This is a genomic window from Microbacterium abyssi, assembly GCF_015277895.1.
Classification (GTDB): Bacteria; Actinomycetota; Actinomycetes; order Actinomycetales; family Microbacteriaceae; genus Microbacterium; species Microbacterium abyssi.
Map to the genome: position 1 here is coordinate 1521503 of NZ_CP063815.1, position 55876 is coordinate 1577378.

Annotated in this window: 57 protein-coding genes and 1 tRNA gene (1 of these 58 only partly in view); 32 read left to right on the top strand and 26 right to left on the bottom strand. The window is 68.2% G+C overall.

Annotated elements, in window-relative coordinates; translation table 11 throughout:
- Window positions 1–121: 121 nt before the first annotated feature.
- Window positions 122–2614 carry an aminopeptidase N gene (gene pepN, locus IM776_RS07350; RefSeq protein ID WP_194422326.1) on the top strand — a complete coding sequence of 831 codons (2493 nt, stop codon included), beginning with the start codon at window positions 122–124 and terminating at the stop codon, window positions 2612–2614.
- Here pepN and IM776_RS07355 read toward each other — a convergent pair.
- Together IM776_RS07355 and IM776_RS07360 are read right to left on the bottom strand one after the other, a co-directional pair.
- A complete protein-coding gene (locus tag IM776_RS07355; protein WP_323741055.1) occupies window positions 2599–3135 on the bottom strand; it encodes a GNAT family N-acetyltransferase in 537 nt (178 codons plus the stop codon). The two genes, pepN and IM776_RS07355, sit on opposite strands and share 16 nt — an antisense overlap.
- Window positions 3132–3770, bottom strand: a complete 639-nt coding sequence (locus tag IM776_RS07360; protein WP_194422327.1) for an MBL fold metallo-hydrolase — start codon at window positions 3768–3770, stop codon at window positions 3132–3134. Before IM776_RS07360 ends, IM776_RS07355 begins: the two co-directional genes overlap by 4 nt.
- 155 nt (window positions 3771–3925) lie before the next feature.
- Here IM776_RS07360 and IM776_RS07365 point away from each other — a divergent pair.
- Window positions 3926–3998, top strand: a tRNA-Glu gene (locus IM776_RS07365).
- A 55-nt stretch (window positions 3999–4053) separates the two neighbouring features.
- On the opposite strand, the gene IM776_RS07370 is transcribed toward IM776_RS07365, so the two are convergent.
- From IM776_RS07370 to IM776_RS07390, 5 genes are all read right to left on the bottom strand, one after another.
- Window positions 4054–5289, bottom strand: coding sequence for an MFS transporter (locus IM776_RS07370; RefSeq protein ID WP_194422328.1), 1236 nt, complete (start codon window positions 5287–5289; stop codon window positions 4054–4056).
- Complete coding sequence (locus IM776_RS07375) at window positions 5286–5834, bottom strand: winged helix-turn-helix domain-containing protein (protein WP_194422329.1); 549 nt, start codon at window positions 5832–5834, stop codon at window positions 5286–5288. Before IM776_RS07375 ends, IM776_RS07370 begins: the two co-directional genes overlap by 4 nt.
- A gap of 59 nt (window positions 5835–5893) precedes the next feature.
- Complete coding sequence (locus tag IM776_RS07380; protein WP_194422330.1) at window positions 5894–6976, bottom strand: DUF4349 domain-containing protein; 1083 nt, start codon at window positions 6974–6976, stop codon at window positions 5894–5896.
- Window positions 6973–7530, bottom strand: a complete 558-nt coding sequence (locus IM776_RS07385; RefSeq protein WP_194422331.1) for an RNA polymerase sigma factor — start codon at window positions 7528–7530, stop codon at window positions 6973–6975. The genes IM776_RS07380 and IM776_RS07385 overlap by 4 nt, the downstream gene beginning before the upstream one ends.
- 90 nt (window positions 7531–7620) lie before the next feature.
- Window positions 7621–9762, bottom strand: coding sequence for a catalase (locus IM776_RS07390; protein WP_194422332.1), 2142 nt, complete (start codon window positions 9760–9762; stop codon window positions 7621–7623).
- A gap of 275 nt (window positions 9763–10037) precedes the next feature.
- Here IM776_RS07390 and IM776_RS07395 point away from each other — a divergent pair, with 275 nt between their 5' ends.
- From IM776_RS07395 to IM776_RS07425, 7 genes are all read left to right on the top strand, one after another.
- Complete coding sequence (locus tag IM776_RS07395) at window positions 10038–11054, top strand: TerC family protein (protein WP_194422333.1); 1017 nt, start codon at window positions 10038–10040, stop codon at window positions 11052–11054.
- Between the two features lie 148 nt (window positions 11055–11202).
- Window positions 11203–12663, top strand: coding sequence for a 3-isopropylmalate dehydratase large subunit (gene leuC / locus IM776_RS07400; RefSeq protein ID WP_194422334.1), 1461 nt, complete (start codon window positions 11203–11205; stop codon window positions 12661–12663).
- 2 nt (window positions 12664–12665) lie between these two features.
- On the top strand, window positions 12666–13262 hold the full coding sequence (gene leuD, locus IM776_RS07405) for a 3-isopropylmalate dehydratase small subunit (protein WP_194422335.1): 597 nt from the start codon (window positions 12666–12668) through the stop codon (window positions 13260–13262).
- Between the two features lie 94 nt (window positions 13263–13356).
- Window positions 13357–14724, top strand: a complete 1368-nt coding sequence (gene murA / locus IM776_RS07410; RefSeq protein ID WP_194422336.1) for a UDP-N-acetylglucosamine 1-carboxyvinyltransferase — start codon at window positions 13357–13359, stop codon at window positions 14722–14724.
- A gap of 5 nt (window positions 14725–14729) precedes the next feature.
- Complete coding sequence (locus tag IM776_RS07415) at window positions 14730–15485, top strand: lysophospholipid acyltransferase family protein (RefSeq protein ID WP_194422337.1); 756 nt, start codon at window positions 14730–14732, stop codon at window positions 15483–15485.
- Window positions 15475–16608 (top strand): NAD(P)H-dependent glycerol-3-phosphate dehydrogenase, encoded by a 1134-nt coding sequence (locus IM776_RS07420; RefSeq protein WP_228479965.1) that lies wholly within the window; start codon window positions 15475–15477, stop codon window positions 16606–16608. The genes IM776_RS07415 and IM776_RS07420 overlap by 11 nt, the downstream gene beginning before the upstream one ends.
- On the top strand, window positions 16514–17596 hold the full coding sequence (locus IM776_RS07425; protein WP_194422339.1) for a D-alanine--D-alanine ligase family protein: 1083 nt from the start codon (window positions 16514–16516) through the stop codon (window positions 17594–17596). Before IM776_RS07420 ends, IM776_RS07425 begins: the two co-directional genes overlap by 95 nt.
- A gap of 7 nt (window positions 17597–17603) precedes the next feature.
- Here IM776_RS07425 and IM776_RS07430 read toward each other — a convergent pair whose 3' ends face one another.
- Window positions 17604–18116 carry a DUF3515 family protein gene (locus IM776_RS07430; protein ID WP_194422340.1) on the bottom strand — a complete coding sequence of 171 codons (513 nt, stop codon included), beginning with the start codon at window positions 18114–18116 and terminating at the stop codon, window positions 17604–17606.
- A 23-nt stretch (window positions 18117–18139) separates the two neighbouring features.
- On the opposite strand from IM776_RS07430, the gene thiL reads away from it, so the two are divergent.
- Window positions 18140–19135 carry a thiamine-phosphate kinase gene (gene thiL / locus IM776_RS07435; RefSeq protein ID WP_194422341.1) on the top strand — a complete coding sequence of 332 codons (996 nt, stop codon included), beginning with the start codon at window positions 18140–18142 and terminating at the stop codon, window positions 19133–19135.
- Here the strand turns inward: thiL and rsmD are convergent.
- Complete coding sequence (gene rsmD, locus IM776_RS07440; protein ID WP_194422342.1) at window positions 19105–19683, bottom strand: 16S rRNA (guanine(966)-N(2))-methyltransferase RsmD; 579 nt, start codon at window positions 19681–19683, stop codon at window positions 19105–19107. The genes thiL and rsmD overlap by 31 nt on opposite strands.
- A 44-nt stretch (window positions 19684–19727) precedes the next feature.
- Between rsmD and IM776_RS07445 the strand changes: the two genes are divergently transcribed.
- The 7 genes from IM776_RS07445 to IM776_RS07475 all read left to right on the top strand — a co-directional run bounded on the left by IM776_RS07445 (window position 19728) and on the right by IM776_RS07475 (window position 25760).
- Window positions 19728–21908 carry an ATP-dependent DNA helicase RecG gene (locus IM776_RS07445; RefSeq protein ID WP_194422343.1) on the top strand — a complete coding sequence of 727 codons (2181 nt, stop codon included), beginning with the start codon at window positions 19728–19730 and terminating at the stop codon, window positions 21906–21908.
- 90 nt (window positions 21909–21998) lie between these two features.
- Window positions 21999–22496: a pantetheine-phosphate adenylyltransferase gene (coaD, locus tag IM776_RS07450; protein ID WP_194422344.1), complete on the top strand. Its 498-nt coding sequence runs from the start codon at window positions 21999–22001 to the stop codon at window positions 22494–22496.
- A gap of 107 nt (window positions 22497–22603) precedes the next feature.
- Complete coding sequence (locus tag IM776_RS07455; protein WP_194422549.1) at window positions 22604–23101, top strand: YceD family protein; 498 nt, start codon at window positions 22604–22606, stop codon at window positions 23099–23101.
- A gap of 2 nt (window positions 23102–23103) precedes the next feature.
- Window positions 23104–23313 carry a 50S ribosomal protein L32 gene (gene rpmF / locus IM776_RS07460; protein ID WP_100810879.1) on the top strand — a complete coding sequence of 70 codons (210 nt, stop codon included), beginning with the start codon at window positions 23104–23106 and terminating at the stop codon, window positions 23311–23313.
- Between the two features lie 17 nt (window positions 23314–23330).
- Window positions 23331–24023: a ribonuclease III gene (rnc, locus tag IM776_RS07465; RefSeq protein WP_194422345.1), complete on the top strand. Its 693-nt coding sequence runs from the start codon at window positions 23331–23333 to the stop codon at window positions 24021–24023.
- Window positions 24016–24879 carry a bifunctional DNA-formamidopyrimidine glycosylase/DNA-(apurinic or apyrimidinic site) lyase gene (gene mutM / locus IM776_RS07470; RefSeq protein ID WP_194422346.1) on the top strand — a complete coding sequence of 288 codons (864 nt, stop codon included), beginning with the start codon at window positions 24016–24018 and terminating at the stop codon, window positions 24877–24879. Before rnc ends, mutM begins: the two co-directional genes overlap by 8 nt.
- A 47-nt stretch (window positions 24880–24926) precedes the next feature.
- Window positions 24927–25760 (top strand): PhzF family phenazine biosynthesis protein, encoded by an 834-nt coding sequence (locus IM776_RS07475; protein ID WP_194422347.1) that lies wholly within the window; start codon window positions 24927–24929, stop codon window positions 25758–25760.
- Window positions 25761–25762: 2 nt separating this feature from the next.
- On the opposite strand, the gene IM776_RS07480 is transcribed toward IM776_RS07475, so the two are convergent.
- The 5 genes from IM776_RS07480 to IM776_RS07500 all read right to left on the bottom strand — a co-directional run bounded on the left by IM776_RS07480 (window position 25763) and on the right by IM776_RS07500 (window position 30361).
- The gene (locus IM776_RS07480; protein ID WP_194422348.1) at window positions 25763–27082 is read right to left on the bottom strand and encodes an FtsX-like permease family protein; all 1320 of its coding nucleotides are present in this window, start codon (window positions 27080–27082) and stop codon (window positions 25763–25765) included.
- Window positions 27079–27774: an ABC transporter ATP-binding protein gene (locus tag IM776_RS07485; RefSeq protein WP_194422349.1), complete on the bottom strand. Its 696-nt coding sequence runs from the start codon at window positions 27772–27774 to the stop codon at window positions 27079–27081. The genes IM776_RS07480 and IM776_RS07485 overlap by 4 nt, the downstream gene beginning before the upstream one ends.
- 110 nt (window positions 27775–27884) lie before the next feature.
- Window positions 27885–28973 (bottom strand): GNAT family N-acetyltransferase, encoded by a 1089-nt coding sequence (locus IM776_RS07490; protein WP_194422350.1) that lies wholly within the window; start codon window positions 28971–28973, stop codon window positions 27885–27887.
- Window positions 28970–30061, bottom strand: a complete 1092-nt coding sequence (locus IM776_RS07495; protein WP_194422351.1) for a GNAT family N-acetyltransferase — start codon at window positions 30059–30061, stop codon at window positions 28970–28972. The genes IM776_RS07490 and IM776_RS07495 overlap by 4 nt, the downstream gene beginning before the upstream one ends.
- A 15-nt stretch (window positions 30062–30076) precedes the next feature.
- Window positions 30077–30361: a hypothetical protein gene (locus IM776_RS07500; RefSeq protein WP_194422352.1), complete on the bottom strand. Its 285-nt coding sequence runs from the start codon at window positions 30359–30361 to the stop codon at window positions 30077–30079.
- 498 nt (window positions 30362–30859) lie between these two features.
- Here IM776_RS07500 and smc point away from each other — a divergent pair, with 498 nt between their 5' ends.
- From smc to IM776_RS07515, 3 genes are all read left to right on the top strand, one after another.
- The gene (smc, locus tag IM776_RS07505; protein ID WP_194422353.1) at window positions 30860–34411 is read left to right on the top strand and encodes a chromosome segregation protein SMC; all 3552 of its coding nucleotides are present in this window, start codon (window positions 30860–30862) and stop codon (window positions 34409–34411) included.
- A 132-nt stretch (window positions 34412–34543) separates the two neighbouring features.
- Window positions 34544–35419: a signal recognition particle-docking protein FtsY gene (gene ftsY / locus IM776_RS07510; protein ID WP_194422354.1), complete on the top strand. Its 876-nt coding sequence runs from the start codon at window positions 34544–34546 to the stop codon at window positions 35417–35419.
- A 21-nt stretch (window positions 35420–35440) separates the two neighbouring features.
- A complete protein-coding gene (locus tag IM776_RS07515) occupies window positions 35441–35941 on the top strand; it encodes a DUF2004 domain-containing protein (RefSeq protein WP_194422355.1) in 501 nt (166 codons plus the stop codon).
- A 109-nt stretch (window positions 35942–36050) separates the two neighbouring features.
- On the opposite strand, the gene lipA is transcribed toward IM776_RS07515, so the two are convergent.
- Both lipA and lipB read right to left on the bottom strand, forming a co-directional pair.
- A complete protein-coding gene (gene lipA / locus IM776_RS07520) occupies window positions 36051–37043 on the bottom strand; it encodes a lipoyl synthase (RefSeq protein ID WP_194422356.1) in 993 nt (330 codons plus the stop codon).
- Window positions 37040–37693 (bottom strand): lipoyl(octanoyl) transferase LipB, encoded by a 654-nt coding sequence (lipB, locus tag IM776_RS07525; protein WP_194422357.1) that lies wholly within the window; start codon window positions 37691–37693, stop codon window positions 37040–37042. The genes lipA and lipB overlap by 4 nt, the downstream gene beginning before the upstream one ends.
- 78 nt (window positions 37694–37771) lie before the next feature.
- Between lipB and IM776_RS07530 the strand changes: the two genes are divergently transcribed.
- Window positions 37772–38359 carry a TetR/AcrR family transcriptional regulator gene (locus tag IM776_RS07530; RefSeq protein ID WP_228479966.1) on the top strand — a complete coding sequence of 196 codons (588 nt, stop codon included), beginning with the start codon at window positions 37772–37774 and terminating at the stop codon, window positions 38357–38359.
- A gap of 74 nt (window positions 38360–38433) precedes the next feature.
- Entirely contained in the window at window positions 38434–39984 is a 1551-nt protein-coding gene (ffh, locus tag IM776_RS07535) for a signal recognition particle protein (protein WP_194422359.1), read from the top strand.
- A gap of 30 nt (window positions 39985–40014) precedes the next feature.
- On the opposite strand, the gene IM776_RS07540 is transcribed toward ffh, so the two are convergent.
- On the bottom strand, window positions 40015–41727 hold the full coding sequence (locus IM776_RS07540) for a glycerol-3-phosphate dehydrogenase/oxidase (RefSeq protein WP_422730945.1): 1713 nt from the start codon (window positions 41725–41727) through the stop codon (window positions 40015–40017).
- An 85-nt stretch (window positions 41728–41812) separates the two neighbouring features.
- Between IM776_RS07540 and IM776_RS07545 the strand changes: the two genes are divergently transcribed.
- Together IM776_RS07545 and glpK are read left to right on the top strand one after the other, a co-directional pair.
- Complete coding sequence (locus IM776_RS07545; protein WP_194422361.1) at window positions 41813–42775, top strand: sugar-binding transcriptional regulator; 963 nt, start codon at window positions 41813–41815, stop codon at window positions 42773–42775.
- A gap of 97 nt (window positions 42776–42872) precedes the next feature.
- Complete coding sequence (gene glpK / locus IM776_RS07550) at window positions 42873–44372, top strand: glycerol kinase GlpK (protein ID WP_194422362.1); 1500 nt, start codon at window positions 42873–42875, stop codon at window positions 44370–44372.
- A gap of 27 nt (window positions 44373–44399) precedes the next feature.
- Here the strand turns inward: glpK and IM776_RS07555 are convergent, their stop codons facing one another.
- Window positions 44400–45584 carry a glutamate--cysteine ligase gene (locus IM776_RS07555; protein ID WP_422730942.1) on the bottom strand — a complete coding sequence of 395 codons (1185 nt, stop codon included), beginning with the start codon at window positions 45582–45584 and terminating at the stop codon, window positions 44400–44402.
- A 168-nt stretch (window positions 45585–45752) separates the two neighbouring features.
- Between IM776_RS07555 and rpsP the strand changes: the two genes are divergently transcribed.
- The 4 genes from rpsP to trmD are packed head-to-tail and all read left to right on the top strand — an operon-like array spanning window position 45753 to window position 47731.
- On the top strand, window positions 45753–46184 hold the full coding sequence (gene rpsP, locus IM776_RS07560; protein ID WP_194422364.1) for a 30S ribosomal protein S16: 432 nt from the start codon (window positions 45753–45755) through the stop codon (window positions 46182–46184).
- 5 nt (window positions 46185–46189) lie between these two features.
- Window positions 46190–46420, top strand: coding sequence for an RNA-binding protein (locus IM776_RS07565; RefSeq protein WP_147038582.1), 231 nt, complete (start codon window positions 46190–46192; stop codon window positions 46418–46420).
- Window positions 46383–47024, top strand: a complete 642-nt coding sequence (rimM, locus tag IM776_RS07570) for a ribosome maturation factor RimM (RefSeq protein ID WP_194422365.1) — start codon at window positions 46383–46385, stop codon at window positions 47022–47024. Before IM776_RS07565 ends, rimM begins: the two co-directional genes overlap by 38 nt.
- Window positions 47025–47044: 20 nt before the next feature.
- Complete coding sequence (gene trmD, locus IM776_RS07575; RefSeq protein WP_194422366.1) at window positions 47045–47731, top strand: tRNA (guanosine(37)-N1)-methyltransferase TrmD; 687 nt, start codon at window positions 47045–47047, stop codon at window positions 47729–47731.
- On the opposite strand, the gene IM776_RS07580 is transcribed toward trmD, so the two are convergent.
- The 4 genes from IM776_RS07580 to IM776_RS07595 form a co-directional block, all read right to left on the bottom strand.
- Window positions 47732–48556, bottom strand: a complete 825-nt coding sequence (locus IM776_RS07580; RefSeq protein ID WP_194422367.1) for an SURF1 family cytochrome oxidase biogenesis protein — start codon at window positions 48554–48556, stop codon at window positions 47732–47734.
- Window positions 48553–48744: a hypothetical protein gene (locus IM776_RS07585; RefSeq protein WP_194422368.1), complete on the bottom strand. Its 192-nt coding sequence runs from the start codon at window positions 48742–48744 to the stop codon at window positions 48553–48555. The genes IM776_RS07580 and IM776_RS07585 overlap by 4 nt, the downstream gene beginning before the upstream one ends.
- Window positions 48741–49094, bottom strand: coding sequence for a DUF3099 domain-containing protein (locus tag IM776_RS07590; RefSeq protein ID WP_194422369.1), 354 nt, complete (start codon window positions 49092–49094; stop codon window positions 48741–48743). Before IM776_RS07590 ends, IM776_RS07585 begins: the two co-directional genes overlap by 4 nt.
- A 61-nt stretch (window positions 49095–49155) precedes the next feature.
- Window positions 49156–49644, bottom strand: a complete 489-nt coding sequence (locus IM776_RS07595; RefSeq protein WP_194422370.1) for a DUF4190 domain-containing protein — start codon at window positions 49642–49644, stop codon at window positions 49156–49158.
- Between the two features lie 134 nt (window positions 49645–49778).
- Here IM776_RS07595 and IM776_RS07600 point away from each other — a divergent pair, with 134 nt between their 5' ends.
- Complete coding sequence (locus IM776_RS07600; protein ID WP_194422371.1) at window positions 49779–50489, top strand: beta-ketoacyl-ACP reductase; 711 nt, start codon at window positions 49779–49781, stop codon at window positions 50487–50489.
- 1 nt (window position 50490) lies between these two features.
- On the opposite strand, the gene IM776_RS07605 is transcribed toward IM776_RS07600, so the two are convergent.
- Genes IM776_RS07605 through IM776_RS07615 form a run of 3 tightly spaced genes read right to left on the bottom strand, consistent with a single transcriptional unit; the run spans window position 50491 to window position 53145 of the window.
- On the bottom strand, window positions 50491–51183 hold the full coding sequence (locus IM776_RS07605; RefSeq protein ID WP_194422372.1) for an alpha/beta fold hydrolase: 693 nt from the start codon (window positions 51181–51183) through the stop codon (window positions 50491–50493).
- A 44-nt stretch (window positions 51184–51227) separates the two neighbouring features.
- A complete protein-coding gene (serB, locus tag IM776_RS07610) occupies window positions 51228–51863 on the bottom strand; it encodes a phosphoserine phosphatase SerB (protein ID WP_194422373.1) in 636 nt (211 codons plus the stop codon).
- A 37-nt stretch (window positions 51864–51900) separates the two neighbouring features.
- Entirely contained in the window at window positions 51901–53145 is a 1245-nt protein-coding gene (locus tag IM776_RS07615) for a glucose-1-phosphate adenylyltransferase (RefSeq protein ID WP_194422374.1), read from the bottom strand.
- Between the two features lie 46 nt (window positions 53146–53191).
- On the opposite strand from IM776_RS07615, the gene glgA reads away from it, so the two are divergent.
- The 3 genes from glgA (at window position 53192) to IM776_RS07630 (ending at window position 55520) form a co-directional block, all read left to right on the top strand.
- Window positions 53192–54376: a glycogen synthase gene (gene glgA / locus IM776_RS07620; protein ID WP_194422375.1), complete on the top strand. Its 1185-nt coding sequence runs from the start codon at window positions 53192–53194 to the stop codon at window positions 54374–54376.
- A gap of 17 nt (window positions 54377–54393) precedes the next feature.
- Window positions 54394–55179 carry an ABC transporter ATP-binding protein gene (locus tag IM776_RS07625; RefSeq protein ID WP_194422376.1) on the top strand — a complete coding sequence of 262 codons (786 nt, stop codon included), beginning with the start codon at window positions 54394–54396 and terminating at the stop codon, window positions 55177–55179.
- A gap of 86 nt (window positions 55180–55265) precedes the next feature.
- A complete protein-coding gene (locus IM776_RS07630; RefSeq protein WP_147038595.1) occupies window positions 55266–55520 on the top strand; it encodes a type B 50S ribosomal protein L31 in 255 nt (84 codons plus the stop codon).
- A 90-nt stretch (window positions 55521–55610) separates the two neighbouring features.
- On the opposite strand, the gene IM776_RS07635 is transcribed toward IM776_RS07630, so the two are convergent.
- A protein-coding gene (locus tag IM776_RS07635) for a hypothetical protein (RefSeq protein ID WP_194422377.1) crosses the window boundary here: on the bottom strand, window positions 55611–55876 show its 3' portion. It continues 25 nt past the right edge of the window; 266 of the gene's 291 nt are visible here — the last part of the coding sequence; its start codon lies off the right edge, out of view; its stop codon occupies window positions 55611–55613.

The following is a 55876-nucleotide window of genomic DNA, read 5'->3' on the forward strand; positions in this document are numbered from 1 at the left end:
GGAAGCGGCGTCGAAGCGGCGTGACGAGCCCGAGAGGGTGAGGTAGATGAAGGCGGACGAACATGCTCAGCCTAACGGATGCGCCGGGATTCGGCACTCCCGGACATGAAACGATGGAGCCATGAGCTCAGCGAACCTCACGAGGGAAGAGACCGCCGCACGTTCTGCGGACATCACCGTGCACGACATCCGCGTCGAACTCGATCTTCGTGAGGCACGCGATCAGGGGCAGCGCGGGTTCCGCACGACCACGACCCTGCAGTTCGACGCGGCGGCACCGGACACCTGGATCGACTTCATCGGCGAGGCGGTCCAGAGTGTGACAGTGAACGGCGAAGCCCGCTCCGTCGAGTACGACGGCGCACGCATCCGGATCCAGGGGCTGGCGGCATCCAACACCGTCGTGATCGACGCGATCGGCGTCCACTCGCGATCCGGCGAGGGCCTGCACCGCTTCGTGGACCCCGTCGATGGCGAGACATACCTGTACACGCAGTACGAGCCCGCCGACGCGCGCAGGGTCATGGCCTGCTTCGAGCAGCCCGACATGAAGGCCGCGTACGCCTTCGTCGTGCACGCGCCGGCTGGCTGGCAGGTGCTGTCGAACCAGAGCGCGGCCGTCGTCACAGAGCAAGACGGCGTCCGGACCGTCGAGTTCGCCCCGACCCTGCCGCTGTCGAGCTACATCACCTCGGTCGCCGCCGGTCCGTACCACCGGATCGACGCGGAGTGGACGCGCGGAGAGCAGACCGTAGCACTCGGCGTGCTGTGCCGCCCGTCGCTCGCTGAGTTCCTCGAGGCGGACGAGGTCATCGAGATTACCAAGCAGGGTCTCGACTTCTTCACCGACGCCTTCGCATTCCCGTATCCGTGGGGAAAGTACGACCAGATCTTCGTGCCCGAGTACAACCTCGGTGCCATGGAGAACCCCGGCTTGGTGACCTTCACCGAGGCGTACCTGTCCCGGGGAGCTGCGACCGACGCGCAGCGCGGGGCGCGCGCGAACACGATCCTCCACGAGATGGCGCACATGTGGTTCGGCGACCTCGTCACCATGCGCTGGTGGGACGACCTGTGGCTCAAGGAGTCCTTCGCCGACTACATGGGCTCGCACGCATCCTTCGCCGCGACGCGGTTCACCGACGCCTGGGTGCGATTCGCCGCGAACCGCAAGGCGTGGGCCTATCAGCAGGATCAACTGCCGACCACGCACCCGATCGTCGCCGACATCACCGACCTCGAAGCCGCCAAGCTGAACTTCGACGGCATCACATACGCCAAGGGCGCGTCCGTCCTCAAACAGCTGGTCGCGTTCGTCGGCGAGGAGCACTTCTTCGAGGGCGCGCGCCGCTACTTCGCTGCGCATGCGTTCGGCAACACCGCCCTGGAGGACCTGCTCGTGCAGCTCGAGGAGGTCTCCGGTCGTGACCTGCGCGGTTGGTCGCGCGCGTGGCTCGAGACCAGCGGCATGTCGACGATTGCGCTCGAGACCGCGGCCGACGGTGGACGGATGCTGACGCAGACCGATCCGCGCCCGCACCGCCTGCGCGTCGGACTGTACGATCTCGCAGACGACGCCCTGTCGCTGCGTGAAAAGGTCGAAGTGGACATCACCGAGGCATCCACCCCGGTGGAGGTCGCCCGGGCCGACCTCGTGCTCATCAACGACGACGACCTCACCTACGCCAAGGCGCGGCTCGACGAACCCTCGCTCGACGCGGTCGAGCAGGCGCTGTCCACGCTCGAACCCCTGCCACGTGCGCTGGTGTGGTCGTCGCTGTGGAACGCCACCCGCGACGGTGAGCTGCCTGCCGTGCGATACCTCTCGATCGTCGGTGCCCACGCGCCGGCCGAAGAGAACATCGGCCTGCTGGCCGGTGTTCTCGCCAATGCCGCGTACGCCATCGGCCACTACGCGCCCGACGCCGAGCGGGTCGCGCACCGCGCGACCTGGCTCGAGAGGACCTGGACAGCGCTGCAGGATGCCGCGTCGGGCAGCGACGCGCAGCTGTCGTGGGCGCGTGCGTTCGCCGCGGCATCCGCGTTCGATGCCGCACGCGCTGACGAGGTGCGTGCGATCCTCGACGGTCACGGACCCGACGGCCTGAGCGTCGATCCCGATCTGCGCTGGGCGCTGCTCACGGCGCTCACGACCGTCGGCGAGGCGAGCGGTGACGACTTGGATGCCGAGCTGAAGCGGGACGACACCGCGAGCGGGCGGACGGCCGCTCTGCGGGCACTGGCCGCGCGCCCGGTGCAGGAGGTGCGCCTGGTCGCGTGGCATCGCGCCTGGGAGGACGAGGAACTGAGCAACGACCACCTCAGCGCCACGATCGACGGTGTGCGCGCGGGTGGGCGCCGCGATCTCATCGCCTCCCTCGACGGGGGTTACTTCGAGCGCATCGCGGATGCGTGGCAGAACCGCAGCATCGAGATCGCCAGGCGCCTGGTGATCGGGCTGTTCCCGGCGTCCCCGGATCTGGATCTCGTCGACGGATGGCTTTCCGCGAACGATTCGGCGCCAGCGGCGCTGCGGCGTCTGGTCGTTGAGCAGCGCGACCACCTGGAGCGTGATCTTCGAGTGCGCGCGGCGCAGTCTCAGCGCGAACGCTGACCTGCCGTTTCGACGGTCATCCCCATCACTGTGCGCACGATCCACGGGTGCGCGTAGTCATCATCGATGTGCGTCATGCCGAGGTGCTCGGCGACCCTGCGCGAGGCGATGTTGTCGGGGTGGATGATCGCCGTCAGCAGCGTCGGGGTGAACTCGCGTCGTACCAGATCCACACATGCGAGCGCCGCCTCGGTCGCCAGCCCGCGACCCTGGTACCCGCGCACAACGTGATAGCCGACCTCTCTCACGGGAGTGCCGTTGTACGACTGCCAGGTGATGCCGCAGTCGCCGACGAACTCGCCGTCGTGCGTCTCGATCACCCAGAGCCCGTGTCCGTCACGCGCGTAGCGCTCCCGCATGCGCTCGATCCAGTCGAGGCTCTCGCCGCGCGTCTTCGGTGCCGGGTAGAACGCCATGACATCGGGATCCCCGAGCATCGCCGCCATCTCATCGAGGTCGGAGACGGTCATCTCGCGAAACCGCAGCCGTGGGGTCGGCTCCGGCAGCAGCCGCCGCGTCACAGGTCGAGCGCGTCGCCGGGGTCGAGTTCGAAGAACTCTCCGCCGTTCTGCTCGGTCGCCCACTGCAGCCGCTGACGATGCATGCCGCGGCCGATCACCGAGAGGGTCATGTCGTGGACTCCGAACGCGCGCCGCGGCTTGACGGCCAGCACGAAGTCCATGGCTTCGCCGATCTTCAGCCAGGGTCCGCCGGCGGGGGCGGCGAGAGCGTCGACCTCGACGCCCTCCGGTACGGCGTAGGAGTCGCCGGGGTAGTACAGCACGTCGTTCACCAGCACGCCGACGTTCTGCACCGGCGTGAGCGAGGAGTGGATGACGGCGTGGTCGCCGCCGAAGAAGCGCAGCGTGAATCGACCCGCCGTCACCGTGTCTCCTGGGGAGACCACCGTGATCTCATGGTCACCGGCCGCAGCGGCGACGCCGGCCGGCGCGAAGATCGGCGTACCGGGCACCGCGCGAAGGATCCGGTCGAGGTGCTCGGGTGTCCAGTGGTCCGGATGCTCGTGAGTGAGGACCACGGCGACCACGCTCGACAGATCGTCGAGGGGCGTCGTGAACGAGCCCGGATCGATGATGAGACTCTCTCCGCTCTCGTCGAGACGGAGGGTGGCATGTTCGTGCTTCGTGACGCGCATACGGAGAGTCAACTCCGTTCCGGCATCCACGGCAAACGGGGTTGACGGCGGGACGCGCCCGGGATCCGTGTGCCGCCGGCCTCGATTTTGCGCAGGCGAAATCCTCATGGCATACTTGAACGGTTGTCGCGGGACGGAAACGTTCTGCAAGGCCTGGCCCCATCGTATAGCGGCCTAGTACGCCGCCCTCTCACGGCGGTAACGCGGGTTCGAATCCCGCTGGGGTCACAACACCGAAAACCCCCGGATCTGCCGGGGGTTTTCGCGTACCGGGAGGCCGTGATTACTCGGCCCGCAGCGACATCTCGCGGAACTGCGGGTTGCGCAGTGGGAACCACATCATCCCCATCAGGGCGAGGCCGAACACGACGAAAGCGATCCAGGTGGTCGTCGCAGCAGCCAGCGCGCCGAACGCGGCCATCGCCAGCGGCATCAGCACATCATCGCCGAGGCGGGTGACCGCGCTCATCCGGCCGAGGTAGGCGGTGTCGATCGTCGCCGCGAACGTCGCGCTCAGCAGCACCGAGGCGAATCCCGCCGTCAGGCCGATCACCAGGCTCCCGATGCCGGTCAGCCACAGCGGTCCGACGCCGATGAGGATGATCCCGGCGCCCTGTACGACCAGTGCCCAGAACCCTCCGAGCGCCTCGTGACGCGGACGCCACTTCGCGACTGCGATCGCGCCGAGTGCGGCGCCGAGACCGATCAGCGCCTCGAAGATGCCGACGGCCTGCGCGCCCCAGCCCTCGTCGTGCGCCCGCAGCGCGATCCCGATGCCGGTGGCGGGACCGACCGCGAGGTTCAGGCCGGACAGGGCGATGACCAGCGTGCGCGTCGTCGGCGCATGCTTCATGTGCGTGAAGCCGCGCAGGATGCCGCGGAGCGCCGTCTCCTTGTCGGCGCGAGCGAGCGCGAACCGGGGACGCAGCCAGATCACGATGAACGCGATCACGAACGTGAACGTCAGGGCGTTGATCGAGGCACTCCCGGCGAGGCCGGCATACGCGACGAGGAACCCGCCGAGGGCGGCTCCTCCCATCGTGCCGAGCCGCGTGGCGGTCTGCATCACGGCGCTGTACGACGGCAGGTCCCCGACGCGGACGAGCTGGCGGCCGATGGTGGCCGCCGACGGCTCGTAGAAGGCATCGCATACCCCGAACGCGATCGCGGCGAGCGTCAGCACGAGCACGCTCGGAGGGTTCGCGAGCACCCACAGCGCCACACCGACCAGCACCCCCACCCGCAGCACGTTGAACACGATCATGACGTGCCGGGCGTTCGCGCGGTCGGCGAGGACGCCGCCGAACAGCAGGATGACGGCGCGCGGCACGGTGCCCGCCGCGACGATGAGCCCTGCGATGGCGGGGGAGGCGATCTGCACTGCGGTCCAGGCCAGAGCGATCGACCAGATGGCGTCTCCGGCGTCCGACAGTGCCTTCACCGTGATCCAGGCATGGACGGCGAGGTCGCGAGAGAATCTGGGCGGCTCGCGCAGCAGGACGGGTTCGGAGGCGGTCATGGCGTCGTCGGGAACCCGTGTGCGAAGACGAAGACGGGGCGGCGTTCGACGCCGTCGTCGAGGTCGATCGCACGCCGCCAGGATTCGATCGTCGCGCTCACGGCTGTGGACAGTGCCGCCAGTTCCTGAGCCGACGCCCAGGTGAGAGTGTCGGTGCTGAACGCCGCGCGATTCCATTCAGGACTCGGCGCACTGCTGCGATGCCAGGTCGACAGGCGCCCGATCTGAGTGTTGATGTTCGCGCGCTCGGCGCCGCGGGCGAGCATCGCGTCGGCCGGCGAATCGGCGAAGTCGTCGACCGACCAGCTGAAGCTCTTGCGCGCGGACTGCCACCAGCTGGTGCGCCTGTCGCCGGTCGGATCATCGGCTCGTTCGACGATGCCCGCCCGCTCCAGCATCCGCAGGTGGTGGCTGATGCTGCCGACCTGCTGGTCGAGCGCGCGCGCCAGGCTCGTCACCTGGCTCGCGCCGTACAGACCGAGGTGGTCGACGATGCGCCGCCGCACCGGGTGATGAACGGCGGTGATCGCCTCGATCTCTTCCATGCGCACCACGCTAAGCGTGGTCCGCGGTTCTCACAAGAGTTCTTGTATATCCCGGAAAATCAAGGAACTTCGGATGCTGTGTCGCGTCGGCGCCTGCGGACGATCAGCCAGACGACCACCGCGACGATCCCGGCGACGACGAGCCAGGGGAGCAGGAACCCGAGCGCTACCACCAGAGCGTTGAGCGACACGATCAGGCCGTTCCAACCGGCGAGCAGCCCGTCCGCGAACCCGGCCGGTTCCGCTGGCGCCGCCGTCGTAGTCTTGGTGAGCTGCACCTGCAGCGACGACATCGCCACCTGATCCTCAAGGGCGGCGAGCTGCTGCGTGTACGACTCGAGCTGAGCCTGACGGTCGGTGAGCGCGACCTCGGCGTCGATCAGCTCGGACACGCTGCCGGACTGCGACATCAGCTCGGTGAGCCGGTCGACCGACGCCTGAGTCGCGTCGACGCGTGCACGCAGATCGATCGCGGTCGCGGTGACGTCCTGCTGCGATGTCGACGACGAGATGACCGTGCCGGTCTCGCCGAGTTCGTCGATGACCGTCGTCAGGTCTGCGGCAGGAACGCGGATGCTGATCCAGCCGTACTCGCCCTCAGGCACCGGGGCCGGCACGGTCGTATCGGCAGACATCCCTGTCGCGGAGACGTCTGTGCCCTCGACATAGCCGTCGTGCTCCTCGGCGAGTGCGGCGACGGCATCCACCGCGCCCGTGATGTCGTCGACGCGCACGTGCGCCTGCGCGCTCGCGATGATCTCTCGTCCGCTGTCCTCGGTGGCGACCCCGCCGGCGGCATCCATCGAAGCGCCCTCCGGCACGGCCTCGTCGACCGGTCCGCCGGCAGCGGAGTCGGATACGAACGCGGTCGTGTCGCCCGCGCCGCCTGCGGTCGTGCTCGCCGTCAGGTTCAGCAGCGGCGGCGTGATCAGGATCCCGGCGACGAAGGCAGCCGCGACACCGAGCCCGGTGAGCCAGCCCCGGCGACGGGTGCGCCTCTTCGACGACGCGGTCGCCGTTGAAGGCGCGGGGGTGCGGTCTGCCGCGATCTCGGCGAACACGGCCTTCTCGATGCGGTCGATGCTCGCCTGGGACAGTTCGGGCAGGTCCGTTGTGCCGCTCGTGGGCGCCTGGTCGTTCATGCGTCTCTCATCTCCTCGACGGCGCCACGCAGCTGCGTGCGCACCCGTGAGAGACGGTTCCGAACCACTGCCGTCGTGACCTCGAGCTCGTCGGCCGCCGCCTGGTAGGCGTAGCCCTCGGCGGCGCACAGCCGGAAGATCTCGCGGTCGAGTTCGCCGAGCGTGCCGAGCTCGTCGGCGATCCGCTCGACGAGCACCGCGGTGATCACCTGCTCCTCCACGTTCACGGTGTCGGGCAGCTCCTCGTCGACGGCATCGGCCGAGTGCGCTTGGTCTCGGCGACGTCTGCGCAGCCGGTTGGCCGTCTGGAACCGGCAGATCGTCGCCAGCCATGGCAGTAGCGAATCGCCTGCCAATTCGAGACCGGGCAGCTTGCGCCACGCGGTCACGAACGTCTCCTGTGTCACGTCCTCCGCGTCGGCGGGGGAGCGCAGGATGCCGTGAGCGATCCAGTAGACGGATCGGACGTGGGCGCGGTACAGCTCACGGAAGGCGCTCTCGTCGCCCGCCGCGGCCCGCGCCACGAGATCCTGATCCACAGACAGCTCGGACATCCGGTTCCTTTCGGTGTCTCTCACTGGAGAGTGTCGCGAGATGACTCATCGTCTCAGATGTTCTCGGAGCAGTCCGAGAGGGCCGAGCACTCAGGCCGGGACGTCCACCGCCCTCTGCCACACCCGGTGGCGCGGCAGCAGGTCGAGCAGCGCCGCGACGACAGCGCTCGCACTCCCGGTCGACACGCCGTCGGCGTCGGTGTCGAAGCCGACGGAGCTCAGCACCTCTGCTGCACCCTCCGCGATTCCGATCGCCTTCGCATGCCGGAATGCCTCCTCGAGGACGGCGACGGCCCGGCGATCATCGGTCGCGGTCAGCACCACGACGCCGTCGAGTTCGACGCTCGTCGCGGTGTCGAAACTCCGCTGCACGGGAACTCCTCCGATCATCCCGCCGGTCGGGGCGATCACGAGTGGAAGCACGCCCGCCGCGTGCAGTTGTTCCCGGACCGCCGTGAGCTCGGCCTCGTCGGTCTCGGCGGTCGCCACGATGCCGACGACGCGCCCGTCAACGGGCCATTCCTCTCCGACCATCCGCAGCGCGGGGCTGGGCTCGACATCGTCGAGTGCGATGGAAGCGGCAGGAGTCGGCAGCCCGAGGCGGGCCGCCACTGCTGTGCACAGGCTCTCGTCGATGTTCGCGAGGTGCCGCAGCTGGCGCTCCTTGATCGTCTGCTCGTAGCACTTGCCGAGTTCGAACGCGTAGGCGTCGATGACATGCTGCTGCTCGATGCCCGTGAGACTGCGGAAGAAGAGCCGCACCTGCGAGAAATGGTCGTCGAAGCTCGCAGGTGCTGCGCGCTGGACGCGGCTCTCGGCGATCGGCGCGGGAACGTCGATGAACGCGTTCTCGTCTGCGCCGGCGAGGAACGGGCATCCGGCATCCAGCGAGTTCGGCTGGTACGGCGCGACGCCGCCGTGCACAGCCGATTGATGCATGCCGTCGCGCAGCATGTCGTTCACCGGCGCATGCGGTCGATTGATCGGAATCTGCGCGAAGTTGGGCCCGCCCAGGCGCGTGATCTGCGTGTCGATGTAGGAGAACAGCCGGCCCTGCAGAAGGGGGTCGTTCGTGACGTCGATCCCCGGGACGAGGTGGCCGGGATGGAACGCCACCTGCTCGGTCTCGGCGAAGTAGTTCACCGGATTGCGGTCGAGCGTCATCGTGCCGAGCACCTCCAGCGGGGCGAGCTCCTCCGGGACGATCTTGGTCGGATCGAGCAGATCGATCCCCTCGAACATCTGGTCCTCGGTGTCCGGGAAGACCTGAACGGCGAGGTCCCACTGCGGGAAGGCGCCGGATTCGATGGCGTCCGCGAGATCCCGCCGATGGAAGTCGGGATCCTTCCCCGCCAGAAGCTGCGCTTCCTCCCAGGTGACGCCGTGGGTACCGAGTCGGGGTCGCCAGTGGAATTTCACGAGCACCGTCGCCCCGGAGTCGTCGATCAAGCGGAAGGTGTGGATGCCGAAGCCCTGCATCATGCGATAGGAGCGAGGGATGCCGCGGTCGGACATGTTCCAGATCGTGTGATGCTGGGCCTCGGTGTGCAGCGAGACGAAGTCCCAGAACGTGTCGTGCGCCGATTGCGCCTGCGGGATCTCGCGATCCGGATGCGGTTTCCCGGCGTGGATCACGTCGGGAAACTTGATGGCATCCTGGATGAAGAAAACCGGGATGTTGTTGCCCACGAGGTCGTACACGCCTTCTTCGGTGTAGAACTTCGTCGCGAAACCGCGAGTGTCACGCACGGTGTCGGCAGAACCGCGCGATCCGAGCACGGTGGAGAAGCGCACGAACACCCGCGTGACCACACCGCCCTGCAGGAAGCCGGCCCGGGTGATGGACGCCCCACGGCCGTTCGACTCGAAACGTCCGTGTGCCGCCGCGCCGCGCGCATGAACGACGCGCTCCGGGATGCGCTCGTGGTCGAAGTGCGTGATCTTCTCGCGGAGGTGGTGATCCTGCAGCAGAACGGGCCCGCGAGGTCCCGCCTTGAGGGAATGATCAGTGTCGACGAGTCGCGTGCCCTGCGCCGTCGTGAGGCGGGTGCCCTGTTGCGCGACAGCCGTCTGCGGGTCGGCACTTCGCGCCCCTGTCGGCGTACGCACTTCCGGACCGGACTGATCGGACTTGGGCGGTGGCGCCTGACCATCGTGCGGTTCGTCCTGCCGGGGCGGCTGCGGCGCCGGACGGCCGGGGATCGTGATCTCGTGCTCTTCATGAGTGGACATGCAGATACTCCTTCGCCATCGGATGATCGCTCCAGAGTGCGCGTCAGCCGATCACATCGAGGAGGGGATTGACAGACGCGTGCACCGGGGGCGCCCGGATGCACCGTGACGCTCGCAACCTCCGGTAGAATCTGTCGAGCGAGAGGGAGTATCCCGATTCTCCGCGTTCGTCATCACGAGCACCGACAGTGTTGCTCCGGACGCGGGCCGCGTATCGTGCGGGGGAGAGACTTTCGGCCTCTTTACCGACCTCTCTCGAAAGGTGCTGTGCGCCCTTGAACATCCCCCTCTGGTTCGAGATCACCGCTCTGGTGGTGCTCGTGCTCGTCCTCATCGGCGATCTGATGCTCGTGCGTCTGCGTCCCCACATCCCGTCGACCAAGGAGTCCACGCTCTGGGTCGTCTTCTACGTCACTCTGGCGCTGGTCTTCGCCGGTCTGCTGTACTTCATCGCCGGGGGCCAGTTCGCCGGGGAGTTCCTCACCGGCTGGGCACTGGAGTACAGCCTCTCGATCGACAACCTCTTCGTGTTCGTGCTGATCATGGCGCAGTTCTCGGTGCCGCGCCGCCTGCAGCAGCAGGTGCTGATGGTCGGCATCCTCATCGCCATCATCCTGCGCGGCATCTTCATCGTCGCCGGCGTCGCGATCATCGAGAACTTCTCGCCGATCTTCTACGTGTTCGGTGCGTTCCTGATCTGGACCGCCATCCGTCAGGCCATGCCGGAGGGCGACCACGAGGGCGAGGTCAAGCGGGAGAACTTCATCGTCCGTCTGCTTCGTCGCCGGATCGACATCAGCGACGAATACGACGGCCCGAAGCTCCGGACGGTCGTCGACGGCAAGAAGATGTGGACGCCGATGATCATCGTGTTCGTGGCGATCGGCGTCACCGATCTGATGTTCGCGATCGATTCGATCCCCGCGATCTTCAGCATCACCCAGAACAGCTTCCTCGTCTTCACCGCGAACATCTTCGCGCTCATGGGCCTGCGCCAGCTGTACTTCCTCCTCGGGGACCTGCTCGACCGCCTGCGCTACCTGCACTACGGCATCGCGGTGATTCTCGGCTTCATCGGCATCAAGCTCATCCTCCACGCGATGCACGTCAACGAGCTGCCGTTCGTCAACAACGGGCAGCACATCGAGTGGGCGCCGGACATCCCGATCTGGCTGTCGCTCACGGTGATCGTGGCCTCCATGGGAATCGCGACGATCGCGAGCCTCATCGCATCGTCGCGCGAGCGCCGACGCGCTCCCGAGGAGCTGCATCCCGAGCCACCGACGCACTGAGCGTCCTGACCACCCGCCGCCGCCGTGTAAACTGACCGGCATGCGGCGGGTGGTTCTTCTCCTTAGCGGCCGCGACGAGACCTCGATCTAGGCCTTCCTCGTCGCGGCGTCCAGCGTGGCCGAACCGCCGAATACTGGAGATACCGACATGACCGATGCTGTTCCCACTGTTTCATCGAGCCGCCCGCGCACGCTGGCCGAGAAGGTCTGGGACGACCACCTCGTCGTCAAGGGCGAGAACGGTGAGCCCGACCTGATCTACATCGACCTGCATCTGGTGCACGAGGTCACGAGCCCTCAGGCGTTCGACGGGCTGCGCGCCGAAGGGCGGCCGCTTCGCCGGCTCGACCTGACGATTGCGACGGAGGATCACAACACCCCGACGCTCGAGATCGACAAGCCGATCGCCGATCTCACCAGCCGGACCCAGATCGACACGCTGCGCCGCAACGCCGAGGAGTTCGGCGTGCGCCTGCACTCGCTGGGCGATGCGGAGCAGGGCATCGTGCACGTCGTCGGTCCGCAGCTCGGGCTAACCATGCCCGGCATCACCGTCGTGTGCGGCGACTCGCACACCTCCACGCACGGCGCGTTCGGCGCGATGGCATTCGGCATCGGCACGAGTGAGGTCGAGCACGTCATGGCCACCCAGACGCTGCCGCTCAAGCCCTTCCAGACCATGGCGATCACCGTCGAAGGCGAGCTGAAGCCGGGTGTCAGCGCCAAGGACATCATCCTCGCCGTGATCGCGAAGATCGGTACAGGCGGAGGCCAGGGCTACGTGCTCGAGTTCCGCGGCAGCGCCATCCGCGCCCTCTCGATGGAGGGTCGCATGACGATCTGCAACATGTCGATCGAAGCGGGTGCCCGTGCCGGCATGGTCGCGCCCGATGAGACGACGTTCGCCTACGTCAAGGACAAGCCGCACGCGCCCCAGGGGCAGGACTGGGAGGATGCCGTCGCCTACTGGCGCACGCTCCCCACCGACGAGGGCGCGGTCTACGACGCCGAGGTGTTCATCGACGCGAACGAGCTCGAGCCGTTCGTCACCTGGGGCACGAATCCCGGCCAGGGCAGCTCGCTGTCCGCGGCTGTGCCGGACCCGGCCGAGATCGCCGACCCCAACGAGCGCGCCGCCGCCGAGCGCGCGCTCGAGTACATGGACCTCGCACCGGGGACGCCGCTGAAGGACGTGCCGGTGGATGCCGTGTTCATGGGCTCGTGCACGAACAGCCGCATCGAGGATCTGCGCGCGTTCGCGTCGATCATCAACGGGCGGAAGAAGGCCGACGGCGTCCGTGTCATGGTCGTCCCCGGCTCTGCGCGGGTGCGCCTGGAGGCCGAGGCCGAGGGCATCGATCAGATCGTCAAGGACTTCGGTGCCGAGTGGCGCTTCGCCGGATGCTCGATGTGCCTGGGCATGAACCCCGATCAGCTCGCTCCAGGCGAGCGCTGCGCATCCACCTCGAACCGCAACTTCGAAGGACGCCAGGGCAAGGGCGGCCGCACGCACCTCGTGTCACCGCTGGTCGCCGCCGCGACCGCGGTGCGCGGAACGCTGTCGAGTCCCAGCGATCTCGAGGTCGCGCACGAGCTGGTGGGAGCCTGATCATGGAGAAGTTCACCACCCACACCGGCATCGCCGCGCCGCTGAAGCGCTCGAACGTCGACACCGACCAGATCATCCCCGCCGTCTTCCTCAAGCGCGTCACCAAGACCGGCTTCGACGATGCGCTGTTCTACTCCTGGCGCCAGGATGAGGACTTCGTGCTGAATCAATCGGCCTTCCATGGCGCCTCGGTGCTCGTCGCGGGTTCCGACTTCGGCACGGGATCGAGTCGCGAGCACGCCGTGTGGGCGCTGCGCGACTTCGGCTTCAAGGTCGTCCTCAGCCCCCGTTTCGCCGACATCTTCCGCGGCAATGCCGGCAAGCAGGGCCTGCTCGCCGCGACCATCTCGGAAGAGGATCTCGAGCGGATCTGGGCTGAGATCGACGAGGATCCCGGCGCTGCGATCACGGTCGACCTCGAGGCGCGCACAGCCACCATCGGCGATTTCCAGGCCTCCATCGGCGTCGACGATTACACTAGATGGCGGCTCCTCGAAGGGCTCGATGACATCGGGCTCACGCTGCGCAACGAAGAGAAGATCGCGCAGTTCGAGGCCCGCCGCGAGTCGTGGCGGCCACGTACGCTCCCTGTTCGCTGACGCAGAGTCCGCTGACATCGAGCACCGTGAGCCTGGGGCACTTTCGCCCCTGCGGCTGCCGCCGCGACCGTGAACACGAAGTGAGGCTCATCGAATGACGACCACCGCGCGCGCTGACCTCCAGGATGGGGTATCTGCTTTGACCGGAGACGTGCTGGCGATTCGAGGAGGACGGCCGCTGCGTGGCCGCGTCGACGTGAAGGGGGCGAAGAACCTCGCCACCAAGGCTATGGTGGCGGCCCTCCTGGGCGAAGACACCAGCGTCCTGCGCGACGTGCCGAACCTCAGCGATGTCGCCGTCGTGCGCTCGCTCCTCGAGGTGCACGGCGTCCGCGTCACCGAGGGCGACGAGGCCGGCACGCTGCGACTCGACCCGAGCGACGTCGAGTCGGCCCATATGGAAGAGATCGACGCACACGCCGGGGCATCCCGGATCCCGATCCTCTTCTGCGGACCGCTGCTGCACCGGCTGGGCCAGGCGTTCATCCCCGACCTCGGCGGCTGCCGCATCGGCGACCGCCCGATCGACTTCCACCTCGATGCACTCCGCAAGTTCGGCGCAACGGTCGAGAAGCTGCCCAGCGGCATCCGTCTGTCCACGCCGGGCGGACGCCTGCACGGCGCGAACATCCACCTGCCGTACCCGAGCGTCGGTGCCACGGAGCAGGTGCTGCTCACCGCCGTCCGCGCAGAGGGCACGACAGAACTGCGCAACGCGGCCATCGAGCCGGAGATCATGGACCTGATCGCCGTGCTGCAGAAGATGGGCGCCATCATCTCCTACGAGCCGAACCGCGTCATCCTCATCGAGGGCGTCGAGACGCTCCGCGGCTACGATCACCGGTCGATCTTCGATCGCAACGAGGCGGCGTCCTGGGCATCCGCAGCGCTCGCGACGGACGGCGAGATCTTCGTCGGCGGCGCGAAGCAGCAGGAGATGCTCACGTTCCTCAACGTGTTCCGCAAGGCCGGTGGCTGGTTCGACATCCGCGAGGACGGCATCCTCTTCCGCCGTGACGGCGAAGTGCAGCCCGTCGTCGTCGAGACCGACGTGCACCCCGGGTTCATGACCGATTGGCAGCAGCCGCTGGTGGTCGCACTGACCCAGGCGAACGGCCGCTCCGTGGTGCACGAGACGGTGTACGAGAACCGGATGGGCTTCACGCAGGCGCTGGTCAAGATGGGCGCCGACATCGTCGTGCACCCGCACGGGCTGCAGGACGGCCCTCGCCGTGTCCCGCGCCGAGAACTCGAGCAGGCCGCCGTCATCACGGGTCCGACGCCGCTGCACGGCGCCGACATCGTCGTACCGGATCTGCGCGGCGGCTACAGCCACGTCATCGCCGCGCTCACCGCAACCGGCGAGTCGCGTGTCTCGGGCGTCGACATCCTGAGCCGGGGTTACGAGAACTTCCTGGCGAAGCTCGACGCCCTCGGTGCCGACTTCGACGTCATCGGCTGACGCGCATGGCTTCCGCATCGCCGGAGAAGACTCGGCCGAGCCTGTTCTGGGTGCTCGCGGTCATCGTGGTGCCCTTCGTCTCTTACCTTGCGAAGATGCGCTTCACGGGCCGCGAGAAGCTGCCGATGAAGGGCCCGTTCGTCCTCGCCCCTAACCACTACACGGAGTTCGATCCGCTGATCGTGGCCGCCGCGGTGTGGAAGCTCGGCCGCGCCCCCCGCTTCATGGCGAAGGAGAGCCTGTTCCGGGTCCCCGTGGTCGGTGCCGCGCTGCGCGGGACCGGCATGATCCCCGTCGCGCGATCCTCATCGCGCACGGCATCGGCCCAGACGATCGCGCAGTCGCGCGAGCTCGTCCAGGACGGTCGTGGTGTCATCGTCTATCCCGAGGGCACGCTGACGCGCGACCCCGACCTGTGGCCCATGCGCGGAAAGTCCGGTGCGGTCCGACTCGCGATGGCCGGCGACATCCCGCTGATCCCGATGGCGCAGTGGGGCACGCAGCAGATCATGGGGCGGTACCAGAAGGGCCTCAAGCTCTGGCCACCGCGCAAGCGGGTGGACATCATCATCGGCGATCCGGTCGACCTCAGCGATCTGAAGGACAGGCCGAACGAGCCCGCGGCGATTGCGGAAGCCACCGAACGGCTCATGAACGCCATCACCGGCCTGCTCGAGCAGATCCGTCATGAGAAGGCACCGGCGAAGCGCTGGAACCCCTTGGATCACGGCCAGAAGGAGACCGGGCGCCTTGACTCGTAAGCACCCCGACGCCCGCGGCCCGCGGGTCACCGTCATCGGCGCCGGAAGCTGGGGAACGACCTTCGGCAAGATCCTCGCCGACGGCGGAGCGCAGGTCACCATGTGGGCGCGTCGCCCGGAGCAGGCGCTTGAGATCGCCGAGGGCAAGCGCAACACCAAGTATCTTCCCGGCATCAACCTGCCGCGCACGATGACCGCGACGCACGAGCTGGCCACCGCCATCGACGGCGCGGACCAGGTGTACCTATCGGTGCCGAGTCAGTCCCTGCGCGAGAACCTCAAGGGCCTGCGACCGCTGCTCGAGAACACCGACATGCCGATCGTCAGCCTCATGAAGGGCGTCGAACGCGCCAGCGGCCTGCGCATGAGCCAGGTCATCGAGCAGGAGCTGGCCTGCGAGCCCGAGCGCATCGCAGTGGCATCCGGACCGAACCTCGCGCTCGAGATCGCCCGGGAGCAGCCCACGGCCGCGGTCATCGCGTCACTCAGCCAGGAGACGGCCGAGACCGTCGCACGTGCGGCGCGCAACTCGTACTTCCGCACTTTCGTGAACACCGACGTCATCGGCACCGAGTTCGGCGGTGTCCTGAAGAACCTGATCGCCGTGGCCATCGGCATCGTCGACGGCGTCGGATACGGCGAGAACACCAAGGCCTCCATCATCACGCGAGGGCTCGTCGAGATGACCGACTTCGCCGTCGCGAACGGCGCGCAGCCCGAGACGCTCCAGGGTCTCGCCGGCCTCGGCGACCTGATCGCCACCTGCCAGTCGCCACTCAGCCGAAACAACACGGCCGGCCGCCTGCTCGGCCAGGGCTACAGCTATCAGGACGTCGTCAAGCAGATGAACCAGACCGCGGAGGGCCTGGCATCCGTCGCGCCGATCCTGCAGCTGGCCCGCGAATCCGACGTGCACATGCCCATCGTGGAGCAGGTGAAGATGGTGCTCGACGGCAGGATGAACCCGCGCGACATCGCGCCGCACCTGACGACCGACGACGACACTCCCCAGGAGGAGAGAACCAATCATGGACAAGCAGACGGTGGTGGTGCTCTTCGGCGGGCGTTCCAGCGAGCATTCCATCAGTTCCGCAACAGCGGGCGGAGTGCTGCAGGCGATTGATCGCGATCGCTTCGACGTGATCCCGGTGGGGATCACCCGCGAGGGCGCCTTCGTCCTCGAGGCGGACGACCCGGCGAAGTTCGCTCTGGATGCCGCGCACCTGCCCGAGGTCGTCGACAACGGCTCGCGCGTGCTGTGGCCCGAGCCCGGCGGCGACCGGACGCTTCGCGTCGTGCACGCCGACGGATCTGTCGCAGATCACGGCGAGATCGACGTCGTGCTGCCGATCCTGCACGGCACGCACGGCGAGGACGGCACGATTCAGGGGTACTTCGACACACTCGAGGTGCCGTACGCCGGCGGCGGCGTGCTGGATTCAGCGCTGTGCATGGACAAGCACTTCATGAAGGTCGTGCTGGAGTCCGCAGGCATCGCCGTCGCCCCGTGGGTGACGGTCCGTCGTCGGGCGTGGGAGCAGGATGCCGCGGCACTGCGCTCCGAGATCGCGAAGCTCGGGCTGCCGGTGTTCGTGAAACCGGCGCGTGCGGGTTCCAGCGTCGGCGTGTCGAAGGTGTCGGAGTCGTCGGAACTGGATGCCGCTCTCGAGATCGCATTCGCGGAGGACGAGAAGGTGCTCGTCGAGACCGGGATCACCGGGCGCGAGATCGAGGTCGCGATCCTGGAGACCGCGGCCGGCGTGCGCGCGTCTCTGCCCGGCGAGATCGTGCTCACCTCGCGCGGCTTCTACGACTTCGAGGGGAAGTACCTCGGCGGCGACGGCGTCGATGTGGTGTGCCCCGCCGAGCTGACCGAGACGCAGGTCGCCGCGATCCAGGACATCGGCGTGCGGGCCTTCCAAGCGGTCGACGGACGCGGTCTCGCGCGCGTGGACATGTTCTTGACTGCGGGCGGCGAGCTCGTCGTCAACGAGCTCAACACCATGCCCGGCTTCACGCCCATCTCGATGTTCCCGAAGTGCTGGGTGGCGTCCGGCCTGAGCTACGGCGACCTGATCAGCGAGTTGATCGAGGCGGGCCTGCGACGCTGACAGCCGCTCAGCCGAGCAGGTCCTGCAGATCCTGGTCGAGCTCGTCGGGGGTCGTGCACCTGCCGTCCGAGGGGACGCTCGTCACTGCCCCGATGAGGCCGCGGCTGCTGATGACGTCGTTCGAGCTGACGGCCCCGGTGTCGATGTACAGCTGCACAGCAGGATCACGGCCGTAGGTCGTCAGTCGCAGGAACGGGGTCTCCGAAGCGTCGACCAGCCAGTCCACGCCCTCGAGGGTGACGCACTGCAGCTCGGCCGTGGGACCGGGCACAGTGACTCCGCAGCGCAAGAGGATCGCCGAATCCGCTCCCGGTTCGCCCCAGGCCGCTGTGGACTGCGCGTCGGTCCAGCGGCGATCCAGGTCGGCGATGGTGTCCGCGTTCCGCAGCCCGACCGTCACCTCGGCGCACAGCGGGTTGTTCGCGTCTGCGGCAGGTTCCATGTGCACCGTCGTCGAGCAGCCGCCCAGAAGCGCCGTTCCGAGCAGCAGGAGGGCGGCGGTGGCAAGGCGACGGGACATGATTCCAGGCTACCTTTGACAGCATGCCCTCCCGTTCAGCCGACGACGATCCGCGCCTGGGTGACGTCTCGGAAGGCACCGTGCTTCGTGCCATCCTCTCCCGCACCGCACCGGCCACGCACACCCTGATCGGTCCGGGCGACGACGCCGCCGTGCTCGCCACCCCGTCCGGCTCCGTGGTCGCGACGACCGACACGCTCGTGCACGGTCCGGACTTCCGGCTGGCCTGGTCGAGCGGGTACGACCTGGGATGGAAGGCCGCCGCCGTGAACCTGGCCGACGTCGCCGCCATGGGCGCTCGCCCGACCGGACTTCTCGTCGCCCTCGCCGTCCCGCGCGACATGCGACTCTCGTTCGTGGAGCAGCTCTCCGACGGGTTCCGAGCCGCCTGCGAGGCGCTCGCCCCGGGCTGCTCCGTCATCGGAGGCGATCTCACCGTCTCGGACGTGCTGACGATCGCCGTCACCGCTCTGGGCGACCTGGAGGGAAGGCAGGCCGTGACGCGGGCGGGCGCGCGACCGGGTGACGTCGTCGCCCTGGCAGGAGAGCTCGGGCTCGCCTCGCACGGGCTCGCGGTCCTGTTCGGCAGGTTCCGCGACGGAGACATGCCCGTACCAGTGGAGGCTTCGCGGCTCGCCGCGGGCGAGCGCGCGGCGGTGTCCGCGCAACTGCGCCCCGCGCCTCCGATCGGGCTCGGGCCTGTGGCTGCGCACGCCGGCGCCACGGCGATGATGGACGTTTCCGACGGGCTCGCCCTCGACGCCGGGCGGATGGCGGCGGCATCCGATGTCACGATCGATCTTCGCCGCGATGCGCTCGGCGACGATCCGGACCGTGCGCTGGCCGGCGGCGAGGACCACGCCCTTCTGGCGACGTTCCCGTCGGATGTCCTGCCGCCAGGGTTCCGCGAGGTCGGGATCGTGCGCGAGCGGGGAGCCGAAGGCGTGCTGTGCGACGGCGAGCCGGCGGATGCCGCGGGCTGGGATCCCTATCGCGACTGGGATGCCGCGGCGGGCTGAGCCCACCACACCGCGGTGTCGCCGTAGGTCTTCTCGCGGAAGACCTCCAGGCCCGCAGCGGCGACGTCCGGCGGCGTGGAGCGGCGCGCGCGTTCGATGACGACCACGGCGTCCTCCGAGAGCAGCGGCGCGACGGCCGCGAGGTCCGCGTTCATCGCGGCGTCGTCCTGGTCGTAGGGCGGATCGGTGAAGACGAGATCCCATCGTCCGGTGGCGCGCTTGAGGAACGCGAGCACGGCGCTCTCGTGCACGCGCGCCGTCGCCGTGGGGAGCACCTTCGTCACGGTGGCGATGTTGCGGCGCACGACCGCCGCAGCCGGCCGCGCTCGCTCCACGAGGTCCAGAGTCTCGGCACCGCGGCTGAGCGCCTCGAGACCGAGCGCACCCGAGCCGGCATACAGGTCGAGGACGCGCGCACCGGCGATGGCATCCGCCGATTCGAGCGCTCCGAACAGCGACTCACGCACGCGGTCGCTGGTGGGGCGCGTTCCGCTGCCTGGCACGTCCAGGCGGAGCCCGCGCGCCTCACCGGCGATGATCCTCGTCACACCATCAGCCTAAGACTGTCCCCGCCGTTATCTAGACTTCAGGAATGGTCTTCTCGCTCGACACTCGCCTGGCGGATGCCGTCGGCTCTGCCGTCGCGAAGAAGCTCGAGCGGGCGTTCGAGATGCAGAACGTGGGGCAGATGCTGGCGCACTATCCTCGGCGGTACGCCGACCCCGCCGAGCTGACGCCCATCCGCGACCTTCCCGTCGGGGAGACGGTGACGATCGTCGCAGAGGTGCTCTCGTCCTCGGCGCGCACGATGCGCAACCGGTCGGGTGCGATGACCGATGTCATCATCGGCGACGGGCACGGGCGGGTGTCGCTGACCTTCTTCGCCAAGGGGATCAAGCAGGCCGAGTGGCGCAGGGACCAGCTCCGCCCGGGCCGCCGGGGTGTCTTCTCCGGCAAGGTCGGCTCGTTCAACGACGTCACGCAGTTCTCCCACCCGCAGTACGAGCTGTTCGACGATGACGAGGACCGCAGGACGCAGGTCGAGGAGCGCGCTCACCGGCCGATCCCGATCTACCCGGCGACCTCGGCTGTGGCGAGCGGACAGTTCCGCGAACTCATCGAGACGGTGCTGCCGCAGCTGGGGGAGGTGCCCGATCCGCTTCCGTCGTCCGTCCGCAGCGCGGAGGGGCTGCTCGACGCGCGCACGGCGCTGATCCAGGTCCATCGGCCAGAGACGAAGACCGACGTCGATCCGGCCGTCCGCACGCTGCGCATGCACGAAGCCCTCGTGCTGCAGACCGCACTGCTCCAGCAGCGCGCCGCAGTGCGCGCGCTGACGGCGACTCCGCGCGCAGCTGAGCCCGGTGGTCTGCTCGAGCGCTTCGACACGCTGCTGCCGTACACGCTCACTCCCGATCAGCACTCGGTCGGCGCGCAGGTCGCGACCGACCTCACCGGCGCGTGGCCGATGAACCGTCTCGTGCAGGGCGAGGTCGGCTCGGGCAAGACTCTCGTGGCCCTGCGGGCGATGCTGCAGGTCGCGGAGTCGGGCGGGCAGTCGGCGCTCATCGCGCCGACCGAGGTGCTCGCAGCCCAGCATCTGCGCTCCATCACGAAGATGCTCGGCCCGCAGCTCGCGCCGGAGCTCATGCCTACGCTGCTCACCGGGCAGATGTCCGCTCCCGAGCGTCGCAAGGCCGCGCTGCGCGTGGCTGCAGGGCAGGCGCTGATCGTCGTCGGCACACACGCGCTGCTGGGGGAGAAGACGACCTTCGCCGAGCTCGGCCTGGTCGTCGTCGACGAGCAGCACCGGTTCGGCGTAGAGCAGCGCGAGGCTCTTCGTGCGAAGGGCTCGAGTCCGCACGCCCTGGTGCTGACGGCGACGCCGATCCCTCGCACGGTCGCGATGACCGTCTTCGGAGACCTCGACACCTCCGTGATCCGCACGATGCCTGCCGGGCGTGCGGGCATCGAGTCGTTCGTCGCACCGCTGGCAGAGCATCCCGACTGGTTTCGCCGCGTGTGGGATCGCGCCGCCGAGGAGGTCGCGCAGGGGCGGCAGGTGTTCGCCGTGTGCGCGGCCATCGACACCACCAAGAAGAACTCCGGCGAAGACGACGGCGCCCCGCCGCTGCCCGAGGAGGAGGGCGCCGCGGGGCCCCGCTGGGGCGTCGTCCAGCTCGATCAGGCCCTCGCCACGCACCCTTCCGTCGGCCGGCTGCGCCGCGCCGTGCTGCACGGCAGGATGCCGTCCGACGAGAAGGACGCGGTGATGCAGGCGTTCGCGCGCGGCGAGATCGACGTGCTCATCGCCACGACGGTCATCGAGGTCGGCGTCGACGTGCCGAACGCCTCCACGATGATCGTGCTGGACGCCGACCGTTTCGGTGTCTCGCAGCTGCACCAGTTGCGCGGCCGCGTCGGCCGTGGTTCAGTGCCCGGGCTCTGCCTGCTCGTGACGGAAGCGGAGGAGGGGACCCTGGCGCGGGAGCGCGTGGAAGCGGTCGCCGCCACGCTGGACGGCTTCGCCCTCGCCGAGGTCGACCTCGAGCTGCGCGGCGAGGGGGACGTCCTCGGATCCACGCAGTCCGGGGTGCGGTCGTCGCTGCGGCTACTGCGAGTCGTGAAGGACTCGAAGCTCATCGCCCGTGCCCGAGACCTGGCCGAGCGCATTCTCGAGACCGATCCACAACTGTCAGAGCATCCGGGCCTGAGTGAGGTGATCTCCCGCCGGGTGACGGATGATGACCGCGCCGCGCTCGCGAAGAACTGACGAAGTCGTGCAATAGGGTGAGAGGCATGCGATGCACTGAGCGATCGAAGGAGTCGAAGTGCTTGTACTGAGCGAACGGAGCGAGTCGAAGTGAGCAGCAGGATCGCCGTCGTCCCTGGTTCGTTCGATCCGCCCACGCTCGGTCACCTCGACGTGATCCGTCGCGCGTCGAGACTGTACGACGAACTGCACGTGCTCGTGGTGCACAACCCGGGCAAGGAGGCGATGCTGCCGATCGCGCAGCGTCTGTCGCTGCTCGAGCAGTCCATCGCCGAGGACGGCTGCGAGGGCAACATCATCGTCGGCTCCTGGAGCATGGGCCTGCTCGTCGACTACGCCCGCGACGTGGGCGCCGGCGTGCTGGTCAAGGGCATCCGCTCGCAGATCGACGTCGCGTACGAGTCGCCGATGGCGATCGTGAATCGCCACCTCGCCGACATCGAGACGGTCTTCCTGCTGCCCGATCCCTCGCACGCGATGGTCTCCAGCTCTCTGGTGCGCCAGGTCGCCGGGCTCGGCGGCGACATCTCCCCTTTCGTGCCCCGCGCCGTCGCCGCGTTCCTCGACACCGGGGCGCGCGGGATCTGACCTCCCAGGCCGCCGCTGTCGTCGGCGAGTAGCATGGTGGTGTGAAGACTCGACTCAACGGACCCTTCGTGGTGCCCGTCCGCGACATCGTGCGACGCCCCGGCGAGATGCGTGAGCACCAGTTCTCCGTCGTCCTCCCAGAGCAATGGGGGGAGGGGATCGTCTCGTACGCTGCCGGCTCCGAGGTCGATCTCGACGTGCGGCTGGAGTCTGTGCACGAGGGCATCCTCGTCTCCGGAACGGTGGATGCCGAGTACTCCGGAGTGTGCGGAAGATGCCTGACCGACATCTCAGAGCCTGTCGAAGTCGAGTTCCAGGAGCTTTTCGCGTATCCTGGTGAGGAAGAAACTGACTTCGAGGTTCAAGACGACCACGTGGATCTTGAAACTCTGGCCAGGGAAGCGGCAGTTTTGGCGCTTCCATTTCAGCCGGTGTGTCAGCCGGACTGCCCGGGGCTCGACCCGAACACGGGTGAGCGGCTGACCGAAAGCACCAGGGCCCAGGAAGACGCGCCCATCGATCCTCGATGGAGTGCGCTCCGACAGATCACAGACCAGGGGAATGCGGCAGAGCGCCGCGCTCCCGAGAACACAGAAGAGAGTTAGCCATGGCTGGTAACCCCCCGAAGCGCAAGGTTTCCCGTTCCAACACCCGCTCGCGTCGCGCGCAGTGGAAGGCGGAGCCGATCGCTCTCGTCAAGACGGTTGAGAACGGCAAGGTCGTCTACAGCCGTCCGCACCAGGCGAAGGTCGTCACCGACTCGCAGGGCACCGAGCTGTTCCTCGAGTACAAGGGCCGCAAGGTCGCCGACGTCTGAATCACGGTCTCACGGTCGTGACAGAAGTCCCGAGAGGGACGGCGCCGCTCGCAGCTAAGCTCAGGGTCGACATCGACCCTGAGCTGCTTGCGTTGGCGTTGACCCACCGTTCGTACGCGTACGAGCACGGCGGCATCCCGCACAACGAGCGCCTCGAGTTCCTCGGGGACTCGGTGCTCGGTCAGGCGGTGACGGTCATGCTGTTCACCACTCATCCGGATCTCGATGAGGGGCAGCTGGCCAAGCGACGCGCGAGCGTCGTGTCGACCGTCGCCCTCGCAGAGGTCGCCCGCGGCATCGGCCTGGGCGATCACCTTCTGCTCGGACGCGGGGAAGAGCAGACCGGTGGCCGCGACAAGGACTCGATCCTCGCGGACACCATGGAAGCCGTATTCGGCGCAACCTACCTGTCGGCGGGATCCGAGGCGGCGACCGAGCTCGTGCTGCGCCTGACCGCGCCGCTGCTCGAGGACCCGGAGCGCTACGGCGCGGCGATGGATCCGAAGACCAGCCTGCAGGAGCTCGCTGCGAGGCTCGGCGCCGCGCCGCCGACCTACTTCGTATCAGCCAGGGGCCCCGATCACGATCGTCGTTTCACCGCCACGGTGACCGTCGGCGATGTCAGCATGACCGGCGACGGCACGAGCAAGAAGACGGCGGAGATGGCCGGCGCCCTCAGCGTCTGGCGCGCCCTCAGCGAGCGTGCCTGAGCTCCCCGAGGTCGAGGTCGTCCGCGTCGGCCTCGCACCCGCCGTCATCGGCGCGAGGATCACGAGCGTCGCCGTCCACGACGAGCGCGCCCTCACGCGGCATCCGGCCGGTGCCGCCGACTTCGCAGAACGTCTGGAAGGCGCATCCATCGTCGCCGCATCCCGCCGAGGCAAGTTCCTCTGGCTGCCGCTCGCAGGCTCCGCCGCGGCACTCACCGCGCACCTCGGGATGAGCGGACAACTGCTGTTGCGCACCCCGGATGCGCCGCAGGAGCGACATGAGCGCATCCGCATCGGCATCTCGCATCCGCGGCACGGCGATCTGACCGTCGCGTTCGCGGATCAGCGCACATTCGGGTCCCTCGCTGTCGACGCGCTGGTGCCCGACGGAGCGGATCTTGTCCCGACCCAGGTGCAGCACATCGCCCGGGACCCCCTGGATGCCGCTTTCGATGACGCGGCGTTCATCGCCGCCGTGCGACGCCGTGCCAGCGCGATCAAGCGGGTCCTGCTCGACCAGACACTCATCAGCGGCATCGGAAACATCTACGCCGACGAGTCGCTGTGGGCCGCACGGATCCATCCCGAGGCGCACGGACGCACGCTCTCCGCGCAGGCCGTGCGACGGCTGCTCGGCGAAGTGCGCCTGGTGCTCGATAAGGCCCTCGCCGAAGGCGGAACCAGCTTCGACGCGCAGTACGTCAACGTGAACGGGCAGGCGGGTTACTTCGCGCACTCCCTCAACGCGTACGGTCGCACCGGTCAGCCCTGCCCGCGTTGTGGCGGCGAGATCCGCCGCGACGCGTTCATGAACCGCAGCTCGCACTACTGCCCGCGCTGCCAGCGCCGGCGGTGACGCCTCCGCGTTTCGAGCCTTGCACCAGGGGCTTGTAATCTGAGCCGGTGAACCCGCTTCGCTACACCGCGTTCCCCACTCCGAACGGCGGTGGCAACCCCGCCGGTGTCGTTCTGGACGCGTCCTCGATGGATGCCGCGGAGATGCTGTCACTCGCGGGAGAGCTCGGTTACTCCGAGACCGCGTTCCTGTTCCCGCGCACCGAACGCGAGTATGCGATCCGCTACTTCAGCCCCAAGGCGGAGGTCGACTTCTGCGGACACGCGACCGTCGCGGCAGCTGTCGCGCTGGCCGAGAAGCAGCTCGGCGCGGGAGACGTGCTGCTGAGTTCGAACGTCGGAGAGATCCCGGTGGCAGTGGCGGTCGGTGAGCACGGGCTGCGGGCCACCCTGACCACGGTCACGCCCGCGACCGCGGCACTCGAGGCGCTTCCGGAACTGTGCGAGACGCTCGGATGGAGCGCGCAGGATCTCCACCCGACTCTTCCGCACAGCCTGGCGTTCGGCGGCCTGTGGCACCCGATCCTGTGGGCGCGATCCCGACAGCGGCTCGCCCGGCTCGACTACGACTTCGAAGCCCTCCGGGCGCTCATGCTGCGAGAAGGCTGGGGCACCGTCAGTCTCCTCTTCCGCGACTCGCCTGCCCTCATCCACTCGCGCAACGCCTTCCCGATCGGTGGAGTCGTCGAGGACCCGGCGACCGGCGCGGCCGCCGGTGCCCTCGGCGGGCTGCTGCGCGCAGCTGACCTGCTGCCGGAAGACGGCTGCTTCACGGTGCTGCAGGGCGAGGACATGGCTCAGCCGTGCCTTCTCGAAGTGGATACCTCAGGCGAGGGCGGCGTGCGGGTGAGCGGCACCGCCAGGAGCATCCCGGCTGAATGACGTCACGCCTCGGCGAACGAACGAGCCAGCAGCGGTCTCGTGACACGGGTGCCGAGCCAGACCACGCCGATACCCAGAGCGATCACCGCAGCGATCGTCAGGAGCGACAGCGGCGCGACGATCAGGGCGATGCCGATCAGCGGGAAGACGAGCACGGCCGCGCACAGCGCCGAGCCGAGCGACGTGAGCAGCAGGGGAGACATCACGGCACGCCGTCGGGCGCGCTCCAGCGTGTCCAACGGCATTCCCAGATGATGCAGACTGACGTGCAGACTGCGCTGATCGAGGATCTCGGCTGCCTGGTTCACCCCGACCGACGACGCGACCATCAGGAACGAGCCGACCAGGGTGATGATCAGCCCGGTGCGGATGTCGACGACCAGTGCCGCATCCCCTGCGTCGCCGGACGCACCCATCGTGTCCATCAGCGACACGGCGGTGCCGGCGAACACGGCCATGAAACTCGCCATCGCGACGCCGCTCACCTGACGCCACGCGGACTTGGGCGACTCGAGCACGAGTCGCGACGCGAGCAGACGTTCGGGACGTTCCGCACGCCGGAGCTGCATGCGCGCCTGCACGGAGAGCGCCCACGGACCGATGAGATTGAGCACGGCGAGACCGGCGGCGAACAGTCCCGCGACGACCACGATCGTCACCAGCATCCCTGCCATGCCGGGGAAGACCTGCATGCCCAGCACGGCGATCCCGACGACGACCGCGGCGGCGACCGCCCGCAGCCAGTGGGCTCGCGGAGCATCCGCGCGAGTCCGCACGCCCAGCGGTGAGATAACCACTCGGCGCAGCCCGATGACGGCGCTGGCACCGGCCAGCAGGAGCACACCGCCGACGACGATCGCGACAGCCGCAGGCGGAAGCAGTACCGCGCCCCATCCCAGCGCCTCGCCGCGGAACGGGATGGCGCCGATCGCGGGGGAGAGCGCGAGATAGCCGATCAGACCGGCGAGCGCGCCGACCGCTGCGATCGCGACGGACTCGATCACCGTCGCCGCCACAACGCCGCCCGGTGACACGCCGAGGAGGCGCAGTGTGGACAGGCGCTCGTCGCGCCGTCGCGCCGACAGCCGGGCTGCCGCTCCGCCGAGGCCGAGCAGCGGCACGACCAGCAGGACGAGGGCCATCGCCGCCAGCGCCTGGTAGAGACCCGCATCCTGGTCGGTCCAGCTCCAGAAGGTCTGGGCACCGCCGACGACAGTCAGCACGAGGGCCGTGACGATCCCGAATGCCGCGACGGGAAGAGCCAGTACGGCACCGCCGCCGGGCGCCGGGCGCATCAGCAGCGCCAGGACCCGGGGGTTCATGCGGACACCTCCGTGGGGATGACGAGGCCGTCGCGCACCTGGATCGTGCGGGAGCAGCGCGCGGCGACGGTGGCGTCGTGCGTCACGACGACGAGCGTGCGCCCCTGTCCGGTGGTCGACCAGAGCAGCGCATCCATCACCTCGGCAGAGGTGCGCGAATCCAGTGCGCCGGTGGGCTCGTCGGCGAAGACGATCTCGGCTCCTGTCACCTGCGCGCGGGCGATCGCGACGCGCTGCGCCTGACCGCCGGAGAGCTCGCCGATGCGGCGATCCTCCATGCCGGTGAGTCCGAGGGCGGCCAGCCAGCCGGCGGCGTGCTCGATCGACGGCTTCCGCGGCGTCCCGTTGATCATCAGCGCCAGTGCCACGTTCTCGATCGCCGTGAGTTCGGGGATCAGCAGGCCCTGCTGGAAGACGAAGCCGAACGACTCGCGTCGCAGGCGGGATCGCGCGCTCTCGCCGAGGCCGGTGATCTCGGTGGCGGGTGCGGATGCCGGTGTGAAGACGACGCGTCCGGCATCCGGAGCGGTGATCCCGGCGAGTACGTGCAGCAGCGTCGTCTTTCCGGACCCGGAAGCCCCCATGATCGCCACGGACTCGCCACGCTGCACGGCGAGGTCGACTCCGGCGAGCGCGGTGGTGGCACCGAAGGCCTTGGTCAGGGACTGGGCTTGGATGACGGGAGAGTTCATGCATCCAGCCTCTTCGGCCGGCATCGCGGTGTCGTCCGCCTGTGGACGCAGATGACCGGCCGAAGATACACCGCAAGGATGATCTCCGGCCGGCCGCGCGGGAGGGCGCGTCAGTGCAGCTGCTTCTGCCATCCCGCCGCGTAGGAGGCGGGGACGAACCCGATGGCCTCGTTGATGTCGAGCATCGGACGGTTCTCCTCGGCGTTGAAGGTGCAGATCTTCGGCGACTGCGGCGCGATCTCCCGCCAGCGCAGAAGATTGGCGCACTTCACGATGGTGCCGAGGCGCTTCCCTCGGTGCTCCTTCACGACCAGGGTGCCGTACTGGTGCGTCACGCCCGATCGATCCGGCCCGATGACGAGCTCGTTGAACGCCACGATCCGACCTGACGGCACGTGCTCCACCGCCGTCACCGAAAGGAGCTGTCCGGCATCTGCGATTACCCTGTCGTGGCGTACGACGCGCGCGGCATCCCACTTCTCCTCCTCGAAGACGAGATCGCCGCTGGGCACGTCGGTCGCCATCCGGGAGATCACGTAACCGTATCCCTCGCGCAGGTGCTCCGGCGTCGGCAGAGTCCAGGCGATCACGCGGTAGTCGTCACCGGCGAGGGCCGTCGCCTCGACCAGCATGCGCTCGGCGAGCGAGAGGTCGTCGTCCAGCGCGAGAGTGCTGGTGCGCTCGACCTGCTCCATCGTGTACCCGTTGTCCGCGAACAGATCGCTCAGTTCGGTCGCCGCGACGCGGCCGTGACCTGTCGCCGGTGTCAGCATGCGATCCGAGGTGGTGGCCGGATGCAGGGTCCACACCTGCAGCAGCGCGCGGCCGAGCAGCCTCGCCTCGTCCTCGACACGGGTCAGCAGCGCCTGTGCGACGCCGGACGCCCGGTGCGGCGGGACGACCATGATGTCCGCCTCCGCCGTCGTGCTTCCGGCCTCGTTCGAGGTCTTCAGATAGGCGGCGCCGACGATGGCGTCTCCACGACGAGCGATGTAGCCCCGGTACGTGGCGTCGGAGCGGTCGAGCCAGCGCGGCAGCATCTCCTCCGGCTGCTCGTGCAGGTCGTTCGTCGCGGCATCCACGACGCAGACCTCGTTGGCGAGATCCACCATCGCGAGGAACTCCTCGGCGTCCGGTGCATCCACGGATGCGGGGATCACCATCGCGGTGATCGTCAGCTCTTCGGCGAGCAGGGTCATCTCAGTTCCTTCTTCCAGGCGCCCTCGTAGGAGATGGGCGCGAATCCGATGGCCTCGTTTATGTCGAGCATCGGACGGTTCTCTTCGGCGTTGTAGGTGATGATGCCGGGGGAGTCCGGGTGCAGCTCGCGCCAGGAGAGCAGGCCTGCGGCCTTCACGAGCATCCCCAGTCGGTGCCCGCGATGGGATGCCAGCACCAGGGTGTCCTCCTGGTGCGACGTCGACGCAGGCTCATCCATCTCGATGGCCAGCTCGTTGTACGCGCACAGCTCACCCGTGGCGATGTGCTCGACCGCCGTGACGAGCACGGTCGTGCCGCGCTGCCGGTAACGATCGTCGTGTCGCGCGACGCGGTCGGCATCCCACTTCTCGGTCGGCATGCCGAGGTCGGCATCCGGCACATCGGTGGACATGTGCTCCTTCATCCAGGCGTAGCCAGCCACGTGTTCTGCCGGCGTCGGCAGCGACCACTGCACGACGCGGTATCCGGCGGCTCGGTGCTCTGCGTCCTCGCGGAGCGCTCGGATGTGTGCGGCCTGCGCATCCGACCAGGTGAGCATGCTCACGCGCGCCACCTGTTCCAGCGTGAAGCCGTGCCGGAGGAGGAAGCGCGCGTGGTGGTCCCGCGGAATCTCGCCGAAACCGGTAGGCGAGGGCAGGACGGGCTCGTCGCATGCCGGATGCTCCACCCATACGATCAGGCGGGTCACTCCGGCATCCCGAGCCGTCTTCTCGATGTGCGGCAGGACGGCGCTGCCGATGCCGCGGCCCCACACGGAGCGCAGCAGGCTGATGATCGTGATCGCGGTGCTGCCGCCCGAGTCGGCCATGATGTTCAGCGTCGCGACGCCGACCATCTCATCCCCGTCGCGCACATACCACTGGCTGCGCGTCACCTCGGGGTTCGAGCGGAGCATCGGCAGCAGCGATTCGGCGGTCGCGGCGTCCTCCGTGCGTCCGGTCACGTCGTGGATGGACCTGTTGCGCACGTCCGCGTACGTGCGGATCATGTCGGTGGGCGCTGCATCCGCCCGTGCCGGAAGCACGAGCGGATGCAGCGTCGCGGTGGCGGTGAGACGGATGCTCACGGAGTTCTCCTCATCTCAGCGCGGGAAGCGCTGCAGGCCGTGGGTGAGCATCGTGAGCGCCTCGCGCTCCATGGTGCGTCGGTTCTCCCGCAGCAGCATCATCTGCTCATGGCTGATGGTGCGTGCGGCTCTGCGACGCGAGCGCTCGGCGCGCAGGAGCAGCCACAGGCCGAGGCGCAGCGAGAGCCGATCTGTGAGCGCGAGCTCACGGCGGTCGGCCGGTACGGTGACCTCGAGGACTTCCTGGTCCTGGGGACACGGCGGGTGAAGGGTGCTGCGAAGCAGCATGTCGGTACTCACGAGAGTGCTCGTTTCTTTCGAGTGTTTCGAGGGGGATTGTGCGCGGAGTCCGCAATGGGCGGGCGCAGTGGCGAGAGGTCTCAAGAGATGGAGACATCGGGATGCAGAGGGTCGACGATGTCGACCGATGCGGGAGCGGCGGGAACCGGCGGAGATCAGCCTGCGGAGGCAGAGATCTCGGGCTGCAGTTCTATGCGAGCGCGCTACGTCGGATGTCGAAAGTCGAGGACGCCAGATGCGCAGCGCGCGCAGTATCGAAGCCTGCGGCCGTTGCGGTGTTGATGGTAATCATGAGCGTCCTCCTTTCGTGAGCGATCCGGTTGCCAAAGCTAGTGCCTGATTTGTGCGAGCGTCAAGCATTTGTTCTGCCACCGGCGTGTCGCGGTGCCGGGCGATCCTTGCCTCTCCCGCGCGGGATGCCGGGAGAACCGCATGATTCCGGTAGCGTTACGGCGTGATTCTCGCTGGACGACCTCTCGCCCGAAGGGTGCTGCGCCCGTGCATCTGAAGAGCCTGACGCTCAAGGGTTTCAAGTCCTTTGCGCAGCCGACCACCTTCGTCTTCGAGCCCGGCGTCACCTGCATCGTCGGCCCCAACGGGTCGGGCAAGTCGAACGTCGTCGACGGTCTTGCCTGGGTCATGGGAGAGCAGGGCGCGAAGACGCTTCGCGGCGGCAAGATGGAAGACGTCATCTTCGCCGGTACGTCGACGCGCGGGCCGCTCGGCCGGGCGGAGGTGCAGCTGACGATCGACAACAGCGACGGTGCCCTGCCGATCGAGTTCGCCGAGGTCACCATCAGCCGCACGCTGTTCCGCAACGGATCGAGCGAGTACGCCATCAACGGCTCGAGCTGCCGGCTCCTCGACGTGCAGGAACTGCTGAGCGACTCCGGGCTCGGCCGCGAGATGCACGTGATCGTCGGTCAGGGCCGCCTCGACACGGTGCTGCAGGCGTCGCCCGAGGATCGCCGCGGCTTCATCGAGGAGGCCGCCGGCATCCTCAAGCACCGTCGGCGCAAGGAGAAGACCCTCCGCAAGCTCGACGCGATGCAGGCGAACCTCACGCGCCTCAGCGACCTCGCCGGTGAGATCCGCCGCCAGCTGAAGCCCCTCGGACGCCAGGCCGAGATCGCCCGCGAAGCCCAGACCATCGCCGCCGTCGTCCGCGACGCGAAGGCCCGGATCTTCGCAGACGACGTCGTCGCGCTGCGGACCTCACTCAGCGACCACGCCCGCACCGAGCAGGAGCGGCACACCGAGCGTCTCGTGCTCACCGAGCAGGCCGATACGGTCCGCGCCGGGATCGCGAAGCTCGAGGCCGATCAGAACTCCGTGGCCGTGGATGAGGCGCGCCGGATCGCCTTCGGGCTCGAGCAGGTGCAGGAGCGCATGCGGTCGCTCTACACCCTGGCGAACCAGCGGCTCGCGCTGCTCGGTTCCGAGGAGGATGACGCCGCCGTCGCGTCCGTGACGGTGACGCAGGCGACGATCGACGAGGCCAAGGAGGAGATCAGCGTGATCTCGTCCGGCCTGGGAGACGCGCAGGATGCCGCGTCGGCCGCGAGCCGCGAGGTCGTGAACGCACGGGCAGAACTCGACACGCTCGACGTCGACATCGCCGAGCAGAGCGCCCTGGTGTCCGAGCACGACATGCGGTTGACCGCGTTGCGCGGAACCGCGGAGGCCGCGGCATCCGCTCTCGCCGCCGTCCGCGGTGCCGTTCTCCGGCAGGAGAACGCGCTGGAAGCCGCGAACGAGCGCCGCCGCGAAGCGGCCGACGCTCTCGAGCAGATCGACGGCGCCGAAGCGCCGGAGGGGAGCGCGGCCGAGCACGCCGCCGCGTACGAGACCGCGCAGCGGGAGGCGACCGCGGCCGAGACCGAGCTCGAGGGCCTGCGCGAACGGCTGCACTCGGCCGAGCGCGAGGCCGAGTCGCTGACGGCGAAGGCCTCAGCGCTCAGCAGCGCTCTGTCGTTGTCCGGCGGGGCGGCTGAAGTCGTGAGATCCGGCGCTCCAGGCGTGCGCGGCCTCGTCGGGGACGCCGTGCAGGTCACCGCCGGATACGAAGCGGCGATCGCAGCTGTGCTCGGTCCGCTGGCCGAGGGTGTTCTGGTCGACGACGCGGATGCCGCGTTCGCGCTGGCCGCATCGTCCGCCGAGCAGGGACGCGGCGTGGTCGACTTCGTGATCGCGGATGCCGCGGGTCCCGCAGCCCAGCTGCCTGAGGTGGCCGGCGTCACCTCGGCGACCTCGGTGGTCACCGCTCCGGTCGGTGTTCTCGGGGTGCTCGCCCACGTGCTCATCGCCGAAGACCTCGCCGCAGCAGAGCGTGCGCGTGCAGCGCTGGATGCGCTCGGCGACACGTTCGTGACGATCGTCACGACCGGGGGAGACGTCGTCACTGCGCAGACGCTGCGCACCGGAGCCGGGGGAGAGCGCTCGCGCCTCGAACTCGCGGCCGAACGGGATGCAGCGCAGGAGCGCCTCGCCGAAGTGCGCGTGATCGTCGACTCGCTGCGTGAAGCCCGCGAGGACGGCGCAGAGCGGGTCGAGGCGACACGCCGGCACGCGAAGGACGCATTGCGTGCCCTGCGCGAGCACGATGCGGCGCTGGCCACGCACGCCGAGCAGGTGAACCGCGTCACCGTCCGGCACGAATCCGCCGTCGCGGAGTGCGAGCGCCTGGAGTCCGGGCTCGCGCAGGCGCAGTCGGCCGTGGCGGATGCCGAGTCGGCCGCGGCCGCGGCCAAGACCGAACTCGAAGCGGCCGAGGCCAAGCCCCGTCCCGTGCTGGACGCGTCGGCCCGTGACGGATTGCTCGAGTCTCTGGAGTCCGCACGCGAAGGCGAGGTGCGTGCGCGCCTCGAGATCGAGACGCTGCGCGAGCGCGTGCGTGCGGCGCAGGCGCGGGTGACCAGCCTCGAGCGTCAGCGCGAACAGGAGCGGGATGCCGCGGCCGAGGCCGCACGCCGAGCCGTGATCCGGCGGGCTCAGCGCGAGGCTGCTGCGGGAGTCGCCGCCGAGTTGCCGCGCATCCTCGACTCACTGGACCGCTCGGTCACGGAGGCGCGCGTGGCGCTCAGTGAGGCGGAGAGCGCCCGGTCTGCGCAGAACGAGAAACTCACGACGCTCCGTGCACAGGAGACTGCGCTGCGCGAACGCCTCGCCGGGCTCACGGAGAGCGTGCACGGTCTCGAGCTGCAGATCCACGAGAAGAAGCTTCACCTGACGAGCCTCCTGGAGCGCGTGGCATCAGAGCTCGCCCTGGACGAAGATATTCTCGTTGCGGAATATGGGCCGGACGAGCTCGTGCCGCGCGACCCGCTGGCGGATGTCGATCCGGGCGCGATGGACGGGGTCGACGCGACGGCAATCCCATACGACCGACGTATGCAGGAGCGGCGGCTCGCAGAAGCCGAGCGGAAGCTGACGCAACTCGGCCGCGTCAATCCGCTCGCCCTCGAGGAGTTCGCTGCGCTCGAGCAGCGTCATGCCTTCCTCACTGAACAGCTCGCCGATCTGACGCAGACCAGAGAGGATCTGCTGACGATCATCGCCGATCTCGACGAGCGGATGCAGACGATCTTCGCGAGCGCGTTCGAGGATACCAAGCAGGCCTTCGGCGAGGTCTTCCCGTTGCTGTTCCCCGGTGGATCCGGGAGCATTTCGCTGACCGACCCTGACAACATGCTCACCACGGGCATCGAGGTGTCGGTGCGGCCTGTGGGGAAGAAGATCGAGCGTCTCTCGCTGCTCTCCGGCGGCGAGCGGTCGTTGGCCGCCGTGGCGCTCCTGGTCGCTATCTTCAAGGCGCGGCCGAGCCCGTTCTACATCCTCGACGAGGTCGAAGCGGCCCTGGACGACGCGAACCTCGGACGACTGCTCAGCGTGTTCGAGCAGCTGCGTGAGAGCTCGCAGCTGCTGGTCATCACGCACCAGAAGCGCACCATGGAGATCGCCGACGCCCTGTACGGCGTGTCGATGCGCCAGGACGGCGTCTCCGCCGTCGTCGGTCAGCGCGTCGGCGACCGCGCGGCCGCCGCGAGCTGAAGGCGGCTGGGTTGGAAAACCCAGAGCAACACGGTCGGCCTCAGCGTGTCCTGCGTCGACACGCCGTCGACACGCCAACCGGTCTCCGTTTCCCCGGCGCTCCGGAACATGCGAGGGCCGTAGGCTGGGGACATGGCGGAGAAGTCCTGGTCCCTCGGCCGCGCACTGCGCGGCATGTTCGTCAAGCCCACGATCGACGAGAGCACGTGGGACGACCTGGAGACCGCGCTGATCACCGCCGACTTCGGTCCCGACATCACCGAGCGCATCGTCGACCAACTGCGGGACAAGGTCGAGCGTTTCCGGACGACCGACCCGAAGGACCTTCAGCGCATGCTGCAGGAGACCCTCGAGGAGCACTTCGCGAAGTTCGATACGACCCTCAAGCTCACCGAGCGTCCCGCGGTCGTTCTCGTCGTGGGTGTCAACGGCGTCGGGAAGACCACCACGATCGGCAAGTTCACCAAGTTCCTCCGCAGCTACCAGCGCAGCGTCGTCGTCGGCGCCGCAGACACGTTCCGTGCCGCGGCCGTCGACCAGCTCGCCACCTGGGCGCAGCGCGGGGGAGCGGCGATCGTCCGTCCGCAGCAGGAGGGACAGGATCCCGCATCCGTCGCCTATCAGACCATCGAGTTCGCGCAGCGCGAGGGCATCGAGATCGCGATCATCGACACGGCCGGGCGCCTGCACACCAAGGGCGGGCTGATGGACGAGCTGTCGAAGATCCGCCGGGTCATCGAGAAGCAGGCACCGATCAGCGAGGTACTGCTGGTGCTGGATGCCACCACCGGCCAGAACGGCGTCATGCAGGCGGAGGCCTTCCTGCAGCACGCAGGAGTGACCGGGCTCGTGATCACGAAGCTCGACGGTTCGGCCAAGGGCGGCTTCGTCCTCGCGGTGCAGGAACGCACCGGCATCCCGGTCAAACTCCTCGGCCAGGGAGAGGGGATCGACGACCTCACCGGATTCACGCCGCACGTCTTCGTGGCATCCCTTGTCGGGCAGTGATCGGACTGGTTTCATAGCGTTATGGCGATCGAACACGACTACTTCGGACTGCTGTCCTCGGGTCCGGACGGATCGATCTTCTGGAGCGAGACGGTGGATCTCGGCGATCAGACGGTGACCGTCGACCTCACCGCGCCCGATCAGGACGACATCTCCCCGGACGCCCTCGACATCGCGGCCGCGCTGATCTCGGGGATCGAGAACGTGGATGCCACAGCACGGCGAGGCATGCTCGCCGAAGTCGACGACCGCACCAGCGAGGTGACGGAGTACATCCTGCAGCAGCAGGAGGCCTACGGCGAAGAGCTCCCGGACATGCTCGTCGATGTCAGCGGGGACGACTCGGTCGACATCATCCGTTCGCTCCGCCTGATGAGCATGACGATCCTCGCCGACGAGCACGGCGGTTCCGAGCCGTTCGCGGTGCTCGAGTATGCGCTCGACGCGGATGAGACCGACGACGTCTTGCTCGTGAACCTCGCCTCCGACGGCAGTGTGCAGTCGGTCATGAGCGCCGATTAGCCCTCATGCACCGCGCCGAGATCAGGACACTGACTCGGGATCTGGAGCGTTTCGGCGCACCGTCCTGATCTGAGGAACTTCTCCTGATTCGGGGCGACGTCGCGGTCGCTCAGACCGCCTGGGCGAATCCGAGGTCGGCGCTCTCGGCGATGTGCGCCAGGTGCGGCGGGATCTCCCGTCCTTTGGAGATCATCGACTGTGCCCACAGCCGGCCGGCGCGGTACGACGAGCGCACCAGGGGACCGGCGAGCACGCCGAGGAATCCGATGCGCTCGGCCTCCTCCTTGAACTCGACGAACTCCGCCGGCTTCACCCAGCGCGCGACCGGCAGGTGCCGGGGCGTCGGGCGCAGGTACTGCGTGATCGTGATGATGTCGCAGCCCGCTGCGTGCAAGTCGTTCAGCGCCTGCACGACCTCCTCCGGCTCCTCGCCCATGCCGAGGATGAGGTTCGACTTGGTGATGAGACCGGCGTCGTGCGCCTGCGTGATCACGTTCAGCGACCTCTCGTACTTGAACGCGGGCCGAATGCGCTTGAAGATCCGCGGCACGGTCTCGACATTGTGTGCGAACACCTCGGGCCGGGCCTCGAAGATCTGCCCCAGGAACTCGGGGTCGCCATTGTGTTCGTTCGCGAGCAGCTCGACCCCGGTGTTCGGATTCTCGGCGTGAATGCGCCGCACGGTCTCGGCGTTCAGCCAGGCTCCCGTGTCGGGCAGATCATCGCGGGCGACGCTCGTGACGGTGGCATAGCGCAGGCCCATGCGCGTGACGCTCTCGGCGACCCGGCGCGGCTCATCGGTGTCGTAGGCGTCGGGCTTGCCTGTGTCGATCTGGCAGAAGTCGCAGCGCCGCGTGCACTGCGAGCCGCCGATGAGGAACGTCGCCTCGCGGTCCTCCCAGCACTCGAAGATGTTCGGGCAGCCCGCCTCCTGGCACACGGTGTGCAGGCCCTCGTCCTTTACCAGCGAATGCAGCGCCTGGTACTCCGGGCCCATCTTCGCCTTGGTCCTGATCCACTCGGGCTTGCGCTCGATCGGCGTCTCGGCGTTGCGGACTTCGAGGCGCAGCAGTCTGCGTCCCTCGGGTGCGGCGGCGGTCATGCAGGGGCTCCTTCGTATTCGGCATCCGCGTACTCGGTGGAGAACGCTTCGGCGACGGCGGTGACGATGTCGGCGGGGGAGATGTCGCGGCCGACCACCTCGCTGACGGTCGTGACGCCGGCGTCGGTGATTCCGCACGGGATGATCCCGCGGAATCCGCTCAGCGTGTTGTCGCAGTTGATCGCGAAGCCGTGCATCGTCACGCCGTTCTGCACGCGGACGCCGATCGCGGCGATCTTGTCTTCACTGAGCGGCCGGCGCACCCAGACGCCGCTGCGTCCCTCGACCTGGTAGCCGTCGACGCCGAGAGGGCGGAGGATCTCGATGAGCACGCGCTCCAGGCGGCGCACATGGGCGACGACGTCCATCGGCTCGGGCAGGCGGACGATCGGGTAGCCGACGAGCTGACCTGGACCGTGCCAGGTGATCTTGCCGCCGCGGTCGACATCGATGACGGGCGTGCCGTCGTGAGGGCGCTCCTGCGGCTCGGTGCGCTTGCCCGCGGTGTAGACGGCTTCGTGCTCGAGGAGGATCAGGGTGTCCGGTCGCGTGCCTTCGACGACATCATGGTGGACCTGCCGCTGCAGCTCCCAGCCGGCGAGATAGGGGACCAGCTGCGGCGAGAGTCCCGCAGTGAGAATGTCGAGCATGATCGCCTTCCGTGCATTATTGGATGCCGTCTAACAATACATCCGGAGTCGGTGGAACGGCCACGGTACGGTGGGAGGGTGAGAAATGAACCGCGCCCGGGACGCCCCCGCGCGTCGTCGCGGGAGACGCTCTCGGAGGCGGCGTGCGAGCTCTTCCTCGAGCAGGGGTATGAGGCGACGTCCGTCGCCGACATCACCCGGCGTGCCGGGGTGAGCAGGTCGAGTTTCTTCAACTACTTCTCCTCGAAATCAGACGTCCTGTGGTCGGGGCTGGATGCGCGCATCGATCAGGCTCTCGTGGGGCTCACCGCGCTCGAAGCGGATGCTGACGCCGAAGCCGTGCGCGGCATCCTGCGCGGCGTGGTTCACGATTTCGCTCCCGATCCGCTGGCTCTTGCGCTGCGCAACGCGTCGGCCATGGGGCTGGAGGATGAGCTTGTCCGGGATACGGGCCTGCGCAGTGCGCGTCTCGCGGACGGGATCGCACATGCCGCGCGGCGAAGCGGCATCGCGGCGATCACGGCGGACATCCTCGGCGCCGCGCATGCGACGGCCGTGCTGTCCGCGTTGCGCGTATGGGCAGAGCGCGGCGCCGGCCACAGCACGCCGGAGTCGCTCGTGGAGGACGCCCTGCGCAGCGTCCACGATCTGCCCTGGCGAAGTTGAGCAGCCCGCGGAAGGATCCACGCTTCGCGCCGCGCTGAGCGCGCACCCGGCGCTCGCGTAGAATCGAGAGCACCATGGCTACCTTTGGCACGCTCTCCGATCGCCTCACCGAGACCTTCCGCAATCTGCGCACGAAGGGAAAGCTCACCGCGGCCGATGTCGACGGCACCGTCCGCGAGATCCGTCGCGCTCTGCTCGACGCCGACGTCGCCCTCGCGGTCGTCAAGGATTTCACCGGGAAGGTGCGCGAGCGTGCTCTCGGCGATGAGGTCAACAAGGCTCTGAACCCCGCGCAGCAGGTCGTGCAGATCGTCAACGAGGAACTCGTCGGCATCCTCGGCGGCGAACAGCGTCGGCTGGAGTTCGCCAAGACCCCGCCGACCGTGATCATGCTCGCCGGCCTGCAGGGATCGGGTAAGACGACGTTCGCCGGAAAGCTCGCCAAGCAGCTCGAGAAGGACGGCCACACGCCGCTCCTCGTCGCCGCCGACCTCCAGCGCCCGAACGCCGTGAATCAGCTGCAGGTCGTCGCCGAGCAGGCCGGCGCCACGATCTACGCCCCGGAGCCCGGCAACGGCGTCGGCGACCCCGTCAAGGTCGCACGCTCCGGCGTCGAGCACGCGCGCCGCCAGCAGCATGACGTCGTCATCATCGACACCGCCGGCCGGCTCGGTGTGGATGCCGAACTCATGAAACAGGCATCCGACATCCGCAAGGCGACGAATCCCGACGAGGTCCTGTTCGTCATCGACGCCATGATCGGCCAGGATGCCGTGAACACGGCGAAGGCCTTCCAGGAGGGCGTCGACTTCACCGGCGTCGTGCTGTCGAAGCTCGACGGCGACGCCCGCGGTGGGGCCGCGCTCTCGGTCGCATCTGTCACCGGTCGTCCGATCATCTTCGCCTCCACCGGCGAGGGCCTCGACGACCTCGAGCCCTTCCATCCCGACCGCATGGCGAGCCGCATCCTCGACCTCGGCGACATCCTCACGCTCATCGAGCAGGCCCAGCAGGCCTTCGATGAGGAAGAGGCGCAGAAGGTCGCCGAGAAGCTCGCGAACGAGGCGTTCACCCTCGAGGACTTCCTCGACCAGCTTCAGCAGATGAAGAAGATGGGCTCGATGAAGAAGATGCTCGGGATGCTCCCGGGCATGGGCCAGATGAAGCAGCAGCTCGACGACTTCGATGAGAAGGAGATCGACCGTACCGAGGCCATCATCCGCTCGATGACGCCGGGCGAGCGTCGTAACCCGAAGGTGCTAAACGGTTCGCGCCGCCTGCGCATCGCCAAGGGCTCCGGCATGACCGTCACCGACGTCAACCAGCTCGTGCAGCGCTTCGACCAGGCAGCGAAGATGATGAAGACCGTCGCGCGCGGCGGAACCCCGAACATCCCCGGAATGGGCCCGGTGCCCGGAATGGGGCGCCCCGGTGCCTCATCCAAGCGCGGCAAGAAGGGCAAGGCGAAGGGCGGATCGCGGTCGGGCAACCCGGCCAAGCGCGCCGCTGAGAACGCCGGCCTGCCGACCGGTCCTGCGACGGGATCCGGCTTCGGGCTCGGCGGTCAGAAGGCGCCGAGCGAGGCCGACCTCGCCGAGATCCAGAAGCTGTTCGGTAAGGGCTGAGGCGGAGGAGCTTCGACCCGGTGCGGCCGCTCAGACCGTCGCTGCTGCTTCTGCCACATCGACTCCGTGCGCCTCGCGCAGTTGCGCCGACGTGTCGTCGACCTCGGCATCCACGCGCGCGGCATCCCAACGCAGGTGCGGGGCGAGCTCCTCGGCGATCGCACGGATGTCGCCCGCATCCACCTCTCCGGTGAACGCGAGACTCGTTCGGCGGAACACGACGTCGCCCACGTGGCGGACCTGCTCGTTCCCGACCATCCACAACAGCTCGCGGCTCGAAAGCAGGTCGCCGACCACCGGCGAGTCGTGCCCGTCGGCGATGAACGCGGAGACCTCGGCGGCGCGCGTGCCGTATCGGGTGAACAGCACACGTCCGCGTTCGTCGTCGCCGACGTTGTCGCGGAGCCATTCGAGCTTGCGGCGCGGGGTCTTAGGGTAGCCGTTCCCGCCGCCGATCCGGACGCCGGCCGTCTTGACGACCCGCTGGCGTCCGAGCTCGTCGAGCACGTGGTTCGCCAGGTTCTCGCCGAGCGCGCGGAACGTCGTCCACTTGCCGCCGACGAGGCTGAAGACCGCCGGGGTGCCGGCATCCTTGCGCCGCTCGATCCGATAGTCACGCGAGACGAAGCCGGGAGCGGTGTCGTCGTGATTGGGCAGCGGCCGGATGCCGGAGTACCGGTACACGATCTGCGAGCGGTCGACGGCGATCGTCGGGAACACGTGCCCGATCAGATCGAAGAAGTACTGCACCTCCTCGTCGGTGCACCGCGCGGGCTCGCGAGGGTCCGCCTCGATGTCGGTGGTGCCCACGAGCACCCGGCCCTTGAGCGGGTAGATGAGGACGATGCGGCCGTCGGAATGCTCGAAGAAGATCTCGCGGCCGCCGGTCGCCTCGAGCAGCTCGGGATGATCGAGCACGATGTGCGAGCCCTTCGTCCCGCCCATGAAAGCGGTGCCGGTGCCCAGCGCCTCGTTCGTGAGGTCGGTCCACGGACCGGAGGCGTTCACGATGACATCCGCCTGCACGTGGAACTCGGCGCCGGTCTCGCGGTCGTGCAACCGGAGACCGGCGTCGTCGAGACCGACCGCCTCGATGTAGTTCAGCGCGTGGGCGCCCGGGTGCGCCGCCTCGCCGTCGCGCAGGACGTCGAGGGCGAGACGCTCGGGGTCATGGACGGACGCGTCGTAGTACGTCGCGGTGTACTTGATCTTCGGATCGAGCTTCGGCAGCTGCTCCAGAGACTTCCTGCGCCCGAGGAACCGGTGACGCGGGACGTTGCCGCCGTCGCGCGAGAACGTGTCGTAGAGAGTGAGCCCGATCTTGATGAGGAAGGCGCCGCGCTCCTGCGGCTTGCCCTGCTGGTGTCTCAGGAACCGCAGGGGAGCGGAGAAGATGCCGGAGAACGTCGAGTAGATCGGGATCGTGGTCTGCAGCGGCTTGACGTAGTGCGGCGCGATCTTCAGCAGACCGTTGCGCTCGGTCACGGACTCCTTGACCAGACGGAACTCGCCGTTCTCGAGGTACCGGATGCCGCCGTGGATCATGTGGCTGGATGCGGCGGTGGCACCGGATGCGAAGTCCTCCCGCTCGACGAGCAGGACGTCGATGCCCTGCATTGCGAGATCGCGGAACGTGGAGATGCCGTTGATGCCTGCTCCGATGACGATGACGCTCGTGCGTCCCCGCTCGCGCGCCGCGCGGACGCTCTCTCGGTCGATCGGTGTGCTGACAGCGCTCATCATCTCTCCTCGGTGGGCCTTCACCGTATATCCTGAGCCGGTCAGCACACCTGCGCAAGGCGGTTGCACGAACGTGCAAGGAGAGACGATGCCCGACAGATCTGCGGACCCGAAGGCGGGTTCCGCGCTGCGCGCCGCGCAGCTGTACTACCTGCAGGACATGACGATGGATGCCATCGCGCGAGAGCTCGGAACGTCCAGGTCGTCGGTGTCCAGGCTCCTCAGCCATGCGCGCGACACCGGTCTCGTGGAAGTGCGCCTCCATCCGCCCCAGGAGCAGGAGCTCCGGCTCGAGGAGGCGATCAGAGCGCGCTTCGGAATCGCGGCGCACGTCGTGCCGTCGCCGCAGACGCTGTCGGACGTCGAGCGGTTCGAACGGGTCGCGATGAGCGCGGCACGGCAGCTGCCGCTGTACTTCGACTCGAACATGACGCTCGGCATCGCCTGGGGATCCACGCTCGATGCGATCAGCCGTCACCTGCCGAAGAAGGAGACCCACAACTCCACCGTCGTGCAGCTCAACGGCGCCGGCAACACCTTCACCAGCGGTGTCGACTACGCCAGTGAGATCCTGTACCGATTCGGTCAGGCCTTCGGCGCCGCCGTGCAGCAGTTCCCGGTTCCGGCCTTCTTCGACGATCCGCACACGAAGGACGCCATGTGGCGCGAGCGCAGCACCCGACGGGTGCTCGAGCTCCAAGCGCGTGCCGACGCCGTGCTCTTCGGGCTCGGCTCGCCGTTCGCCGAGGTGCCCAGTCGGGTGTACGCCGGCGGATATCTCGATCGCGCCGACTACCGCACCCTGCGTGACGAGCGGGTCGTCGGCGACGTGGCGACGGTGTTCTACCGTCAGGACGGCAGCTCGAAGGACATCGCGCTGAACAGTCGGGCCACCGGTCCTGCCTTCCCCGTCCTGTCGCGCGTCTCCAGGCGGATCTGCGTCGTGGCCGGCGTGCAGAAGCTGGCGAGCCTGCGCGGCGCGATCGCCGCGCGGCTGATCACCGATCTCGTGCTCGACGAGCATCTGGCGGAGCAGCTCGTCGACGGGTGACCTGTGCACGTTCGTGCGCCGCGGTCGGGTATGCGGCCGCCGTTCTCCTAGGCTGTGGTGCAGACCAGACAGCGCCGTCACCGGCTGGAGAACACACATGCACATCGTCGCCATCGATCAGGGCACCACGAGCACAAGGGCCATCGTCTTCGACGACAAGGGCGCGATCGTCGCCACTGGCCAGCGCGAGCACGAGCAGATCTTCCCCGAGGCGGGTTGGGTCGAACACGACCCCGCCGAGATCTGGACCAACACCCGCGACGTGATCGAAGAGGCGATCGAGGCCGCCGGCATCCCGGCCTCGGACGTCGCCGCGATCGGCATCACGAATCAGCGCGAGACCGCGATCGTCTGGGATCGCACGACCGGCGAGCCTGTTCACAACGCGCTCGTGTGGCAGGACACCCGCACGCAGCCCCTGATCGACGAGCTGGCAGCGAACGGCGGCATCCGGCGGTTCGCCGAGGTCACCGGGCTGCCGCTTGCCACCTACTTCTCGGCCTCCAAGATCGCCTGGATCCTCGAGAATGTCGACGGCGCCCGCGAGCGCGCCGAGCGCGGCGACCTGCTGTTCGGCACACCGGACACCTGGGTGCTGTGGAACCTCACCGGCGGGCCCGACGGCGGCGTCCACGCCACCGATGCGACCAACGCCAGCCGCACGCTGCTGATGGACCTGCGCACGCTCGACTGGGACGAGGATCTCCTCGCGGCGTTCCGCGTGCCGCGCGCGATGCTGCCCGGCATCCGCTCGTCCTCCGAGGTGTACGGCTCGGCGAAGGGGACGGCGCTCGACGGCACCCCGATCGCCGCGATCCTCGGCGACCAGCAGGCCGCGACGTTCGGCCAGGCCGCTTTCGACCGCGGGGAGTCGAAGAACACGTACGGCACAGGGAACTTTCTCATCGTGAACACCGGCGAGGAGATCGTCGAGAGCGAGAACGGACTGATCACCACGGTCGCCTACCGGGTGGGCGACGAGGCTCCCCGCTACGCGCTGGAGGGATCCATCGCGGTCACCGGCTCGCTCGTGCAGTGGCTTCGCGACAACCTCGGCCTGTTCGACGAGGCACCTGAGGTCGAGAAGCTCGCGCTCAGCGTCAAGGACAACGGCGGCGTCTACATCGTCCCCGCCTTCTCCGGTCTGTTCGCTCCGTACTGGCGGCCTGACGCGCGCGGCGCGATCCTCGGACTGACCCGGTTCGCGAACAAGGGCCACATCGCGCGCGCCGCGCTCGAGGCGGTCGCGTTCCAGACGCGCGAGGTGCTGGATGCCGTCGCCGCCGACACCGGCGTGACGCTGGAGGAGCTGCGGGTCGACGGCGGGATGGTGGCCAACGACACCCTGATGCAGTGTCAGGCGGAGGTGCTCGGCGTTCCCGTCATCCGCCCTGCCATCATCGAGACGACTGCCCTCGGCGCCGCCTACGCGGCGGGTCTCGCCGTCGGCGTCTGGGCCGATCTCGATACCCTGCGCGGCATGTGGAAGGAGGACGCCCGCTGGATTCCGAGCACCGACGAGGACGAGCGCGCCCGCCTGCTGGCCCGGTGGCGCAAGGCCGTCACCCGCACCTTCGACTGGGTCGACGCGGACTGACGCGCGATCAAGCGAGTCGCTGACCGATCAGACGACCGGGGCGCCCGGTCCCGAGCGGAACTCGCGGATGAGGTGATGGACGACCTCGCGAAGATCGCCGCCGGTGGCATCGGCGACGCGCAGCTGGCGTTCGTAGCTGGCACCTGAGTCGAGCATGACCCGAGTCGCGGCGAACTCGTCGTCGCAGCCGAGTTCGACGGCGACGGGGGCGAGCGTGTCCAGCAGGTCGGTGAGGTGCTCGCGCACTTCGCGCTGGGTTCCGTTCTGATCGACGATCACGCGGGCATCGAGTCCGTATCGGGCGGCACGCCACTTGTTCTCACGATGGAACCAGGAAGGCATGGTCGGGAGGCGCTCACCGGCATCCAGCCGTCGGGAGAAGTGCTCCACGAGCACCTGCACGAGCGACGCGACCGACGCAAGCTCGGCGAGAGTCGACAGTCCGTCGCAAGCGCGCACCTCGATCGTGCCCCAGCGGGGTGCCGGTCTGATGTCCCAGCGCACCTCTGTGGCGTCGGCCATCACACCGGTGCGCACCATGTCGTCCAGATAGCGCTCGAAGTCCGCCCAGGTCTGCAGTGGCCAGGGGAGTCCTGCCGTCGGCAGCTGCTGGAACACGAGTGCACGGTTGGAGGCGTAGCCCGTGCGCTCCCCGGCCCAGAACGGGCTCGAGGACGCGAGCGCCTGGAGGTGCGGTAGATACGCGGAGAGGGCGCCGATGATCGGCATCACCTTGTCGCGCTCCTCGACGCCGACGTGGACGTGGATGCCCCAGATCATCATGTTCCGGCCCCACCACTGCGTCCGCTCGATCAGCCGGTGATAACGCGTCTTGTCGGTGACGCTCTGGTCGAACCACTGTGCGAACGGGTGGCTTCCGGCCGAGAGGAGCTCGATGCCGGCGGGGTCCGTGCGGGCGCGGACGGCGGCGATTGCCGCGGCGATGTCGCCCACGGCGTGCGCCACGTCCTCGCCGACGCCGCTGGTGACCTCGATCGTGTTCGTGAGTAGCTCGCCGGTGACGGTGTGACGCTCCGGCGCGCTCTCGTCCTCGAGCGCGGCGAGCAGCTCAGGCGCCCGCCCGACGAGGTCGCCGGTGTCGGGATCTGCGAGCATGATCTCCCACTCGAGCCCTACGGTCGAACGAGATGACTGCGCGAACTCCTGCTTCACGAGCACAGTCTGACACGCCGAGCCTGCGACTCCCGACATGCGGCTCGCGACGTTTCGCGCCCGCGGTCGGGATCTGGCAGAATAGAGGGTCGGACGACGTTCTCGACCCTCTATCCAGATCGCGTCCACCCATTCTGAGCTTCCGCCGGGTGTGCACCCCACTCTCCAGGCGACCAGTTCGTTCCTTCCACACCATTCAGGAGAATCGTGGCTGTAAAGATTCGTCTCAAGCGCCTGGGCAAGATCCGCGCGCCTTACTACCGCATCGTCGTCGCCGACTCGAAGACCAAGCGCGACGGCCGCGTGATCGAGGAGATCGGCAAGTACCACCCGACCGAGCAGCCCTCGTTCATCGAGGTCGACTCGGAGCGCGCGCAGTACTGGCTCTCCGTCGGCGCCCAGCCGACCGAGCAGGTCGCCGCCATCCTCAAGCTCACCGGGGACTGGGGCAAGTTCAAGGGCGACAAGGACGCGAAGTCCACCGTCCAGGTCGCAGAGCCCAAGGCTCCGTTCGAGATCGACTCGGCGAAGAAGTCCGTCGTCAAGCCCAAGGCGGAGAAGAAGCAGGAGGCTCCCGCAGAGGAGGCCCCCGCCGCCGACGCGGAGGCCGCTGAGGCTCCCGCCACCGACGCAGAGTAATCGCTGTGCTCGCCGCCGCGCTCGAACACATCGTCAAGGGAATCGTCGATCACCCTGACGATGTCCGCATCACTGCCTCCACCTCGCCGCGAGGCGACCTCCTCGAGGTGCGTGTGCACCCCGATGATCGTGGACGCGTGATCGGGCGCGGCGGCCGCACCGCGAAGGCACTGCGCACGCTCATCTCCGCTCTGGCGGATGGACAGCGTGTCCGTGTTGACGTCGCGGACGACTGACGTGGCCCAGAGCGACGGCAACCAGGGCAAGAACCAGCTGAGGGTCGGCCGCCTCGTCAAGGCGCATGGTCTCAAGGGCGCACTCAAGCTGGAGCTCTACACCGACAACCCCGAGCGCCGTTTCGTGCCGGGTGCCGAGTTCACGTTGCAGGTGCCCGAGGCATCTCCGTGGCACGGCAAGTCCATCACCGTCCGCGAGTACCGCGTGATGAACGGCAATCCGGTGGTCTTCTTCGAGGGCGTCGATGATCGTGAGGGTGCCGAGGCTCTTGTGCGCGCGATCCTCTGGATCGATCAGGACGCCGATGAACCCGAGGACGATGCCTGGTACGACCACCAGCTCGTCGGACTCGATGTCGTGCGTGATGACGTGGTCATCGGCAAGCTCGTGCGCGTAGAGCACCTCCCTGCTCAGGACCTGCTCATCGTCAAGCCGTCCACCGGCTCGAGTCAGGGCGACGAGGTCATGGTCCCGTTCGTCGAGGCGATCGTGCCGGCCGTCGACATCGCCGCCGGACGCGTCATCGTCACGCCTCCCGCAGGTCTCTTCGAGGAGCTCGCGGAGGCCGACGAGACGAACGGCCAGGGCGACACCGCCGAGTGACCGATCGCTACGATCAGCGCATGAGGATAGACGTCGTCTCGATCTTCCCGTCGTACTTCGACGGTCTTGCGCTGTCCCTGCTCGGCAAGGCTCGCGAATCCGGCATCCTGGACCTGCACGTCCACGACCTCCGGGATTGGACGAGCGACCGGCATCGCACCGTCGACGACACCCCGTACGGCGGGGGAGCGGGCATGGTCATGAAGCCGGAGCCGTGGGGCTTGGCTCTCGACGAGCTCGCGGCCTCATCATCGGAGCCGACCATCATCTTCCCCTCGCCCGCCGGTGAGGTATTCCGCCAGGCGACGGCACGCGACCTCGCGCAGCGCGAGCATCTGATCATCGGCTGCGGCCGCTATGAGGGCATCGATGAGCGCGTGTTCGAGTACGCCGCGACGCTCGGAGAGGTGCGCCTGGTCAGCCTCGGCGACTACGTGCTCAACGGTGGCGAGGTCGCCGCAATGGCGATGATCGAGGCGGTCGGACGCCTGATCCCCGGAGTGGTCGGCAATCCGGAGAGCCTCGTCGAGGAATCGCACGAGGACGGCCTCCTGGAGTACCCGTCATACACGAAGCCGTCCGCCTGGCGCGACCGCGCCGTTCCGGAGATCCTGCTCAGCGGCAACCACGGCGCGATCGCCGCGTGGCGCCGGGACCAGCAGGTCGAACGCACCAGGGTGCGGCGTCCCGACCTTCTCGGCGACTGATCAGACCGGGGTCTCGACCTCGTCGAGCAGCTCATCCTCGGCGTCGGCATCCCGATCGCGCCGACGCGGCCGCTTCACGGGCGCCGGACGGCCCTCCGCCTCTTCACGATGCTTCTGCACCTCGGTCCGGATCATGTAGAAGATGAAGATGAAGCCCATCACACCGAACAGGATCCACTGGATCGCGTAGGACAGGTGCGGTCCCGGATCGTCCGTGGGGGAGTCGAATGATCCGAGCGCCGTCTCGGGGGCCGGCACCTCCTCGACGAGCCGGCCATAGGCGCTGACGACGACGACCCCGTCCAGATCGTCGGCGATGGTCGGCAGATGGATCGTGGGGACCTGGCCCTCCGGTGCGCTGCGGCCCGAGCTGGGCAGCTGCTCGCCGGGGCGCAGGCGCACGATGACCTCGACCGTACCGGACGGCGGTGCAGGAACGGCATCCGGTTCGGGACCCTCGCCGGGCGGAACCCAGCCGCGATCGACGATGAAGACACGCCCGTCGTCGTCGCGGAACGGTACGAGCACCTCGAACGCGCTCGTGCCGCCGTGCGGACGGTTGCGCACCAGCACCTGCTCACCGGAGAGATAGTGGCCGTGCAGAGTCACCGGATGCCATTCGTCAGCGGCATCCAGCTCACCGTCTGCTTCGATCAGGTCGCCGAGCGGTACTGGGTCGGCGTCGTAGTTCTGCTCGACCAGCGCGATGTCTGCGGCCCTGCTCTCGTTCCTCTCGAACTGCCAGTTCGAGAGGAAGACGCACGCGACCGCGAAGCCGATCGCGATGAGGAGGTACACGCCCCACCGCACGAAGCGATTGCTCATGCCGGGAGTCCCTCCCGGACGGTCACGGGGAAGTCGCGGGCGGCGAGATAGTCGCGCAGGAAGCTCATGTGCTCGTCGCACGCCAGCCAGATCTTCTCGCGGTCTGCGCTGTGGATGCGGGGATTGCGCCACACGATGTGCTGGGTGGCATCGCGCCGGCAGCCGGCGCGTGAGCATTCGTGCGTCACTTCTCGTGGTCCTCTGGTGTCTGACGCTCCTGGATCGTGATGACCGTGGGATCCGCTTCGGCAGGAGCGGCGGCCGGCGTCGATGTCGTGAGCTGCTGGACCGGCGATTCCGCGGGAGGGGTTGCCGTCGGGCTGACAGCGTTCGCGAAGACCACCGCGATGTACGGCAGGATCGCGGCGGCGATCGCGAACACCCAGGTGTACCAGCCGTACGGGGTCACCAGCACCGTGAGCGCGAAGCAGGCCATGCGGATTCCCATGGTGATCCAGTAGTTGCGCACGCGCGCCGAGGCCTCGTCCCGCGGCGCTTGCGGCAGAGACGTGACGGCGGCGGCGTGCGAGTGCTTCACAATGCTTCCAGCCTACGCCGCGCGAGCGCTCCTGGAGACCTGTCCAGCGTCGGAGACCGCCTCAGCTGACGCCGTAGAGCAGGAAGGGGAGGGAGCCGAGGAACAGGAACGAGAAGATCCCGATGACGATCAGGAGTGCGATGATCGCGACACCGGCGTACCCCGTGATCAGCCCGGCGATGGCCATTCCGCGCCCGGCGACCGCGGAGTTGCTGCGCGTCTGCTTCAGGGCCATGTGCCCGGTGACCACGGCCGCGATGGAGGCGAGCAGCGCGACGAACGTCCAGCTGAACACGATGCCGGCGATGCCGGTGATGAGCGATGTGACCGCGAGGCCGCTGGTGGGTCGCGCAGGCGCGTATGGCTGCGCAGGGTACTGCGGTGCCGCGTACTGCTGTCCCTGATGCTGCGGGGCAGGGTACTGCTGTGCCTGATACTGCTGCGGCGCGGCCGGCGCACCAGGATACGCCTGAGGTGCGGCAGCGGGATTCGCGGGCGGCACCGGCGGAAAGGTGGGGTGCTCGCCGGGGGTCGTGTTGTCGTCGCTCATCGCGATCCCTTCATCAGGCTCGGGTGTCGTCTCCATCATGGCGTGAATCCGACTCCGGGGCACGTGCGACCACCCCGATAGGATGGCTTCCGGCCGGTCCGCACCGACCGATCGGCCCCGTGGGAGTGAGAATCATGAGTACAGAACGCGTCGTCCTCGTCACCGGCGGCAATCGCGGCATCGGTCGTGCGATCGCGGAGCGCTTCGTGCGCGACGGTTATCGCGTCGCCGTCACCGCCCGCAGCGGTGAGGGCCCCGAAGGCACGCTCACCGTGCGGGCCGACGTGACGGATGCCGCCGCCATCGACGCGGCCTTCACCGAGGTCGAGAACACTCTCGGGCCCGTCGAAGTCGTCGTCGCGAACGCCGGCATCACCAAGGACACGCTGTTGATGCGCATGAGCGAAGATGACTTCGACAGCGTGGTGGCCACCAACCTGGGCGGGGCGTTCCGCGTCGTCAAGCGAGCCTCGAAGGGGATGCTGCGTGCGCGCTTCGGACGCGTCATCCTGATCTCCAGCGTCGTCGGCCTCTACGGCTCGGCCGGGCAGGTGAACTACTCCGCCTCCAAGAGCGCGCTGGTCGGTTTCGCCCGCTCGCTCACGCGCGAGCTCGGCGCGCGCGGGATCACCGCCAACGTGGTGGCCCCCGGTTTCATCGACACGGATATGACCGCCGAACTGCCTGAGGAGACCCAGAAGCAGTACAAGGCCAGCATCCCGGCGGCGCGCTTCGCTACACCGGACGAGGTCGCCGGCGTCGTCACCTGGCTCGCCGGCGACGACGCCGCCTACATCTCAGGCGCCGTGATCCCGGTCGACGGCGGCCTCGGCATGGGGCACTGACTCACTGACTCACTGACTCGGCGATCAGCGCGGCGAGCCGCCCGGGCTGGGAGAACTGCGGCCAGTGTCCGGAGCCGATCTTCTCAACGGTCACGTCGCCGATCGCACGGTACTCCTCGGCGTACGCGCCCCACTGGTCGAGCTCGGCCTCCAGCTGATGCCGATCCATTCGGCCCATCAGCATGGTCACCGGCACGCGATGCCGCTCGCCCGACAGCGGCACGGGGTCGGAGGGCACGCGCGCCGGCACCGATCGCGTCAGCGGGAGCGTGCGCGCGCGGGTCTGCGCATCGAGGTCGGAGACGTCTTCATCGGGGAAGAAGTCCCATCCCGGGAAGGGCACGACGCCGTCGACCGGCGCGAACGAGGAGATGCCTGATTCCGGCGGCGGCGGCACCGTGTCGACGAAGACGACCCGTGCGACCTGGTCGGGGCGCGCGTCTGCCGCGCCCCAGACGACATTGCCTCCGCCGCTGTGGCCGACGAGCACGACCGGGCCGTCCGCGGCGTCGATCTTCTCGACGACGGCGGCGACCCAGTCGGACATGCCGACATTGGCCGATCGCTCGGCGGGTTCGCCGACGCCCGGGAGGGTCAAGGGAAGCGGACGATGGCCGGCAGCCACGAGCGCGGGCACGACGTCGTCCCACGAGGATGCTTCGAGCCAGAGGCCGGGTACGAGAATGATGTCCATACCGCGACGCTACGCGCGGCCTCGGACATCCGCCAGAGCAGCGATCAGGGCAGCAGAGGGATGACCGCGCGGAGGTCCCGCGGGCCGATGACGAGATTCGCCGACCGGCGGACCATCGGCTTGGCGTTGAAGGCCAGGCCGAGGCCGGCAGTCGCCATCATCTCGAGGTCATTGGCGCCATCGCCGATCGCGATGGTGGCGTGCAGCGGCACCTGCAGCTCGCGCGCCCACTCGCGCAGCGATGCGGCCTTGACCGCGGCATCCACGATCTCGCCGTCGACGACTCCGGAGAGCGTGCCGTCGTCGACGGTCAGTCGATTCGCCCGCCAGCGATCGACGCCGAGCCCGGGGGCGATGTGGTCGAGGATCTCGTGAAACCCGCCGGAGACGACTCCCACGATTCCGCCGCGGTCGTGAACAGCGGCGGTGAGCTCGCGCACGCCGGGGGTGGGCTGGATCCGGCTCCTGACGCGCTCGAACGCGTCCGTGGGAACCCCGGTGAGCTCCTGCACCCGTGAGCGCAGACTGCTCGCGAAGTCGACCTCACCGCGCATCGCCGCCTCGGTGGCCGCCTGCACCTCCGCGCGCCGTCCGGCTTCATCTGCGAGAAGCTCGATCACCTCGTCGCGGATCAGGGTGGAATCGGCATCGAGGACGACGAGGAAGCGCGCAGCAGTCACGCGATCGAGCGTAGCGCCCGATCGACGGCCGGCCCGTTCACCGCTCGATGAGCTCGCCCTTGCCGACGACGGTGATCCCGGATTCGGTCACGGTGAAGCCGCGTTCCAGATCCCGCTCCCGGTCGACGCCCACGGTCGCGCCGTCGAGCATCACCACGTTCTTGTCGAGCACCGCCCGGTGCACGCGCGCCCCCTGCCCGACGACCACGCTGTCGAAGACCACCGAGTCCGTGATGGTCGATCCTCCCGCAGCCAGGGTGCCGGGCCCGATCACGCTGCGCTCGAGGTGAGTGCCGGAGAGCACCGAGCCGGGAGAGACGATGGAGTCGATCGCGTTGCCGATGCGCCCGACCGCGTCGCGCACGAACTTCGCGGGAGGGGCGTTCACGCTCTGCGTGCGGATCGGCCAGAGCGTGTTGTACAGGTTGAACACCGGGAGGGTTGCGATGAGGTCCATGTGCGCGTCGAAGAACGAGTCGATCGTTCCGACGTCCCGCCAGTAGGCACGGTCCCGCGGCGACGAGCCCGGCACGTCGTTGTTCTTCATGTCGTAGTAGCCCGCCTCGCCGCGGTCGACGAAGTACGGGATGATGTCGCCGCCCATGTCGTGACTCGACGTCGCGACCTCGCCGTCCGCTTCCACCGCTTCGATGAGCGCATCCGCGTCGAAGATGTAGTTCCCCATCGACGCGAGCACCTCGTGCGGCGAGTCGGCGAGCCCCGTGGCGTCCGTCGGCTTCTCCAGGAACGCGCGGATGAGGCCGGACCCGTCGGGATCGGCGTCGATCACACCGAACTGGTTCGCGAGCGCCAGCGGCTGGCGGATGCCGGCGACCGTCGCCCTGGCGCCCGATTCGATGTGCGCTTCGATCATCTGCTGGAAGTCCATCCGGTAGACGTGGTCGGCGCCGATGACGGCCACGATGTCCGGCTTCTCGTCGTTGATGAGGTTCAGGCTCTGCAGGATGGCGTCCGCTGACCCCGAGAACCAGCGCTTGCCCAGACGCTGCTGCGCCGGCACCGAGGTGATGTACGAGTCCAGCAACGACGACATGCGCCACGTCTGGGTGATGTGCCGATCAAGGCTGTGCGACTTGTACTGGGTGAGCACCACGATCTGCCGGAGTCCCGAGTTGATCAGGTTGGAGACGGCGAAATCGATCAGCCGGTACTGCCCGCCGAACGGTACGGCCGGCTTCGCCCGATCAGCCGTGAGAGGCATGAGTCGCTTGCCCTCTCCACCGGCGAGAATGATGCCGAAGACCTTCTTTGGGGCTGCCATGGCTCCACCATAGAACCCGAACACGTCGCTGTACTAGCGTTCAAGCATGCGCGTCGACATGATCACCAAGGAGTACCCGCCGGAGATCTACGGCGGGGCCGGAGTGCACGTCGCTGAACTGGTCTCGGCGCTCCGGTCATCGATCGATGTGCGGGTCCGTGCCTTCGGTTCCGAGCGCGCCGAGCCAGGCACGCAGTCGTACCGATCGCCGGTCGAATTGGAGGGCGCGAACGCCGCCGTTCAGACGCTCGGCACCGACCTCGTGATGGTGGCGGACGTCGCCGGCGCCGACCTCGTGCACAGCCACACCTGGTACGCGAACTTCGCCGGTCACATCGCCTCGCAGCTGCACGGTATCCCGCATGTCCTCACGGCGCACAGCCTCGAACCGCTGCGCCCGTGGAAGGCCGAGCAGCTCGGCGGCGGGTACGTCGTCTCGAGCGGCATCGAGAAGCTCGCCTATGAGAACGCGGCGGCGATCATCGCGGTGTCGGCGGGCATGCGCGCGGACATCCTCCGCAGCTACCCGCAGGTCGACCCTGCGCGGGTGCGCGTGATCCACAACGGCATCGACGTCGAACGCTGGCGGCCGGTCGAGAACGACGCGTTCCTCTCCGAGATCGGCATGGATCCCTCGCGCCCGTCTGTGGTGTTCGTCGGCCGCATCACTCGCCAGAAGGGGCTGCCGTACCTGCTGCGGGCGGCGGAGCTGCTGCCGCCCGAAGTGCAATTGATCCTGTGCGCCGGCGCCCCCGACACCCCGGAGATCATGACCGAGGTGCAGGAGGGGGTTCGCCGCCTGCAGCGCTCGAGAGACGGCGTGATCTGGATCGAGCGGATGCTGCCGCGCGACGAGCTCAGTGCGATCCTCACCGCAGCGACGACCTTCGTGTGCCCGTCCGTCTACGAGCCCCTCGGCATCGTGAACCTCGAGGCGATGGCGTGCGGAGTGGCGGTCGTCGGCACTGCCACAGGCGGCATCCCGGAGGTCGTCGATGACGGCATCACCGGCCGCCTCGTGCCGATCGAACAGGCGCACGACGGCACAGGAACGCCGATCGACCCCGACGGATTCGTCGCCGATCTCGCTCGCGTGCTGACGGAGGTGGTCGCGGATCCGCAGCGCGCCGCCGCGTACGGCCGCGCAGGCCGGGAACGCGCGACGAGGGAGTTCAGCTGGGCCGCGATCGCCGACACCACGCGCGCGCTCTACGCGGAGCTGACGGACTGAGCCGATAGGCTGGGGGCATGCCGAGCGCTCTTGATTTCACCGATGTCGTCGTGCGCCGTGACGGGCGCAACATCGTCGATCATGTGACCTGGCAGGTCGCAGACGACCAGCGATGGGTGGTGCTCGGGCCGAACGGCGCGGGCAAGACCACGCTGCTGCAGCTGGCGGACACGCTCATGCACCCGACATCCGGGACCGTGACGATCCTCGGCGAGACGCTCGGCCGCACCGACGTCTTCGAGATCCGACCGCGGATCGGCTTCGCGTCCTCGGCGATGGCCAAGCGCATCCCGCGCGAGGAGACAGTGCTCAACGTCGTCCTGACCGCGGCGTACTCGGTCACCGGCCGGTGGAACGAACTGTACGAGAACATCGACGAGCGCCGCGCGCTGCGCGTCCTGGGGGAGTGGAAGCTCGATCACCTCGCCGATCGCACGTTCGGCACACTCAGCGACGGCGAGCAGAAGCGTGTGCAGATCGCGCGCGCGGTGATGACCGACCCCGAGCTCCTGCTGCTCGACGAGCCGACCGCATCGCTGGACCTCGGAGCACGTGAAGAGCTGCTGGGACTGCTCAGCGGCTACGCATCTTCGCCGACGACGCCGGCCATGGTGATGGTCACGCATCACGTCGAGGAGATCCCCGTGGGCTTTACGCACGTGCTGCTGCTGCGCGATGGAGAGGTCGTCTCGGCAGGTCCCATCGAGCAGACGCTGACGGCGGATGCTCTCACCGAAGCGTTCGGCATGCCGATCTCCCTGTCGGCGGAGGACGGCCGATACGCGGCCCGCGCATCGGCCTGATCCGAGGATCTGCTAGAATCGATCCTTGGTGCACTCGCGCCCTTCGACTTTTCCTCTATTCGCACCAGTAAGCCAAGGAATCAGCAATGAAGACTGACATTCACCCCGACTACAAGAACGTCGTATTCCGCGACCTCGGCTCGGGCGAGACCTTCCTGACCCGTTCCACGGTCACCAGCGACAAGACCATCGAGCTGGACGGCGTGGAGTACCCGGTCATCGACGTCGAGATCTCCTCGGCCTCGCACCCGTTCTACACGGGCAAGCAGCGCATCATGGACTCGGCCGGTCGCGTCGAGAAGTTCAACCAGCGCTTCAAGGGCTTCGGCGGCAGCAAGTAAGCTTCCGGTTCGAAAGAAGGCTCCGCTCCGGCGGGGCCTTCTTCGTATCTCCGACGGTCCGCGTATCCGAGCGGTCTCACCGTAGCGGGATCAGTCGATCTCGATCGTGATCCGACCGTCGTCACCCATGCGACCGGGGTCCCTGTCGGGCGTCGGCGCCGGGATCGAGGCACGCTGTTGGCGATCGCGATCCTGATTCGCGTCGTGCGCGGTCGGCGACCACACCGCATCGAAGGCGCCAGCGAGGCCGCCGCTCATCGCGTCGCGGTACTTCTCCTCGACCGGTCTTCGGGAGAGCGAGTGACGCAGGCCGATCACGAGCAGGATCGGGATCGTCGCGAACACGATCCCGATCG

Coding starts and splice junctions, on each gene's coding strand:
- pepN (WP_194422326.1), top strand. CDS start 122: ATGAGCTCAGCGAACCTCACGAGGGAAGAGACCGCCGCACGTTCTGCG.
- IM776_RS07360 (WP_194422327.1), bottom strand. CDS start 3,770: ATGCGCGTCACGAAGCACGAACATGCCACCCTCCGTCTCGACGAGAGC.
- IM776_RS07370 (WP_194422328.1), bottom strand. CDS start 5,289: ATGACCGCCTCCGAACCCGTCCTGCTGCGCGAGCCGCCCAGATTCTCT.
- IM776_RS07375 (WP_194422329.1), bottom strand. CDS start 5,834: ATGGAAGAGATCGAGGCGATCACCGCCGTTCATCACCCGGTGCGGCGG.
- IM776_RS07380 (WP_194422330.1), bottom strand. CDS start 6,976: ATGAACGACCAGGCGCCCACGAGCGGCACAACGGACCTGCCCGAACTG.
- IM776_RS07385 (WP_194422331.1), bottom strand. CDS start 7,530: ATGTCCGAGCTGTCTGTGGATCAGGATCTCGTGGCGCGGGCCGCGGCG.
- IM776_RS07390 (WP_194422332.1), bottom strand. CDS start 9,762: ATGTCCACTCATGAAGAGCACGAGATCACGATCCCCGGCCGTCCGGCG.
- leuC (WP_194422334.1), top strand. CDS start 11,203: ATGACCGATGCTGTTCCCACTGTTTCATCGAGCCGCCCGCGCACGCTG.
- leuD (WP_194422335.1), top strand. CDS start 12,666: ATGGAGAAGTTCACCACCCACACCGGCATCGCCGCGCCGCTGAAGCGC.
- murA (WP_194422336.1), top strand. CDS start 13,357: ATGACGACCACCGCGCGCGCTGACCTCCAGGATGGGGTATCTGCTTTG.
- IM776_RS07415 (WP_194422337.1), top strand. CDS start 14,730: ATGGCTTCCGCATCGCCGGAGAAGACTCGGCCGAGCCTGTTCTGGGTG.
- IM776_RS07425 (WP_194422339.1), top strand. CDS start 16,514: ATGGACAAGCAGACGGTGGTGGTGCTCTTCGGCGGGCGTTCCAGCGAG.
- IM776_RS07430 (WP_194422340.1), bottom strand. CDS start 18,116: ATGTCCCGTCGCCTTGCCACCGCCGCCCTCCTGCTGCTCGGAACGGCG.
- thiL (WP_194422341.1), top strand. CDS start 18,140: ATGCCCTCCCGTTCAGCCGACGACGATCCGCGCCTGGGTGACGTCTCG.
- IM776_RS07445 (WP_194422343.1), top strand. CDS start 19,728: ATGGTCTTCTCGCTCGACACTCGCCTGGCGGATGCCGTCGGCTCTGCC.
- IM776_RS07455 (WP_194422549.1), top strand. CDS start 22,604: ATGCGTGAGCACCAGTTCTCCGTCGTCCTCCCAGAGCAATGGGGGGAG.
- rpmF (WP_100810879.1), top strand. CDS start 23,104: ATGGCTGGTAACCCCCCGAAGCGCAAGGTTTCCCGTTCCAACACCCGC.
- IM776_RS07480 (WP_194422348.1), bottom strand. CDS start 27,082: ATGAACCCCCGGGTCCTGGCGCTGCTGATGCGCCCGGCGCCCGGCGGC.
- IM776_RS07485 (WP_194422349.1), bottom strand. CDS start 27,774: ATGAACTCTCCCGTCATCCAAGCCCAGTCCCTGACCAAGGCCTTCGGT.
- IM776_RS07490 (WP_194422350.1), bottom strand. CDS start 28,973: ATGACCCTGCTCGCCGAAGAGCTGACGATCACCGCGATGGTGATCCCC.
- ftsY (WP_194422354.1), top strand. CDS start 34,544: ATGGCGGAGAAGTCCTGGTCCCTCGGCCGCGCACTGCGCGGCATGTTC.
- IM776_RS07515 (WP_194422355.1), top strand. CDS start 35,441: ATGGCGATCGAACACGACTACTTCGGACTGCTGTCCTCGGGTCCGGAC.
- lipA (WP_194422356.1), bottom strand. CDS start 37,043: ATGACCGCCGCCGCACCCGAGGGACGCAGACTGCTGCGCCTCGAAGTC.
- lipB (WP_194422357.1), bottom strand. CDS start 37,693: ATGCTCGACATTCTCACTGCGGGACTCTCGCCGCAGCTGGTCCCCTAT.
- ffh (WP_194422359.1), top strand. CDS start 38,434: ATGGCTACCTTTGGCACGCTCTCCGATCGCCTCACCGAGACCTTCCGC.
- IM776_RS07540 (WP_422730945.1), bottom strand. CDS start 41,727: ATGATGAGCGCTGTCAGCACACCGATCGACCGAGAGAGCGTCCGCGCG.
- IM776_RS07545 (WP_194422361.1), top strand. CDS start 41,813: ATGCCCGACAGATCTGCGGACCCGAAGGCGGGTTCCGCGCTGCGCGCC.
- glpK (WP_194422362.1), top strand. CDS start 42,873: ATGCACATCGTCGCCATCGATCAGGGCACCACGAGCACAAGGGCCATC.
- IM776_RS07555 (WP_422730942.1), bottom strand. CDS start 45,584: ATGTCGGGAGTCGCAGGCTCGGCGTGTCAGACTGTGCTCGTGAAGCAG.
- rimM (WP_194422365.1), top strand. CDS start 46,383: ATGGACAGCGTGTCCGTGTTGACGTCGCGGACGACTGACGTGGCCCAG.
- trmD (WP_194422366.1), top strand. CDS start 47,045: ATGAGGATAGACGTCGTCTCGATCTTCCCGTCGTACTTCGACGGTCTT.
- IM776_RS07580 (WP_194422367.1), bottom strand. CDS start 48,556: ATGAGCAATCGCTTCGTGCGGTGGGGCGTGTACCTCCTCATCGCGATC.
- IM776_RS07595 (WP_194422370.1), bottom strand. CDS start 49,644: ATGAGCGACGACAACACGACCCCCGGCGAGCACCCCACCTTTCCGCCG.
- IM776_RS07600 (WP_194422371.1), top strand. CDS start 49,779: ATGAGTACAGAACGCGTCGTCCTCGTCACCGGCGGCAATCGCGGCATC.
- IM776_RS07605 (WP_194422372.1), bottom strand. CDS start 51,183: ATGGACATCATTCTCGTACCCGGCCTCTGGCTCGAAGCATCCTCGTGG.
- IM776_RS07615 (WP_194422374.1), bottom strand. CDS start 53,145: ATGGCAGCCCCAAAGAAGGTCTTCGGCATCATTCTCGCCGGTGGAGAG.
- glgA (WP_194422375.1), top strand. CDS start 53,192: ATGCGCGTCGACATGATCACCAAGGAGTACCCGCCGGAGATCTACGGC.
- IM776_RS07625 (WP_194422376.1), top strand. CDS start 54,394: ATGCCGAGCGCTCTTGATTTCACCGATGTCGTCGTGCGCCGTGACGGG.
- IM776_RS07630 (WP_147038595.1), top strand. CDS start 55,266: ATGAAGACTGACATTCACCCCGACTACAAGAACGTCGTATTCCGCGAC.